The sequence below is a fragment of the Micromonospora sp. WMMA1949 genome (assembly GCF_027460145.1).
GTDB lineage: Bacteria > Actinomycetota > Actinomycetes > Mycobacteriales > Micromonosporaceae > Micromonospora.
Map to the genome: position 1 here is coordinate 5880219 of NZ_JAPZBG010000001.1, position 57314 is coordinate 5937532.

A 57314-nucleotide genomic window follows, 5' to 3' on the forward strand; every position below is an offset into this window, starting at 1 on the left:
GGGTCGTCGGGGTTGGCGTTGGCCAGCTTCCAGTACGACTTGTAGGTCAGGTAGTTCCGCAGCACGTCGAGGATAAACCCCTCGTCGATGGCCTGCCGCATCGAGTACGTGTGAAACGGCTGTGGATTGCCGGTGACCGGGTGCGGCGTGCCGAACAGTTCGAGCGTCTTCGGCTTCGGGGTGGCGGTGAACGCGAAGTACGACAACGTCTCGTGCCGGCCCCGGGCCAGCGCCGACGCCGTGAGCAGGTCACCGGATTCGTCGACGTCGTCGCTGCCGAGTTTGAGCAGCACCTTCTTCAGCGCGGCGGCCGAGTCGCCGGACTGCGACGAATGTGCCTCGTCGACGATAACCGCGAACCGCTTGCCCTTGAGGCCCTGCACCTGGTTGAGCACGTAGGGGAACTTCTGCATCGTGGTGATGACGACCTTGGCCGTCTCACCCTGAAGGGCGGCGGCGAGTTGTGCGGAGTCCTTGTCGATCCGCTGCACCACGCCGGGCACGTGCTCGAACTGGAAGACGGTGTCCTGCAACTGCCGGTCGAGGACGACCCGGTCGGTGATGATGATGACCTTGTCGAAGACCGGCTCGTTGGGACGCAGGCCGTCCCTGGTGATGTCGGGCGCGGTGTGCAGGCTAGAGAGCCGGTGCGCCAGCCAGGCGATGGTGTTCGACTTGCCCGACCCGGCCGAGTGCATGACCAGGTAATTGTGACCCGAACCGTGGCGAGCCGCGTGGTCGGTGAGCTGGGTGACCGCGTGCCACTGGTGGTAACGCGGGAAGATCAGCGCCTTGGATTCCTTGTCGTAGTGCAGGAACCGCCGGACCAGATCCATGAACACGTCGGGGTGCCAGATCTGCTCCCACAGGTAGGAGCTGCGGTAACCCTTGTCCGTGGCCGGCGGGTTACCTGCCCCACCGGACACGCCGGGCCCGTTCGACCCGGTGTTGAACGGCAGGAACCGGGTCTTCTCCCCCGCAAGCTTCGTCGTGACGAAGACCAGGTCGGGGTCGACCGCGAAGTGCACGAGGGTACGCCGGGCGAAGATCAGTTCCTTCGGATCGCGAGTCTTGCGGTACTGCTCCTTGGCGTCCTCGACGGTCTGGCCGGTGAGGGGGTTCTTCAGCTCGGCGGTGGCGAGCGGGATGCCGTTGACGAACAGGACCAGGTCGAGGGTGTTGTTGTTGCTGGTCGAGTACGCGAGCTGGCGGGTGACGGTGAGGCGGTTGGCGCGGTAGAGCTTGAGCGCGTCGTCGGTGATGGCGTGGGCGGGCTTGAAGTAGGCGAGGCGGATCAGGACGCCCTTGTCCTTGACGCCACGGCGGAGGACGTCCAGGGGGCCGCGCTCATCGATCTGCTTGGCGAGGTGTTGGGCGAAGTGCAGCTGCGCCTCATTCGGGTCATTCCCGTGGTACGCGCGCAGCTTCTCCCACTCGTCCGGCTGCGTCCCCCCGATGAACGCGAACAGCTCTCCGGTGTCTAGCCCCACTTGCCGATTGTAATTGCTAGCCGCGCCGCGCCTCCAACACGAACCGGCCAACTGCGCCCCAATGGCCACCTCGAACGACTGCTCCTGATGAGCCGGATTCATGCGTCCGCCCTCTCTGCAGTCGCAACATCGATCTGCCCGGTCACTGCGGCGGTAATTAGGGTCCGACGACGCTCTTCTGCGAGAGCGAAAGAGCGCTCCACGGCGACACGAAGAGGCCGGGCAGAGCTAATCCATTCCCCAACCTCCTCCTGCCACCGAAGGGGAACGTCAGGAATTGGAATTCGACCAAAGAGGTCCCAGTTGCGAAAATCAACCGCACGCTCCCGGGTGCTGGTGGCAAACAATCCGAGATATCCAGATACCGCAAGAACTCGAAGCATCCTTCCCAGAAAAAGAGCGTTTCCTCCTCTGCAAGGTATGCAGACGTGATAGACCAGGCTGCAATTTCCGGCCGATTCGGATGTGCCAATTGCGCCCGCAAATCCATCTAGACCATGGATTACCACGTCACCTAATTCGACATACTGGCCCTGCGCTTCAGCATGAGACGACAGAGTATAACCGTCAGCACGTCGCTTCGATCGGGCCGTCACCTGCCCATCCCGAAAAGCGGTTATTACTTCGCTGGCTGGCAGTGCGGGTCGAGCCAGCTTTGACAACAACCTACGGACAGGCAAAACAGGAATAGCTGAGTCTGAGTTGCCAACAAGCCGACTAGCCCCAATGCACTCAAGGATGCGGCTATTAATCTTTTCCTCAAACAGAGAGAGCAACCTGAGCTTCTTCGATACCAAGGCGCCGATCTTTCGAGTTTCAGCATCAAGGAAGTCGGCGATACGCCGCTGCTCTGCAGGACCCGGGATTGGCCACACCTCCGCCAAGAAGGCCTTGCCGTCTAGGTTCTGAAGGCCGGTGGTTTGCTTGATAGAGCGTTGATTCAGACCCGCAGCGTGGGCCGCCGCAAATACATAGCCAAGGTACCGAGAATCGGTTCCGACGCTCGGCGTGACCCTGGTGCAGAAGTTGGAGCAGACGGCAGGTGCAGCCAAGTCAAACTTGACAGCCAAGCCGACCGGCTGCGTCTCGCCGCCACCCGATTTTTCCCAGACGAGATCACCGGGACTTAGGCGATGCTTCCGGAGCGCCCGGGGATCCACCCGACGCAAAGGCAACTTTTCCGGGCGCACTGTTAGCGATTCTCGATCGAAATCGGCTGCACGCACACAATGCACGTCCCGCCCGTCGCCTAAGGGGTCGTCTCCCCATACGCCATTTGCGGTACCGCCAACAAGGTCCTTAATGCGGCCCATCCGCCAACCGACTGGCATAGCCCCAAATGGGATGGCCGTTGTCACCGAGCCACCTTACCGAGCAGAGTCTGAATCTCAGCCCCCAGCGCCTTTATTTCGGCATCGATCTCAGTCAGCGACCTTGGCGGGGAATATACGTAAAAGTGCCGATTAACAGGAAGTTCGTACCCGATCTTGGTCTTACTTTCGTCGATCCAGACGTCGGGGACATGTGGCAGCACCTCGCGGTTGAAGTAGGCGTGAATGTCCTCGTCGAGCGGCACGTTCTCGGTGTCGCGCAGATCCGGGTCGGGCAGTGGTTTACCCTTGCGGTCGGTCTGCACCTCGCCCTCCGGGTCGCTGACCGAGAACGCCTCCCACACCGCCTTCTCCACCGCCGCCGGCAGCTTCCCCAGCCCATTTAGCTTCATCGCGAACTCCGCCCGTATCGCGGACGACGTACCGATCAGCGACTTCGCCGCCGCCAGCAGCGACTCGCGCTCCGCGTACTTGAGGACCGCCTTCGTCTCCGCGAGCAGCGCAACCGTCTCCTCGGTGACCTCGAAGCGCAGCCGCAGCGGGCGCTCGACGGTGATCCGCTGGTAGCCGAAGTCGGTGGTCTTGAAGACCTTCACCTTGGCGTGCTGCGGGTGCTCCGGGTCGTCCGCGATGGCCAGCGCGTTCACGTACGCCCGGGTCAGGTCGGCGATGTGCTCGTCGGTGAGCATCTTGCGCTTGTCGCCGAGGCTCTTGCGCATCTTCGTCCAGTAGTCGCGGCCGTCGAGCAGCACGACCTTGCGCGCGCGGGCCGGCTCCTTGCGGTTGGTGAGGATCCAGAAGTAGGTGGAGATGCCCGTGTTGTAGAAGAGCTGGTCCGGCAGGGCGACGATACCTTCGAGGAGGTCGTTCTCCAGGATCCAGCGGCGGATCTCCGACTCTCCCGAACCCGCGGCGCCGGTGAACAACGGCGAGCCGTTGAAGACGATCGCCAGGCGGCTGCCGCCGTCCTCGGGGCGCTTCATCTTCGAGATCATATGCTGGAGGAAGAGCAGCGAGCCGTCGTTGATCCGGGGCAGTCCGGCGCCGAATCGGCCGGCGTGGCCGCGGGCCGCCTCGTCCTTGACGAACTTCTCGACCTTCTTCCACTCGACCCCGAACGGCGGGTTGGCGAGCATGTAGTCGAAGCGCTCGCCCTCGTGGCCGTCCTGGTTGAACGAATTCCCGAAGGCGATCTTCGTCGGGTCGCCGCCCTTGAGCATCATGTCGGAGCGGCAGATCGCGTACGTCTCGCCGTTGAGCTCCTGCCCGTACACCTCGACGGTGGCGTGCGGGTTGTGGGCCTGGATGTGCTCCTGAGCCTCGGTGAGCATGCCGCCGGTGCCGCAGGCCGGGTCGTAGATCTTCCGGACGATGCCGGGGGTGACGAGGTCGTCCTCGTCGGGAGCCAGCAGCAGGTTGACCATCAGCCGGATGACCTCGCGCGGGGTGAAGTGCTCACCGGCGGTCTCGTTGCTGATTTCCGAGAAGCGGCGGATCAGCTCCTCGAAGACGTAGCCCATCTGGTGGTTGGACACCACGTCCGGGTGCAGGTCGATGTCGGCGAACTTAGCGACCACCTGGTAGAGCAGGCCGGCCTCGGCGAGGCGGCTGATTTGGGCGTCGAAGCCGTACTTGTCCAGCACATCGACCGCGCCCGGCGAGAACCCGCCGATGTAGGCGCGCAGGTTGAGCGCGACGTGGTCCTGGTCGCCGAGCAGCTTGCGGAAGGACATCTCACTGGTGTTGTAGAACGACAGCCCGGCTGCCCTCCGCAGCACCGGGTCCATGTTCTGCACGCCGGCGTCCTTGAGCTGCTGGTGCCGGGCGAGCACCGCGTCCTTCGTCGGCTCCAGCACGCAGTCCAGCCGTCGCAGCACTGTCAACGGGAGGATCACTCGTCCGTACTCGGACTGCTTGTAGTCGCCGCGGAGCAGGTCGGCCACGGACCAGATGAAGTTGGCCAACTCTTGGTGCTTGGTGCTCACCAGTTTCCTTTCGATTGCCTTAAGACAAGCAGTATCACTGCCGTCCTGCATCGTTGTAGTCGCCCACTCGGCCGAAACGATCAACCGAGCGTCAGCGTGTCGTCTCAGGCGGAGGATGCACGGCGGGCCACCGGCCCGCAGGCTTCCGCATCTGTCACCGAAGCGCCGCCCCCGCGTCGGATATCTGACGGAAGGAATGTCCGCCGGGGAATCACGTTGGCCCGTCCGCAGGGCAAACCGCGCCACGGGCCAGCCCGTCGGCGGTGAGCTGCACCAGCTCCGCCCCGAGCGTCGCCGCCTGCCGCAGTGCCGACTCGAAGGCGTGCAACCGTCGGAACGCCTCCCCGTACCGCTCTTGTTCCTCCCGCGACACCCGCCGCACCTGCGCCCGCCGCACGTCGAACCGCAGCGTTCCCGAGAGACTCGACGCCTGCCGCTCATTCGTCGACGTCCGAAGTTGGCCCGCAAGGAACCACGAATCCAGCGCCGCCGGATTCGGCCGCAGCAGGTACAGGTTGCGCCCCAACAAGGCACCTTCCGCCGTCACCACCCGGGCGGTGAGCTGCCGCGCGATCATCGGCACCACCACGTCCCCGGCGGCCAGCACGATCTCCTGCCCGAGCCGCCCGTCGTCGCGGCCCGAGGGCTCGCCACCGCCGAGCACGTCCGGCACGGTCAGCACTGGCCTCCCGTCACCGGCCGGCCCACCGTCTTCGCCGGAGGCAGCGCCTCGGATCGGCCCGAGGAGCTGCAACGCGCCGGCCCGGACCAGCTCGCCGACCGTGAGGAACTCCCCCTGGCCCTCGTCGGCTACGCGCGTGACCTGCGGCATCAGCGTCGGCAGGTCGGCGACGACGGCGGCGAGGCGCTCGCGTGTGCGTACCAGATGTTCGCCTGTCGCCTCGCCCACGACGGCGGGCTGGCGACGTGCGGGGGTGAGGTCGATCTCCTCGTCGAGCAGTTCGATGACCGGGACGGCGCGGGCGTAGCCGGGCTCGTCGATCTCGCCGTCGTTGGCGAAGAACCGCCAGGTGTCGAGGATGCGGGTGTGGTCGCCCGTGGCGGCGTCGATGAGCAGCGTCCGCGCCGGTGGGGGCGCGTCGGCCGGTGGGCGGCGCAGCACCCACAGGTGCAGGGGTACGCCGTGCGGCGCGGCCGCCCCCGGCGGCAGCGCGATGACGGCGCGCAGCACGCCGCGGCGCAGCAGCTCGGCGCGGATGCGGCGGCCGGGTCGTCGGCCGGCCACGGCGGGCGGCATCAGGAGTACGGCATGGCCGCCCGGCCGCAGGTGGGCGAGCGCGTGCTGGACCCAGGCCAGCTCCGGTTCGGTACGTGGGGTGGTGCCGACGATCCAGCGGGGGTCGTGGCCGAGTTCCTCGTCGCCCCAGTTGCTGGCACCGAAGGGCGGGTGGCAGACGACCGCGTCGAATGTGCGTCCGGAGTAGTCGTCGGCGCGGAGCGAGTCGCCGGTGGTCACCTCGCCCGGTACGTCGCGCAACGCCAGCCACAGCCCGGCCAGCCGGGCGAGGTCACTGTCGATTTCCTGCCCGTACGCGGAGGTGCAGCCGGCGCGGACGGCGGCGCGCAGGGTGGCGCCGGTGCCGGCGGCGGGGTCGAGGACGGAGCCGCCGGCGACGGCGGCGAGCCCGGCCATCAGGTCGGCCACGTCGTCGGGGGTGGCGTGCGGGCGAGCCGGTCCGGGGGCGGAGAAGCGTTGCCAGAGCGCGTCGAAGGCGCCCTGTGGGCCGAGTTCGTCGGCGAGCGCGTCGATGTCCGGTGCCAGCGCCTTGAGCTGCGGGTCCGCGGGACGGGCAGGGCGTTGGCCGCGTTGCCGGGCGAGCAGCCGGGCGCCGACGGCGGCGAGCCCGGCAGCCGGTGACGTGCCGGCCGAGGCGAGGTGCCGCCAGAGCCGGTCGGCGGTGGCGAGTTCCGGAAGCTTGCCCTGGGCGTGCAGCCAGCGCTCGACCTGGGCGAGGTCGAACTCGGGGCTGGTGGCGCTGCCGCCGACGGGTTCGGGGAAGTCGCCGTGCCGTTTGCGCCAGTTGCTGACGGCGGCCCGGCCGACACCGGCTAGCCGGGCGATCTCCGCTGCGGTGATTGTCGGTGTCTCCTGCACGTTCGGAGTGTGTCACACCTGTCAAGCATCATGCTTGTTGACAGCGTTCACAGATGATGCTCTTATTGACGCCGCCACGTTCACAGCAGGAGGAAAACGATGCGCAAGACCACCACGCTCGCCCTGATCGCCGGCGCCCTCGTCGCCCTGGGCTGCGGTGCCGGCACCACCGACGACGCCACCGGCAGCAAGGCCGATTCCGGCACCGAGGCGGCCGCAGGCGACACCGACGGCGGCAAGGCGGACGCCGGTAAGAGCGACGACAAGCCGAAGACCGCGAAGATCGGCCAGCCGGCCCGCGACGGCAAGTTCGAGTTCACCGTCAAGTCGGCCAAGTGCGGCGTCAGCAAGGTCGGCTCGTCGGCGTTCGGCACCAAGGCGCAGGGTCAGTTCTGCCTGGTCACGCTCAACGTGAAGAACATCGGCAAGGAGGCGCAGATGTTCGACGGCAGCAGCCAGAAGGCGTACGCCGCCAACGGCACCGAGTACTCCGCCGACGGCTCGGCCGCCCTCTACGCCAACAAGAACGCCGAGACGTTCCTCAACGACATCAACCCCGGCAACCAGGTCACCGGCGTGGTCGTCTTCGACATCCCGAAGGACGTCAAGCTCGCCAAGCTCGAGCTGCACGACTCGCCGTTCTCCGGCGGCGTGACCGTCTCCCTGAGCTGACCTGACCAGCGCCGGCCGGGGCGGGATCCGCGAACCCCGCCCCCCGGCGCTACTCCGCCGCACGACCGCCAGCACGAGTCTCTACGCGAGGAGATCGACATGCGCAGTGCGAACAACCCGGACGAGTCACCACTGGCCGACCAGCCGCCGCCCGGCACCTACCTGACGACTGTCTACCGGCTCACCGTTCCGGCCACCGACGACGGCATCCATGCCGCGCTCAACCTGGACTACCTGCGGCGGCACGGCTTCGAACCCACCCCGCACCGGGTCCTCGACACACCGGCGCTACTGGTGCACGGCAGCGCGCCACGCGACCGGGCCGAATGGTGCGGTGTCCTGTCCGGCCTGGTCGGCAGTGACGTGACAATCGGCTACAGCAGCGGCGGCGGCGCCCTGCTGCTGGCGGTGGACGATCGGGCGTACGCCCTGACCTTCGGCACCCTGGGCCGGTTCATGATCGAGCCGGAGAAGGTGGACCCGACGTTCGGTGTCTCCTTCGCCGTGCGGACGCTTCAGCCCGACGGCATCCGCCAGGTTCGCCGTCGGGTGGTGGGTGCCAGCGGCCGGGTGGACCGCAGCATGGTTCCGGGTGGCCAGCCCATCTGGAGGTACGGCATCGACAAGTGGGGGGAGATCGTCGGCCAGGTGTGCGGCCGCGTCGACAACCCGAACCTGACGGCGTGCCAGGGTGCGCGCGCTGCGGTGAAGGTCGAAGGCAGCGACGCCCTGCGCATCCCTCTCGGCGTCACCCCCGAGCGGCTGCTCGCCGACCTGCGGGAGATCGACCGGGTCTGCCGGCTGGAGTCGCCGCTCGCCGACCTGGAGTTCATCGAGCAGATCCGGCCTCTGCGCTCCAACGACCCCCGGCAAGCGGCGCTGACCGAGGTTCTCGACCGGCGGCTGGGCCTGCCCGACCCTCCGGATCTCGGCGTGGCGGTGCCGGGCAGCCTGGTGGCCGACGTCGAGCACGTCGGTTCGTACCGGGTTCGCGTGCCCCGCTCCGGGCGACGCCCGATCCTGACCACGGATCTGGACCTGGGGACCATCCTGTCGCACACCACCCGTGCCCTGGACGGTGACCGGTGGACCGGGCTGCGCAACGGCACGCTGACGCTCTACGCCGACGCCGCCGGTGCCGAGGAGATGACATCGACGCCGGTGTCCCGGTGGATCACCGCCGAGGTCGCCGTCGGCGGCAGTCACATGCTGCTGCACGAGGGTCAGTGGTACGAGATCGGCGACCGCCACCGCGAGTTCCTGCGTCAGGAGGTGGCTCGCATCCTGAACCGGCCGCCCACCGTGGTGTTGCCGCCGTGGACGAAGGAGCTGGTGAACGAGGACTGCTACAACCGCGAGGTCGCCGAGAAGCACCCAGGGCTGGTGCTGCTGGACAAGAAGCTCCTCCGCACCGGGCAGCACCCGCGAGGCATCGAGGCGTGCGACCTGCTCGGGCCGAACGGTGAGCTGATCCACGTCAAGCGGGCGTCGGGCAGCTCGCCGCTCAGTCACCTCTTCGCCCAGGGCGTCACGTCGTTCGACGCGCTGCGCTACGACGCCGAGGCGCGGAGCCGCCTGCGCGACCTGGTACGCGCGCAGCCGGGCGGGCGGGACCTGCCCGAGGACTTCCGCCCGCGCACCGTGGTCTACGCCATCGCTCTGAGCGGCGGCCGCGCCGTCACCGTGGACTCGCTGTTCACCTTCGCCCAGGTCGCGCTCTACCAGGCGGTGAAGACGCTGCGCACGGAGGGCGTCGATGTCGAGGTCGTCGCCATCCCGCCCGCCTGACCGGCACCGCTTCCGGACCCGACCGACGCACCGCGCGCCTGCCTGCCGCCGCGCGATCGACAACCCAGGAGGAACGATGCGACCCGACGAGTTCCGCCACGCCCTGAGCCTGCTCCCCGCTCCCCTGCACACTCACGCCCTCCTGCTGGGCCGGTGTGCCTTCCACACCGCGTGCCCGGCGTGCCAGCGCGTCGGCGACGCTGTCACGCTCGCGCTCACCGCGGCCCACTACGGCCGGGTCGCCGCGGCCGGGCACCTCCTCGACAACGCCGTCCGGCTCGCCGAGGAACACGGCACCATCCGTCCACCGCAACCCGATCCGTCACCCGGCCACGGCCTGCCCGTCCCGTGGACGGCGGTGCCCGCGCCGGTCGTCGCCGCAGCCGGCGTCAAGCGGCGGCGCCGCACCGGTGGCATCGGGTACGCGTCCGGACGGTGGACCCGCCGGATCACCAGTCGCGGGCCCAGTCCGGCGGCGGTACGACGGCGAGCTGCGGCTCCCCGCTGATCGGCTCCAGCGCGTGCACGATCCGCAAATCCCCGTCGGCGGCGGCGTCGGGGTCGGTCAGCACCCGGCCGCTGCTGCCGTCGGCGCTGACCAGCACCCACCGGTCGGGGTGGATGCCGCCGTCGTCGACGAGCGCCCGTACGCCGACCGCGCGGGCGAGGGCCACCGCGAGGTCATGTTCGCGCAGGCCCGTGGCGGCGGCCAGTTCAGTGTCGCCGGTGAGGATCCAGCCGAAGCCCTCGTCCCCGTCGGGCGGGGTGAGCATCACCACCGTCCGCCGGCAGGTCGGCGTCGAAGTGGATCCGGTACCGCACCCTCTGCCCCTCTCCCAGCCCACTGCGTAACCCGTCACAGTGCTTGCCCCGGCGGCCCGCCGGGGCGTTGGCTGTCGGGTATGGCCCGCATCGCGTACCACGACGCCGACGCCGAGGCGTTCGCCGCTACCCGGCACCTCACCGACGACGGTCTCACGGCCTGGCGTGCCGCCGTCGCCCGGCACCTCTCCCCGCGTCCGGGCATGCGACTGCTCGACCTGGGCGCCGGGACCGGCACCTGGGCACGGGCGTTCACCACCTGGTTCCCCGCCCTCGACGTCGTGGCCGTCGAGCCGTCGGCGGCGATGCGCGCCCGCTGCGTGTTCGCGCCGCTCGTCGCGGGCGACGCCGGGCACCTCCCGCTGGCCGACGGCAGCGTCGACGGCGCCTGGCTGTCCACAGTCGTCCACCACGTGCCCGACCTGGCCACCGCTGCGCGCGAGCTGCGCCGGGTGCTGCGGCCCGGCGCCCCGGTGCTCATCCGGTCCGCGTTCGCCGGACGGCACGCGGCGATCACGCTGTTCGACTACTTCCCCGAGGCGGTCCGCGTGCTGGACACGTACCCGAGCATCGCCGACGTCGAGGCCGCGTTCGCCGCCGCCGGCTTCGCCACCGCGGCGGTCGAGGCGGTTCCGCAGGTCACCGCGCCGTCGCTGCGGGCGGCGGCGGCCGGCCTGCGCCGGGAGGCGCACACGCCGCTTCAGCTCATCACCGATGCGGAGTACGCCGCCGGCGTCCGGCGGCTGCGCAAGGCGGCACGCGTGGACACCGGACCGGTGGTCGACGCGCTGGACCTGCTGGTGCTGCGCTGATCGACGGTGGCTCATCCGGCCGGGCCGAGCAGGGGGCAGCCCGCACACCCCGGCGCGTTTAGGGTGAGTCGATGGACCTTCGTCGGTGGACGGTCGTAGGTGCGCCGTCGAGCGCCGGTGCGCACACGCCGGGTGTCGAGCGCGCCCCGGCCGCTTTGCGCGCGGCCGGCCTGCTCGACCTGCTGGGCACGGACGTCGAGGACAGCGGTGACGTGCCCGGCGTCCGGTGGCGGCCGGATCCGGCGTACCCCAGGGGTCAGAACGCGGGCGCGGTGGCCGCCGTCGCCTCGGCGGTGGCCGACCGGGTCGCGGCGGCGCTGCGCCGGGGGCGCGCGCCGCTGGTGCTCGGCGGCGACTGCACCGTGACGGTCGGTCTGGTCGCCGGTTGCGCGCGGGCCGGGCTGTCGCCCGCGCTGGTGTACGTGGACGGCGGCCCGGATCTCTACACGCCGGTGACGCGCGCGAACGGCAACCTGGACGCGATGGGGCTGGCGCACATGCTGGGCCTGCCGGGGACGGTGCCCGAGGTGGCGGGTGTCGGGCCGGCGGTGCCGTTGCTGTCGCCGGAGCGGGTGGTGGTGTACGGCGACTCGCTGCCTCCGGGTGACCACGAGCGCGATCTGGTGGCGGAGCTGGGGCTGACGTACGTGCCGGCCGAGGAGGTGCACGCCGACGCGCGGGCGGCGGCGCGCCGGGCCCGGTCGGTGGCCGAGGGTGCGGCCGACGGGTTCGTGGTGCACTTCGACGTGGACGTGCTGCGTTTCGTGGACGCGCCGCTGGCGGACGTGCCGGAGCCGTTCGGGCTCAGCCTCGGCGATGCGGCGGCGACGCTGGCGGAGCTGGTGGCGAGCCCGCGGTTCGCCGGGTTGTCGGTCACCGAGATCAACCCGGACCATCTGCCCGACGACGAGCTGCTCCCCCGGTTCGTCGAGGTGCTCGCCGGGGCGCTGACCGGGCGCTAGACGGCGTCCGCGAGGTGCAGCGGCAGCACCTTCGCGGCGCTCACCGCCAGGTCGCGGTCGAGCACCTGGTCGCGGGGCACGAACACCATCGCCTGTCCCTCGCCGAGCACCACGTCCTCCTGCCGGGCGTCGGTGCTGCCGCGGAATACGTACACGGTGACGGTGTGCGGAAATCCCTCCTCGTGCGGGCGGGGTCCGCTCCACAGCAGGTGCAGCTCCCCGGCGGTCAGGCCGGTCTCCTCGCGTAGCTCGCGCCGGGCGGCCTGCTCCGGTGTCTCGCCGGGTTCGATGCTGCCGCCGGGCAGGCTCCACTGGTACGGCGAGACAGGCGCGTTGCCGTCGCGGTGCTGCATGAGGATCGCGCCGGTCGGGTCGACGAGCAGGACGAGGGCGACGTCGTAGCTGGCCACGATCCGAGCATGCCACGCGCCACTCAACTTTCGTCCGCGCGCGACGAAAGTTCTTCCAGAGTCAATGAAAGCTATAGACATATCGACATGGCTTTTGTAGCGTCGGCCGCAGGCGTTGACGTTTCGCCCCCACTCCTCCCACCTCCCGGCATGGCGTTCCGCCGCGCCCGCACCAGCTTGCGAAGGAGAACCCTGCCCGACCCGTCCCCAGCAAGGAGAGGCAGTTGACCAGACGATTCGCGCTCGCCGTGGCCACTATGACCGCCACGGCCCTCGTCGCCACCCCCACCGTCGCCACCGCCGCGCCGGGCACCGCCGCCCCGCCGCCGGACAGCGACTTCCAGAAGGTCACCCTCAACGACACCCCCGGTGAGCCGATGGACCTGGCGGTGCTGCCCGACCGCCGCGTACTGCACGTGACCCGCGCCGGCCAGGTCTGGCTGCACAACCCCGCGACCGGCCGCAACACGATCGCCGCAACGCTCGACGTCTACCGGCACGACGAGGAGGGCCTGCAGAACGTCGCCGTCGACCCGAACTTCGGCCGGGGCGGCAACAACTGGGTCTACCTCTACTACTCGCCGCCGGGGACCACGCCCGTCGACGACCCGGCCACGCCCGGCGTCAACGAGGGCGACGCGCCCGGTTGGGGCACCGCCGAGGACTTCGCACCGTTCCAGGGCGTCCTGCGGCTGTCCCGGTTCCGGCTGGTCAAGGACACGCTGGACCTGCGCACCGAGCAGAAGATCCTCGACGTGCCGGTGGACCGGGGCATCTGCTGCCACGTGGGTGGCGACATCGTCTTCGACGCCAAGGGCAACCTCTACCTGTCCACAGGCGACGACACCAATCCGTTCGAGTCCGGCGGCTTCACGCCGATCGACGAGCGGCCCGGCCGCAACCCGGCGTACGACGCGCAGCGCACCTCGGCAAACACCAACGACCTGCGCGGCAAGATCCTGCGGATCCGGGTGGGACTGAACGGGTCGTACACGGTCCCGGACGGCAACCTGTTCCGCCGGGGCACGCCGGGCACCCGCCCGGAGATCTACCTGATGGGCCTGCGCAACCCGTTCCGGATCGAGCTGAACCGGGCCACCGGTGAGCTGTACGTGGCGGACTACTCGCCCGACGCGCGCGCGGCCGACCCCAACCGTGGACCGTCCGGGCACGGCAAGTGGCTCGCTACCCGCAAGCCCGGCAACTACGGCTGGCCGTACTGCGCCACCGACGCGCTGCCCTACGTCGACTACGACTTCGCCACCGGGCAGTCCGGTACGCCGTTCGACTGCGCCGCGCCGGTGAACGACTCGCCGCACAACACCGGGCTGCGCAAGCTACCGCCGGTGCAGAAGCCGCAGGTGGCGTACACCTATGGCGTCTCGCCGCAGTTCCCGGAACTCGGCGACGGCGGCATCGGCCCGATGGCCGGCCCGGCGTACGACTTCGACATCCGCACAACCCGGGGCCGTACCGCGGTGGCCTGGCCGTCGTACTACGACGGGCTGCCGCTGTTCCACGAGTGGACCCGCGACTACGTCAAGGCGTTCCGGCAGGACGCGCGGGGCGCGGTGACCGGGATCGAGCCGGTGCTGCCCTCGGTGGTCTTCGACAACCCGATGGACCTGGAGTTCGGCCCGGACGGCGCGCTCTACGTGCTGGAGTACGGTGACGGTTACTTCAGTGAGAACCCGGACGCGCAACTCGCCCGGATCGACCACATCGGATTCACCGGCAACCACACGCCGGTGCCGCAGGCGTCGGCTACGCCCACCGCCGGGGTGACCCCGCTGACCGTCGCGTTCTCCAGTGCCGGCACGACCGACGCCGACGGCGACGCGTTGCGCTACGAGTGGTACCTGGACGACGACGACCGGGTGGACTCCCGCTCCCCGAACCCGACGTTCACCTACCGGGAGAACGGCATCTACCGGGCCACGCTGAAGGTGACCGACCGGGCCGGACGGTCCGCGTCCACCGAGGTACGGGTCGTGGTCGGCAACGCCACCCCGGTGGTGGAGCTGGTGAACCCGGTCGAGGGGCAGCCGTTCTCGTTCGGTGACACGGTGACCTTCGAGGTCCGGGTGACCGACGACCAGCCGGTCGACTGCGCCCGGGTCACAGTCACCTACATCCTCGGCCACGACAGCCACGGCCACCCGCAGACCACCGCGAGCGGCTGCACCGGCTCGATCACCACCACCGTCCCGGAGGGCCACGACCCGGAGACCGACAACCTCACCGGCGTCTTCGTCGCCAGCTACACCGACAGCGGCAGCGACGGCCTGCCCGCGCTGACCGGCACCGACCAGGTCGTCCTGGTCCCGTCCGCCCGACCTTGAGGAAGGAGTACGACCATGTGCTACGGACATGACGGACAGGCCGCGCTGGAGCGGTCGCTTGATCGGCGTGGTCTGCTGCGTGGCTCCCTCGCCGCGCTGGCCGGTGTGGGCCTGGCGACCGGGCTCGGCGCGACGGCGGCGCAGGCCGGCGGCGGGCACCACCACGGCCGGCGTCCGGTGCCGAAGGAGCTGATCAGCCTTCAGCTCTGGACGGTCCGCGACGCGCTCAACGGCTCGCCGGGATACGACGCGACGCTGGCGCACCTGGCCCGCATCGGCTACCCCCGGGTCGAGCTGGCGCTTGGTTACTTCGGGCGTACCGCGCGGGAGCTGCGCCGCTTCCTGGACCGCACCGGCATCAAGGCCAGTTCCAGCCACGACGGGATCGCCGCCGACGCCGCCGCGCTGGAGCAGAAGATCGCGAACGCCCGGACGCTGGGCCAGCGGTTCATGGTGGTGCCGTACCTGAACTCCGACCGCGAGGACGACTGGAAGCGCTGGGCGGAGCAGATGAACGTCGAGGCCGCCGCCGCGCGCAAGGCCGGTCTGCGGTACGGCTACCACAACCACGCGCACGAGTTCACCATCGACTTCGGCAACGGCCGGCGGCCGTGGGACGTGCTGACCGAGGAACTCGACCCGCGCCTGGTGCACCTGGAGATCGACATCTACTGGGCGGTCACCGGCGGCATCAACTCCGGCGACGGCGTCGACGACCCGGAGGGCTTCACGCTCGACGTGATCCGCTCGGCGCCGCAGCGGGTGTTGCAGTACCACGTCAAGGACCGCGACCCGGCCACCGGCGACATGGCCGACCTGGGCACCGGGATGATCGACTTCGCGCGGATCTTCCGGGGGCACCAGGTGATGGAGTACATCGTGGAGAACGACACCCCGGACGTGACGCCGCAGCGGACCGCCGAGGTCGGCTACCGCTACCTGCGCCGCCTGCGGTTCTGACGCCCCATCGCGCCCGCCGGGACCGGCTCACCACCGGCCCCGGCGGGCGCGCGGACCGCCGTCGAACGTGACACGCTCGGCACCTGTCACGCACCGAGAGGGTACGCGATGACCGACGAGCCGGACGACGTCCACTACGACCGCCTCTACCGCGACACCGACCGCCCGCCCTGGGAGATCGGCGGACCGCAGCCGGCGCTCGCCGCCGTCCTCGACACCGGGGTACGCGGCCCGCGCGTGCTCGACGTCGGCTGCGGCACCGGGGAGCTGGCGCTCGCGCTGGCCCGCAGCGGCCACGACGTGACGGGCGTCGACATCTCACCGGTGGCGATCGGTCAGGCCCGGGCCAAGGCGGCCGAGGCGGGACTGCCGGTGCGCTTCGAGGTGTGCGACGCCACGGTGATCCCGGTGCCGCCGGTGCCGTACGACTCGGTGTTCGACTCCGGGCTGCTGCACTCGCTGGACCGGCGGGGCGCTGCCGTACGCGACTACCTGGCGTTGCTGCCGCGCCTGACCGCGCCCGGCGGGGCGGTGTACGTGCTGGCGGTGTCGCCCGAGGCGGGCCAGGGCTGGGGCCTGGACGCCGGCGCCCTGCGCGCGGCGTTCCCGGAGCCGCTGTGGTCACCCGTCACGGTGGAGCGGATCGACGTGCTGGCCCGCGTCGAGGGCGCGGACCTGCGCCTGGCCGGCAACCTGCTGCGCGCCACCCGCTCCCCCGGTGGCCGGTAGCGGGACCGGTCCGGCGGCGGCGTCAGCGGCGCCAGTGCTGGCGCGGGGCGTACCCCTCGCGGCGCAGCCAGTGTTCGGTGTAGACGATCCGGTCGGCCTCGATCACGACGAGCGGGTCCTCGGGTGGCTCGGACAGCGACCGGCCCCGCTCGGCGTGCTCGTTCTCCCAGCGGAACGCGGCCCAGTGGCGGGCCCGGTCGGGGTGCTCCGGGCCGAGCACCCGGGCGGTGCCGAACACCTGCGCGCCCCGGCTGCTGGCCAGCCCGACGAGCGGGGCGAAGACCCCGACCGACACCCGCGGGTCGGCGGCGATGTTGCGCATCTTGGGCGAGCGTGGCGCGGCGGTGAACATCAGCGTGAAGTCGAGCGAGTAGTAGCGCACCGGCGTGGCCAGCGGCCCGTCCGGCCCCGCGGTGGCGAGCACGCACATGTTCTGCGACGACAGCAGGTTGAGGATGCGTTCCTCCAGGCGGCCCCGGTCCAGCTTCCTCGTCGGCGCCGGCCCGGTCAGCCAGGGGTTCGTCAGCGGCACGGGCTGTCCTCGATCATGACGGCACCCTACCGGCCGGGCTCAGGTGACCGGCGCCGTACTGGCCCGCAGCACCACCTCGCCGGGCAGGCGGACGATCCGGCGGCGCCGACCGGCGTTCTCGGTCAGGGCCAGGTTCATCGCCTCCTCGCCGAGCCGGTGCAGCGGCAGCGCCACGGTGGTCAGCGGCGGGGTGAGGTCGCGCACGACCGGGATGTCGTCGAAGCCGGCGACCGAGACGTCGCCGGGCACCGACAGCCCCCGGTCGCGCAACGCCGCGTACGCGCCGACGGCCATCACGTCGGTACACGCGAACACGCAGGTGGCGTCGAGCCCGCGGTCGAGCAGCGCGGTCATCGCCCGGTAGCCGCCGTCGCGGGTGAACGCCGCCTCGGCCACGGCGCCCGGGTCGAGCGCCACACCGGCGGCGGTCAGCTCGTCGCGGAACCCGCCGATCCGGTCGGCGACGGTGGTCAGCTCGGGCGGGCCGGAGAGCACCGCGAATCGGCGGTGCCCGAGGCCCAGCAGCGCGCGGGCCAGCTCGGCGGCGCCGGCCCGGTTCTCCGGCAGGACACTGTCGACCTTCAGGGTGCGGTGCCGGCTGACCACCGCGACCCGGCCGCCGCCGTCGAGGTACGGCGCCAGCTCGGCGGCCATCGCCCGCTCCCAGCGGGGGTCCTCGAAGCCGGAGCCGATGAGCAGGATCGCCGGGGCGCGTTCGGCGCGCAGCATCGACACGTAGGCGATCTCGCGTTCCGGGTCGCGGAACGTGCTGGCGAGCATGACCAGCAGGTCGTTGTCGGCGGCGACCCGCATGACGCCGCCCGCGACGGCGGCGAAGTAGGGGTCGGTGACGTCGTGGCAGACGACGCCGACGCTGCGGCGGGACCCGCCGGCCAGCGCGCGGGCGTGGGCGTTCGGGGTGTACGCGAGCCGCGCGGCGGCGGCCAGGACGCGGTCGTGCAGGTGGGGGGTGACCCGCCGCCCGTTGAGCGCCCGGGAGGCGGTGGCCAGGGAGACGTCGGCCGCCCGGGCCACGTCTTCCAGCGTCACGTGCGACATCGATGCGTCTCCCTGCGGAACGTCTTGACCCGGTGTTCCGGCGTGGCTACGGTAGCACCCTGAAAGCGCTTACTGAAAGCGCATTCACCGCCGGGGAGGCACAGTGGAACGCACGTCCGTCGGCATCATCCTCAACGGCGTCACCGGCCGGATGGGCTACCGGCAGCACCTCGTCCGGTCCCTGCTCGCCATCCGGGAGCAGGGCGGCGTGCCGGCCCGCGACGGCAGCCGCATCTGGCCCGAGCTGACCCTCGTGGGCCGCGACGAGAACCGGCTCGCCGCGATCGCCGCCCGGCACGGGCTGTCGTCGTACACATGCGACCTGGACGCGGCCCTCGCCGACGACGCCCACCAGATCTACTTCGACGCGCAGGTCACCGTCGCGCGGGAGAAGGCGATCCGGGCGGCGATCGAGGCCGGCAAGCACGTCTACACCGAGAAGCCGCTCGCCGAGGGTTTCCTCGCCTCGCTGGAGCTGGCCCGGCTCGCCGCCGCCAAGGGCGTCCGCAACGGCGTCGTACAGGACAAGCTGTTCCTGCCCGGCCTGCGCAAACTCAAGCGGCTCGTGGACGGCGGCTTCTTCGGCCGGATCCTGTCGGTGCGCGGCGAGTTCGGCTACTGGGTGTTCGAGGGCGACTGGCAGGCCGCGCAGCGCCCGAGCTGGAACTACCGCGCCGAGGACGGCGGCGGCATCACGCTGGACATGTTCCCGCACTGGCACTACGTGCTGGAGCAGATCATCGCCCCGGTCACCGCCGTCACCGCTGTCACCGCCACGCACATCCCGGAACGCGTCGACGAGACCGGCGCCCGCTACCGGGCCACCGCCGACGACGCCGCGTACGGCATCTTCGAGCTGGCCGGCGGCGTCGTCGCGCAGGTCAACTCCTCCTGGGCGGTCCGGGTGCACCGCGACGAGCTGGTCGAGTTCCAGGTCGACGGCACGCACGGCAGCGCGGTGGCCGGACTGCGCGACTGCCGCATCCAGCACCGGGGCGCCACCCCGATGCCGGTGTGGAACCCCGACCTGCCGGTCACCGAGCCGTTCCGCGCGCAGTGGCAGACGGTGCCGGACAACGGCGAGCACGACAACGCGTTCAAGGTGCAGTGGGAGGCGTTCCTGCGGCACGTCGTCGACGACGAGCCGTTCCCGTGGGACTTCCTCGCCGGCGCGCGCGGCGTGCAACTGGCCGAGGCCGGGCTGCGCTCGGCTCGCGAGGGGCGGCGGGTGACGATCGAGGAGATCCCCCGGTGAGCACGCGGATCACGCTGCCGGCGCCGGACGGCGGCACCGAGCGGCTGACGCTGCGGGAACCCCCATCGTGGCGCCGGCCAGCCGCGCCACCGGCCAGCCGGATCGCGTACGCGGCGGCGCACGTCGTCGCCGACCCGTACGCCGACAACTCCCCCGGCCGCCCGGCGCGGCTGGACTGGGACGCGACGCTCACGGTGCGGCGCGACCTGTGGTCGTGGGGCCTCGGCGTGGCCGAGGCGATGGACACCGCGCAGCGCGGGATGGGGCTGGACTGGGCGGCCACCCGCGAGCTGATCCGGCGTAGCGCCGCCGAGGCCGCCGCCTGCGGCGGGCGGATCGTCGCCGGGGCCGGCACCGACCAGCTCACCGGCGCGCCCGGCACGCTGGACGAGGTGGTCGCCGCGTACGCCGAGCAGGTCACAGTGGTCCAGGAGTGCGGCGCCACGCCGGTGCTGATGGCCAGCCGGCACCTCGCGGCGCTCGCCAGCGGCCCGGAGGACTACCTGCGCGTCTACGAGCTGGTGCTGCGGGAGGTGGGCGGGCCGGTGGTGCTGCACTGGCTCGGCGACATGTTCGACCCGGCGCTGTCCGGCTACTGGGGCTCGACCGACCTGGACGAGGCGACGGCGACGTTCGCCGCCCTGGTGCACGCGCACGCCGGTCTGGTCGACGGGGTGAAGGTGTCGCTGCTGGACGCCGGGCGGGAGGTGCGGCTGCGGGAGCTGCTGCCACCAGAGGTGAAGGTCTACACCGGCGACGACTACCACTACCCGGAGCTGATCGAGGGCGACGGGAAGCGGTTCAGCCACGCGCTGCTCGGCGCGTTCGCGGCGATCGCCCCGGCCGCGTCGGCGGCGCTGGGCCGGCTCGACGCGGACGACCCGGCCGGGTTCCGGGCCGTCCTCGACCCGACGGTGCCGCTGTCCCGGCACCTGTTCGCCCCGCCCACGCCGTACTACAAGACCGGCATCGCGTTCCTGTCCTGGCTCAACGGGCGGCAACCCGGCTTCACCATGGTCGGCGGCCTGCACGCCGGGCGCAGCGTCCCGCACCTGGTGGAGGCGTTCCGGCTGGCCGACGCCGCCGGGCTGCTGCGCGACCCGGAGCTGGCGGCACGGCGGATGCGCGCGTACCTGGACGTCGCGGGCGTGACCGGATGACCGCCGACGCGCGGCTGGCGCGCCTGTCGCTCAACCAGCGCACCACGCGGCGCTGGTCCGTGGCCGAGGCGGTCGGCGGCTGTGTGCGCGCCGGCATCCCGGCGATCGGGCTGTGGCGCGAGCCGGTGGCCGAGATCGGCGTACCGGCCGCCGCGCGGCTCGTCGCCGACGCCGGGTTGCGGGTGTCGTCGCTGTGCCGGGGCGGGTTCCTCACCGCCGCCGACGAGGCCGGACGGGCCGAGGCCCTCGCGGACAACCGGCGCGCCGTCGACGAGGCCGCCGCGCTGCGCGCCGCCTGCCTGGTGCTCGTCGTCGGCGGCCTGCCGCCCGGCTCCCGCGACCTGGTGGGCGCCCGGCAGCGGGTGGCCGACGCGCTGGCCGAGCTGGTGCCGTACGCCGCCGAGCGCGGGGTACGCCTCGCACTGGAGCCGCTGCACCCGATGTACTGCGCCGACCGGGCGGTGCTGTCCACGCTCGGGCAGGCGCTCGACCTGGCCGAGGCGTTCCCGGCCGAGCAGGTCGGCGTGGTGGTGGACACGTTCCACGTCTGGTGGGATCCGGACGTGTGGCGGCAGATCGTCCGCGCCGGGACGCGGATCGCCAGCTTCCAGATCTGCGACTTCCTCACCCCGCTGCCGGCCGACGTGCTGCTCGGGCGCGGCATGATGGGCGACGGGCACATCGACTTCCCGCCGCTGCGCCGCGCGGTCGAGGCCGCCGGATACGCCGGCGACGTCGAGGTGGAGATCTTCAACGCCGAGGTGTGGGCCACCGACCCGGACCGGGTCCTCGCCACCATGATCGACCGGTACGTGGATCGGGTGCTGACCGACTGACCCGGCGTCACGAGTCCGGCCTGTCGGATAAATCAGGTGGCCGCCCTCCGGATCCGGGGGCAGGATCGGGATCATGGCATCCCCGCACCTCACCACTCCGATCACCTCCGACCTGCTGCGTGGCGCGCTCGACCTGGAACAGACCGCCGACGGGGTGCTGCCGCACCGGCTGCCCGCGTGGGCCCGGGCGCAGAACATCGACCCGCAGCTGATGACGGCGGAGGCGATGCCCTCGGGCGTACGGCTGGTGTTCCGCACCCGCGCCACCACAGTCGAACTGGACGTCCTGCCGATGAAGATGGTCTACCGGGGCACCGGGCCGCGTCCCGACGGCCGCTACGACCTGGTCGTCGACGGCCGCCTCGCCGGTCAGGCCACCGCCGGTGGCGGCAAGGTGCTCACCATCGACCTGGCCACCGGCACGTCCGGCATCGAGCCGGGGCCGGTCGGCACGGTGCGCTTCACCGACCTGCCCGCCACCGACAAGGAGGTGGTGATCTGGCTGCCGCAGCGGGAGATCACCGAGCTGGTGGCGCTGCGCACGGACGCGCCGGTCGAGCCGGCCGGCACGGGTGACCGCCGGGTGTGGCTGCACCACGGCAGCTCGATCAGCCACGGCTCGGACGCGGAGAGCCCCACCGGCACCTGGCCGGCGATCGCCGCGACGCTGGCCGGCGTGGAGCTGGTCAACCTCGGGTTCAGCGGCAGCGCGCTGCTCGACCCGTTCACCGCGCGGGCGATGCGCGACACCCCGGCCGACCTGATCAGCGTCAAGATCGGCATCAACGTGGTGAACGCCGACCTGATGCGGCTGCGCGCGTTCGGCCCGGCCGTGCACGGCTTCCTGGACACCATCCGCGAGGGACATCCGGAAACCCCGCTGCTGGTCGTGTCGTCGATCCTGTGCCCGATCCAGGAGGACACACCCGGACCGGGCGCTGTCGAGTTCGTCGACGGACGGGTGCGGTTCCGGGCCACCGGCGACCCGGCCGACGTGGCATCCGGCCGGCTCACGCTGCGCGTCATCCGCGCCGAGCTGGCCCGGATCGTGGCGTCCCGGGCCGGCGCCGACCCGAACCTGCACTACCTCGACGGGCTGGAGCTGTACGGCGAGGCCGACTACGCCGAACTGCCGCTGCCCGACGAGCTGCACCCCGACCCGGCCGCCGACCGCCGCATCGGCGAGCGGTTCGCCGCGCTGGCGTTCGGACCGAAGGGACCGTTCGCCGCGGCGGAGTGACGGACTGCCTCCCACGGCGCGGTGTGACCCAGGTCACGCCGCGCCGTGATCCGTCGGAGGTGCCGTGAACGACCATCTAGGCGTGGGAGGAAGCAAACAGGACGAGGAGCGGCTGCTGCGGCGGGTCGCACGCGCCGATCTGGACGCGTTCGACGAGCTGTACCGGCGGACGTCGCCGTGGCTCGCGATCCGGCTGCGGCGGCGGTGCGCCGACGACGGCATCGTCGCCGAGGTCCTCCAGGACACGTACCTGACCGTGTGGCGGGCCGCCGGTTCGTTCAGCGGGCTCCGCCCCTCCGGCGGCGCGGACGCGCCCGGTGGCTCGGCCGCCGGCTGGATCTGGACCATCGCGGCCCGGCGCCTGGTCGACGCGTTGCGCCGCCGCGCCCGGGTGCAGGAGGTGCCGACCGACGTGCTGCCGGTGCGCAGCGCGCCGGCCGCCGAGGACGAGGCGCTCGCCGGGTCGTTCGGCTCGGAGGTGGGCGCCGCGCTGGACGCGCTGGCGCCGGAGCTGCGGGCGGTGCTCGCCGCCATGGTCCTGGACGGGCTGACCGTCCGGGAAACCTCCGTCCTGCTGGGGGTGCCCGAGGGCACCGTGAAGAGCCGGGCGCGGCGTGCCCGCAACGCGCTCCGGGAGGCACTGGCATGACCGTTCACGTTCCCCCGCCCGCACTGGCCGCGTACGCCGCGGGAACCCCCGACGACGCCGCTGCCTGGACGATCGAGGTGCACCTGGAGGGCTGCGCCGAGTGCCGCGACCGGCTCGGCGACCTGGCCTCCCCGCCGCTGCGCGCGCTGCTCGGCGACGCCCGGGAGACGATCCTGGAACAGGCCCGCACCGGGCCGCGACCGGCACGGCGGCGCCCGCTGCGCCGGTGGTGGCTGCGCTGGACCGACTGGTCACTGCTGGCCTGGGCCGCCATGACCTGCACGGCGATCCTGGCCGCGGTGCTGCTGGACCGCAACTACCCGGATCAGCCGTCGGCGGTGCTGCTGCTCGCGCCGGTGGCGCCGCTCGCCGGGCTCGCGGTGGCCTGGTCCCGCCGCGCCAACCCGAACTGGGAGGTGGTCGCCGGCACCGCCCGCGCCGGGCTGGAACTGCTGCTGCGCCGTACCCTCGCGGTTCTGCTCCTGGTCGCGCCCGTGCTCGCGGTGGCCGGGCTGGCAGTCGGCCGCAACCCCGCGCTGTGGCTGCTGCCCTGCCTGGCGTTCACCGCGGCGACGCTGCTGCTCGGCAGCCGTGTCGGCGTGCCGCTCGCCGCCGCCGTCCTCGGCGGCGGCTGGCTCACCGCGGTCGCGGCCGTGTCGGTCACCGGCGACGCGGACGCGGCCCGCGCCGCCGCCGCGACCGAGACCCTGCTCCGGCCCGCCACCATGCCCGCCTGGGCGGCGGCCGCCCTCGTGCTCACAGTGCTGACCGCGCTGCGCGCCGAGCATCTGCGGCGGCCCGCCGGCTGACGCCGGCCCTCGGAACCACGCCACGGCGCCCCGACGGCGCCGCGGACCACCCTGCCCCGAGAAGGAGACGACATTGGTACGCGCAGTGAGCGCCGACGAGGTGGCGCCGACCCGGCACGCCTGGCGGATCGAGGCGGTGGGACTGTCGGTGAAGGCCGGGCGGCACCTGGCCGTCGACAACCTCGGCCTGACGCTCGGCACCGGTGTGCACGGGCTGCTCGGCCCGAACGGCGCCGGCAAGAGCACCCTGATGCGCGCGCTCGCCACAGTGGTCAAACCGCACGGCGGCACGCTGCGGCTGCTCGGCGCGGACGCCGCCACGACCCGTGAGCTGCGGCCGATGCGCCGCCGGCTCGGCTACCTGCCGCAGCAGTTCGGCTACTACCCCCGGTTCACCGTGCGGGAGTACGTCGAGTACGTGGCCTGGCTGCGGGAGATGCCCGCCGCCGCGGTGCCGGGCGCGGCGCAGCGGGCCATCGACCGGGTACGCCTCACCGACCGGGCCGACGCCAAGCTCAAGTCGCTGTCCGGCGGCATGCTGCGCCGGGCCGGCATCGCCCAGGCGATCGTGAACGAACCGGACCTGCTGCTGCTCGACGAACCGACAGTCGGCCTGGACCCGGAGCAGCGGGTCGAGTTCCGCGAGCTGATCCGCGAACTCGGCGCGGACGCCTGCGTGCTGGTCTCCACCCACCTCGTGGAGGACGTGGTGGCGGCCTGCTCGGACGTCATCCTGATGGACCATGGCACCCGCGTGTTCCAGGGCCTGCCCGCCGACCTGGTCCGCCACGGCGAGACCGGAGGCGTCGGCGACAGCGCCGCCGAACGCGGCTACTCGTACCTCCTCCAGCAGCACCGGAGCGCCTGATGATCCGACAGGTACGCGTCGAACTGCGCCGCTCCAACGCGCCCGCCGTGGCGGTGCTGCTGCTCGCCATCGGGATCCTCGGCGCCGCCAGCATGTACAGCTTCTGGCAGGGACAGTGGCTGCGGCTGGGCTACGTGCACGCCTCCGGCATGTTCCTCCTGATGCCGCTCGCGCTGGCCGGTGGCGCGGTACTGGGCCGCCGGGACCGGCGTACCCGCGCCGACGAGCTGATGAACAGCACCGGCCGGCCCCGCTGGCAACGCGCGCTGCCCGCTATGACCGCGCTCGGCGTCGCCGTCGCGGCCGCGCACCTGCTCGTCCTCGCCGGCGGTGCGGCGGTGATCGCCACCGGCGGCACCTACCTCGGCGTACGCGGGCTCGCCGGGCCGCTTGTCGACGTGCTGGTGCTCGCCGGCGCGGCCTGGGTCGGTGTGGCAGCGGGCCGGCTGTGGTCCTCACCGCTGCTGCCGCCGCTGCTGGCCGCCGCCGGCCTGGTGGCGCAGGAGGGCACCGCCATGCTCGGCGGTCCGGCCGGTAGCCGGCTGACGAACGCGTCCCTCATGATCTCCTGGCCGCCGGACACGCCGTGGGAGACGCTGTCCGACCGGCTGCTGCTCAGCCGCCTGGCGCTGGGTGTCGGGCTGGTCCTCGCCGGACTGCTGCTGACGGCGGGCCGGTCGTGGCCGCTCCGGGCCGGCGCGGCGGCGAGCCTCGCCGCCGGTGTCGCGGGACTCCTGCTGATCAGCGCACCGGGTCCGGCCGGCATCTGGCAGCTCGACCAGTCTGCGCGCCGCTACGTCTGCGCCGACGGCACGCCGCAGGTCTGCGTCACCGCCGTCAACGCGCACCTGCTGCCCGACGTCACCACCGAGGCCCGCCGAGGGCTCAAGGCGCTGGCGAAGCTGCCGGGCGCGCCGACCCGTGCCGTGGAGGTGCGGCTGGACACCATCGGCAGCAACGACAGCGAGCAGTGGCACCGGCCCAAGCCCGCACCCGGCACCGTGCAGTTCCTCCTCGAGGTCGACCCGGACACCGGGCGGGCTGCCGACGTGGCCGAGCGCATCGCCCTGGGTGGTGGCACCATGTGGTCCGGCTGCGGGCGCAGCGGCGACGACATCGCTCCGGCGATCGTCGCGGCCTGGCTGCTCGACGCCGAGACGGTGCGGCTGTGGGACTCCTGGACCGGATACCGGTACGCCGACGAGCAGCAGGAGGAGATCCGGGCCGGGGTGCGGCAACTGCGTACGCTGCCCGAACCGGAGCAGCTGCGGCGGGTCACCGCGCTGCGGGACGCGGCCGCGCGCTGCGAGCCGGACCTGATGCCGGCGCTCACCGGACGGGCCGCGCCGTGACCCGCTGGCTGCCGCTGTACGTGCGGTCCCGCCGGATACCCGCCGCCCTGGCCGGATCGGCTGTCGCCGTCGCCGTGATGGCCGTCGCCTGGTCCGCCTTCACCGACCGCCCCGAGGTGCCCGCCGGCCTCGCCGTGCTCGCCACCGCGCTGGCGGTGGCGCCGCTCGGGCCGACGCTCGCCGGCACCGACCCGGCGCTGGAGCGGACCGCCGCGTGGCAGTGGGCGCCGCGCCGGGCCGGGCACCTGCTCGGGTACGGCGCACTGGTGGTCGGCCTGCTGGCCGCCGCCCGCGTCCTCGGCGCCGACTTCGGGCCGCTGTCCGTGCTGGCCCGCAACACCGGCGGCCTGATCGGGCTGGTCGGACTCGGTGCCGCGCTCGCCGGCGCACGGGCCGCCTGGCAGGTGCCGACCGCCTGGGCCGCGCTGGGTGCGTTCCTGACCGCGCCGGGTGGGCCGCAATGGCGGCAGGTCGCGCTGTGGATGGTGCAGGAACCGGGCAACCGGATCGCCGCCGTCACCGCCACGACGTTCCTGCTCGGCGGCGTGGTCGCGTACGCGATGCGGGTGGGGCCGCAGCTCGCGGCGGCCGAGGCGGCGCTGGAACAGTGACCTTGCCGGGCCTCGCCGTGGTCGCGGCGAGGCCCGGTCGTCGGCGTCAGGTCAGCGGCACCCAGGCCAGGGTGGTCATGCCGGACAGGGCGGTCGCCTTGAGGCCGACATCGGAGACCGTCCAGAGCACGCCGTCGACCATCAGCGAGCGGCGGATCGGCGCCCACTCCCTGCCGTCGCCGGCCAGGACGCCCGGGTGGTCGACCGCACCGGCCACGGTGAAGCCCTTGTCGCCGACGCGCAACGCCAGCACGCCGCCGGACGGGGTGCCCTTGACGCCGTCGGCGCGGTCGGTGACCACGCCCGGCCGGGTCACCGGGATCACCACCAGGCGCTCCGGCGGCCAGTACAGGAACGCGTGCGGGTCGTTCTCCGCCTCGGACCAGCCGCCCGGGACATGGTGCTGAGCGATCCGCGCCGGTCGGGCCGGGTCGGCCACGTCGAACAGCGACACCTGGGTGCCCGTCACCCGTCCCTGGTTCGTCGCGTCCTGTCCGACCCCGATCAGGCGGCCGTCGCCGGCCGGGTACAGGTACGACGAATACCCGTTGATCTTCAGCTCGCCGGTGACCCGGGGTGCGGCCGGGTCGCGCAGGTCCACACCGTACAGCGGGTCGGTCTGCCGGAACGTGACCACGTAGCCGGTGCCGCCGACGAACCGCACCGAGTAGATCCGTTCGCCCTTGCCCAGGCCGGTCACCGCGCCGACCCGCTTCAGCGTGGCACCGTCGGCGCGCAGCACGTAGACGGCGGACTGCGACGACGTTCTCCGGCCCCAGGTGTCACCCGTCGTGGTCGCCACTCGCAGGTGACCGTCCCACTCGGACAGCGCGTACTGGTTGATCAACCAGCCGGGCACGGACCCGGCGGCGACGAAGCGTGGCGTGCCCGCCGCGGTGTCGAACTGGTAGATCTCGGTGCCGGCATCACCTGCCCCGGACCCCCCGCCACGCCACATCCGCAGGCGTTTGTCGTTCGTGACATAGAGGCGCTGGCCGTTGCCGTAGACGGTGTCACCGTCGGCGAACACGGTGACCGGGTCACCGGCGCCGAGTGCCGACGCGCCCAGGTCGAAGCTGAGCACCGTCACCATCGACGCGCCGGAGAATCCGGCCGGACGGCTCACCCGGTCGCAGCCCACCCGTCCGGTGCCGACGGTCCGCACGCCGTCGCGGATCTCGTAGCGGGGCAGCCAGTCGTCGAGCGTGGCCTTGTCGATGACCGCCCGGTTGGCCGCGATCCGCTGGGCGTCGGTCCGGCGGCCGGGCAGGTGGGGAAAATTCAGCCGGTCCGAGGACCGGACCACGACCCGGGCGGTCGCGCCGACCTGCCGGGCGTCGACCAGGAGGCCGTCGATCCGGTAATCCCCCACCACACGGGGCGACCCGACGAGGTCCAGCAGGACCAGCCGGGCCTGCGAGGTCCTGACGGGGCGGTTGTGCCCGTCCGGGACCGGGCCCTTGACGATCCGACCCGCGTGCAGCAGCACGAGCGCCCGGTCGCCGTGCAGCAGCAGGCTCCCCTCGCCGCCGGAGAACTGCCAGGCGTCGGTGTCGAGCGCCAGCCGGCCGGTCACGCGGCGGCTCGCCGGATCGACCACCGACAGCACGCCCCGGTTGACCGTGACGATCCGCCGGCCGTCGGTCTTGACCAGGTCCGGTTCGTCCACGCCTGCCTCGTGCACGTTGGTGCCGGAGAAGTCGGGCGTGGACGCCGACGTCGCGCCTTCGGCGGCGCCGCCGACCGCCCCCGCCCGTTTCGCGTCCAACTGCATGAAGCCGTCCGGGCCGAGGCCCCACGGCCCGACCGCCGCCTTCGCGGCCGTACGGAGCTGCCGCAGCGCCTCGTCGCAGCCGTCGAAGGCCACCAGCCGCAGCCCGCCGGCCGGTACGACCCGTCCGGTGGGCGGGTCGGCGGCCGGCGGTGACGCGGTGCAGCCGGCGAGGGCCAGCGCGGCGGCCATCGTCCATCCAAGCGTCCGGGTTCCGGTTCCGTGACGGGTCATGCCGGTCAGACGTGGCGGTGACGAGCGCGGTTCCCTGCCGTGCCGCTCAACCGCCGGCCGTGCCGCTCAACCGCCCGCCATCGCGCCGAGCACGATGAACGGCTCCTTCCCCGCGACCACCTCCTCCGGCAACGGGTCGTCCGGGGAGTCGTTGGAGAGGTCCAGCTCGCAGGCGTAGAAGCGGACGAATGGCCGGCGCTGCCCGCTGTGCCGGTCGCGGATCGTGCCGAGCAGCATCGGGTACGCGGCCTCCAGCGCGTCGAGCACCTCCCGCTGGGTGGGCGGCCCGGCCACCTCGACGCGGACCTCACCGGTGACGTGCGCCAGGTTCTTCAGGTGCGCCGGCAGCACCACCCGGATCACGGCAGCACCTGGACCTCGACCGAGAGCACCCCCGGCAGGTCCCGCACGATCGGCGCCCAGGTGTCGCCGCCGTCGGCCGAGTGGTAGACCTGACCGCCGGTGGTGCCGAAGTAGATGCCGCACGGGTCGAGCGTGTCGACGGCCATCGCGTCGCGCAGCACGTTGACGTAGCAGTGCGACTGCGGCAGCCCTTCGGTGAGCGGCTCCCAGTGCTCGCCGCCGGTACGGCTGCGGTAGACGCGCAGCTTGCCCTCCGGCGGGTAGTGCAGCGAGTCGCTGGTGATCGGCACCACGTAGATCGTCTCCGGCTCGTGCGCGTGCACCGCGATCGGGAAGCCGAAGTCCGTCGGCAGGTCTCCGCTGACCTCCCGCCAGTTCGCGCCGGCGTCGTCGGTGCGCATGACGTCCCAGTGCTTCTGCATGAACAGCGTGTCCGGCCGGGACGGGTGCTGCGCGAGACGGTGCACGCAGTGCCCGACCTCGGAGTCGGTGTCCGGGATCTCCCCCGAACGCAGACCCTTGTTGATCGGCAGCCAGCTCGCGCCGCCGTCGTCGCTGCGGAACGCGCCGGCCGCCGAGATCGCCACGTAGATGCGGTCCCGGTCGGCCGGGTCGAGCAGGATCGTGTGCAGGCACATCCCGCCCGCGCCGGGCTGCCAGGACGGGCCGGTCGGGTGCTGCCGCAGGGCGGTCAGCTCGGACCACTTCTGACCGCCGTCGGTGGACAGGTAGAGGGCGGCGTCCTCGCCGCCCGCGTACACCGTGTCGGGGTCGTGCCGGGACGGCTCCAGGTGCCAGATCCGCTTGAACTCCCACGGGCGTGGGGTGCCGTCGTACCAGAGGTGCTCCCCCACCTCGCCGCTGTAGGCGAAGTCGTTGCCGACCGTCGTCCAGTTCCGCCCGCCGTCGTCCGAGCGCTGGATCAGCTGCCCGAACCAGCCACCGGACTGGGACGCGTACAGCCGGTCCGGTTCGACAGGGGACCCGGTCAGGTGGTAGATCTCCCAGCCGCCGAAGTGCGGCCCGTCGACGGTCCAGTCGTCACGCTTGCCGTCCGAGGTCAGGATGAACGCGCCCTTGCGCGTGCCGACAAGTACTCGTACGCCGCTCATGTCTCGTCCTCTCGTCCGAGGGTTCTCCCCGCATTGACCGTGCGGCTCACCGAAACTCATCGCTGTCGTACTCCCCGGCTACGACATTTCCCCGCCGCAGGCACGGCGGCGAGGCGGCACGCCGGTGCGGCCGGAATGTCGGAGGCCGCGGCTAACCTGCGCGCATGACCGGCCCCGGAGACGTCCCACCCGAGCACCTCGACCGCCTGCGGCCGATCTGCCTCGGCCTGCCGGAGACCTACGAGGAAGCGGCCTGGGTGGGCGTCCGCTGGCGCGTGCGCGGCCGCACCTTCGCCCACGTGCTCACCGTCGGCCCGGGCCACCAGGCGGCGTACGCGCGGGCCGCCGCGACCGACGAGCCGGTCTGCGTGATGACGTTCCGCTCCCCCGGCGACGAGATCGCCGGGCTGCTCGCGGCCGGTCCGCACTTCTTCAAGCCGGACTGGGCCGCCGACGTGGTCGGCCTGCGGTTGGACGCCGAGACCGACTGGACCGAGGTCGCCGAGCTGCTCACCGAGAGCTTCTGCGTGCTGGCCCCGAAGAAGCTGGTGGCACTGGTCGACCGGCCGGGCTGAGTCAGCCGAGCTTCTTGCGCAGCGTCTCGAACGCCAGGTCCGGCCGCAGCGGCACGCCGAAGCGCTCGTCGCCGTACGGGAACGGGCTCAGCTCGCCGGTACGGACGTAGCCGCGCCGCTCGTACCAGGCGATCAGGTCGTCGCGCTGGACGATCACGGTCATCCGCATCTCACCGGCGTGCCACTGCTCGGCCGCGTAGCGCTCGGCCTCGGCCAGCAGGTCCCGGCCCAGGCCGCCGCCCTGCCGGCCGGGGGCGACAGCGAACATCCCGAAGTACACGTGGTCGTCGCGGCGTTCCAGCTGGCAGCAGGCCACCAGGTCGCCGTCCTGCTCGGCGACCAGCACCACGCCGTCCGGGCCGGTGACCGCCGCGGTCACCATCTCCGGGTCGGTGCGCTGCCCGGCCAGCAGGTCCGCCTCGTGGGTCCAGCCCTGGCGGCTGCGCTCGCCCCGGTACGCCGACTCGATCAGGTCGACGAGGGCGGCGACGTCCTCGGGGCGGGCGACCCGGACGGTACGGGATGCGGGGCTGGTCATGGCGGTTCTCCACGGTCGGCGACGTACCTGGTCAGCGTACGCACGCGGGTGTCCCGGACGGCGGCCGGGACCACCGGGGGCGGGCGCTTCGTGGTTCACTGCCCGGCATGGAGACGACTGTCGGCGCGGCGGGCCTGCCGGCGGTGCTGGACCTGCCGTCCGGGCCGGTGCGCGGCGGCCTGGTGGTGCTGCACGGCTCGCAGGCCGGGCAGCGGTCCCACTTCCTCTACGAGCATCTGGCCCGGCTGCTGCCACCGGCCGGGGTCGCGGTGCTGCGCTACGACCGCCGCCCCCGTGCCGACGGGCACGACGTGCCGCTGACCGACCAGGCGGAGGACGCGGCGGCGGCCGTGACCGAGTTGCGCCGGCACGTCGGGGCGGCGCCGGTCGGGCTCTGGGGTTTCAGCCAGGGCGCGTGGGCGGCGGCGCTCACCGCGACCCGGCACCCGGTCGGCTTCCTGGTCCTGGTCGGGTGCAGCGGCGTGAGCCCGGCGGTCCAGATGCGCTACGGCACCGCCGAGCAGCTGCGCCGCAACGGCTACGGCGCGGCCGACCTGGCCGAGCTGGCCGAGCTGCGGCGCGTCGCCGAGGGGTTCCAGCGTGGCGAGGTGCCGCGCCCGGTGGCGCAGGCGGCGATCGACGCGGCGGCGCGGCGGCGGTGGTTCCCGCTGGCGTTCCTGCCCGACGAGCTGCCCGCCACGCCCGGCACCTGGACCGACATGGACTACGACCCGGCACCGGTGCTGGCGCGGCTGACCGGCCCGGTGCTGCTCTGCTACGGCGAGACGGACGCGTGGATCCCGATCGAGGACAGCCTCGCGGTGTGGCGGCGGACGGCCCGCGACGCCGAGCTGACGGTGGCCCGGCTGGCCGGCTGCGACCACTCCCCCACGCTCGGCGAGGCCGAGGACCTGGACGGCATCTCCCCGCAGTACGAGCGGGTGCTGCTGGACTGGCTCGACCGCACGCTGCCGCCGCCGGGCTGAAGGGGCCGGGCGCCACGAAAGGTGGTCGCCCGCCCCGCGTGACCCGGCTACGCTGCCGCGCATGGACGCCGAGCTGCCCACGTTCGAGTTCGCCTTTCCCGGTCCGCTGCGCGACCAGCTCGTCGCCGCGGTGCTCGACGGGAGCAAGACCACCACCACCGGCCTGCTGCAGGACTACGAGATCGACGGCGAGCCGCTGCCCGAGGTCGGCACCCGCTCGGCGGTGATCGACTCCGCCGGCCGGCCGGTCGCGGTGATCGAACTCGTCGAGGTCCGCGTCGCCCCGCTCGGCGAGGTGGACCTCGACCACGCCCGCGACGAGGGCGAGGGGTTCGAGACGGTCGCCGCGTGGCGGGAGGGCCACGAGAGGTTCTGGCACGGCGACGACTACCGCGGCTGGCTCGGCGACCCCGGGTTCACAGTGGACGACGACACCCCGGCCGTGCTGGAACGCTTCCGCCTGGTCGAGACGCTCTGACGTACCGGCCGGGCGGCTCACTCCGTGGCGAGCCAGGCCCGCAGCGCCGCGCCGTGCTCATCGAGGTCGGGTGGCGGCAGGTCGTATCGGGGCGGGGTGTCGGACAGGCCGATCGGGTTCCGGATCCCCGGCACGCCGCCGGTCGTCACCACCGGCTCCAGGCCCAGCCCTTCCGCCAGCGCCACGCCCTCGGCCACCGAGTTGATCGGGCTGCACGGCACGCCGGCGGCACGCAGCTCGGCGAACCAGTGCGCGCTGCCGCGCCGGGACAGCGCCGCCACCAGCAGCGGCCGCAGCTCGTCGCGGTGCGCGACCCGGTCGGCGTTGCAGCGGAACCGCGCGTCGTCGGCCAGCTCCGGCACGCCGAGCACCCGGCAGAGGGTACGGAACTGACCGTCGTTGCCGGCGATCACCACCAGGTCGCCGTCGGCGGTGGGCAGCGGCTCGTACGGGACGATGCTCGGGTGCGCGTTGCCCATCCGGTGCGGCGCCGCTGCCCCGGCGACGTACGCGCTGGTGTGGTTGACCAGCCCGGACAACGCCGAGGAGAGCAGGTCCACGCGGACGTGCTGCCCGCGCCCGGTGGAGTCCCGGTGCCGCAGCGCGGCCAGGATCCCGACCGCCGCGTGCAGCCCGGCGATCACGTCGAACACCGCCACCCCGGCCTTGTAGGGCGGGCCGTCCGCGTCCCCGGTGAGGCTCATCAGGCCGGCTGCTGCCTGCACCATGAGGTCGTACCCGGGCAGGTCGGCGCCACCGGCGTCGCCGAAGCCGCTGATCGAGGCGTACACCAGGCGGGCGTTGCGGGCGGTGACCGTGTCGTGGTCGAGGCCGAAGCGGCGCAGCGCGCCCGGCCGGAAGTTCTGGATCAGCACGTCGGCCCGGTCGGCGAGCCGGTGCGCCAGCGTCAGGTCACCCGGGTCGGTCAGGTCGAGGACCAGCGAGCGCTTGTTGCGGTTGACCGCCAGGTAATAGGTCGAGACGTCGTCGCGGACCGGCGGGCGCCAGCCGCGGGTGTCGTCGCCGCCCGGCGCCTCCACCTTCACGACGTCCGCGCCGAGGTCGGCCAGGAGCATCGTCGCGTACGGCCCGGCGAGGATCCGGGAGAAGTCGGCGACCAGCACCCCGCGCAACGGACCCGACATGCCACCCCTCCCTCGCCGCCGACCACGATGACACATACCCGACGGCCCACCCGGCCGGGGTTGCCCGTCCGGCTACGGTCACCTCGGGGACGTACCGGGAAAGGGGTGTGCCCGTGTCGCTGCTGAGCCGGCTCGCCGAGACCACCGACGACCGTCCGGGCGCGGTCCGGGTGGGCGACCGGTCGCTGTCCTGGGTGGAGCTGCGCCGCGCGGCCACCGCGGTCGCCGACGACCTGCGCGGCGCGGCCCGGGTGGCGGTGCCCGCCACCGCGACCCTGGAGACGGTGGTCGGCGTGGTCGGCGGGCTGCTCGCCGGCGCGGCCGTGGTGCCCGTGCCACCGGACGCCGGCCCGATGGAACGCGACCACATCCTGCGCGACTCCGGCGCGGAACTGCTGCTGGCCACGCCGGGCACGCCGGACGCCGGCGCGCCGCCGGTCGTGCCGCTGGACCTGGCCCGGCGCTCGGACACCACGCATCCCGAGCCCGACCCGGCGGCCACCGCGCTGATCCTCTACACCTCCGGCACCACCGGCGCGCCGAAGGGCGCGGTGCTGTCCCGCCGAGCGATCGCCGCCTGCCTGGACGGGCTCGCCGACGCCTGGGCCTGGACCCCCGACGACGTGCTGGCACACGGCCTGCCGCTGTTCCACGTGCACGGGCTGGTGCTCGGCGTGCTCGGCCCGCTGCGCGTCGGCAGCCCGCTGCGCCACGTCGGCCGGCCGCACCCCGAGCGGTACGCGGCCGCCGGCGCCTCGATGTACTTCGGCGTACCCACGATCTGGTCGCGGATCGCGGCGCAACCGGCGGCGGCGCGGGCGCTGCGCGGCGCCCGGCTGCTCGTGTCCGGCAGCGCGGCACTCCCCGAGCCGGTCTTCGCGGCGCTGGCCGGGCTGACCGGCAACCGGCCGGTCGAGCGGTACGGGATGACCGAGACCCTCGTGACGCTGAGCGCCCGCGCGGACGGTCCCCGGCGGCCCGGCACGGTGGGCGTGCCGCTGCCCGGCGTGCACACGCGCGTGGTGGACGACCACGGCGGCGCGCTGCCCGCCGACGGCACGGCCATGGGCGAACTCCAGGTACGCGGCGGCACGCTGTTCGACGGCTACCTGAACCGGCCGGACGCCGACGCGGCCACCCGCACGGCGGACGGCTGGTTCCGCACCGGCGACGTCGCGACCGTCGACCCGGACGGCGCCCACCGGATCGTCGGCCGGGCCGCCACCGACCTGATCAAGAGCGGCGGATACCGGATCGGGGCCGGCGAGGTGGAGGACGCGCTGCTGGCCCACCCGGGTGTCCGGGAGGCGGCGGTGGTCGGCACGCCCCACCCCGACCTGGGGCAGCAGGTGACCGCGTACGTGGTCGGCGACGGCGTGGCCGAGACCGAGCTGATCGACTTCGTGGCACGGCAGCTGTCCGCGCACAAGCGGCCACGGCAGGTACGGCTGGTCGGCGCGCTGCCCCGCAACGCGATGGGCAAGGTGCAGAAGTCCCGGCTGGGCGAGACGTGACCCGCACCCCGCCGGGAACCAGGCGGACCGTCCGGACGACTATCCCTACATGGTGTGTGAGCAGTGGCGGGAGATCCTGTCGGCACAGCTGGACGGTGAGGCGTCCGGGTCGGAGATCGAGGCGGCCGAGGCGCACCTGACCGGCTGCGCCGGCTGCCGCGCCTGGTTCGACACCGCCGCGTCGGTGACCCGGCGTGCCCGTACGCAGCTCGCCCCACGGGTACCCGACCTGGTCGACGCGGTCCTGGCCGCCGCCCCGCCGCCCCGGCCCAGCCGCCGCCACCGGATCACGCTCGGCCTGCGCGGGGCGCTCGGCCTGCTCGGCGCGGTGCAGCTCGTGCTCGGCCTGGCCCAGATCGGACGGGAGGCGGTCGTCGCGCACGCACACGTCTCCGGCCAGCACCTGTGGCACGAGTCGGCGGCCTGGAACGTCGCCGTCGGCGCCGGGTTCCTCTACGTGGCCGCGCGCCGGTCCGCCCCGTCCGGCCTGCTGCCGATGCTCAGCGCGTTCGTCGCCACGCTCGTGCTGCTGTCGGTGAACGACCTGATCACCGGGCAGGTGGCGATGACCCGTCTGGTCAGCCACGGCTTCCTGCTGGTCGGCTGGGCCGTGATGCTGGTGCTGTCCCGGCTCGGCCGGCGCCCCGGCGACACGCCACCCGGGCAGCGCCGGTCGGACGGATCGCGGTGGGCGCTGCCGGCCGAGGAACCGGCCGCGCCGGCGCTGCGGCTGGTGCCGCCCGGCCCGTACCCGGCACAGGCCCGCGACCGGCGCGCCGCCTGACGGTCCGCGCGGAGCCGGTGCGTCCCCGCGCGGGCCTTCTGCCTCTCCGCGCGGGCCCGTGTTCCCGCGGGCCTTTGCGTTCCCGCGATCCCGCAGTGCCGTCCCGGCGAGTCCCGGCGGTCGCGGCCTCAGCGGGCCCGGCGGTCGCGGGCGTCGCCGGACCAGGCGGCGACCAGGTCCTCACGGGCACGGGCCACGCGGGAGCGGATGGTGCCCACCGGGCAGCCGCACACCTCGGCCGCCTCGGCGTAGGACAGGCCGAGCACCTGGGTGGCCACGAACGCCTCCCGCCGGTCCGGCGGCAGCGTGGCGATGAGGCCGCGCAGCACCACGCCGTCGTCCCCGCCGCCGGTCACCGCGCCGGCCGCCTCGGCGGCGGCCTGCCAGTCCGGCAGCGCCGCCACGCGGGGCCGGGCGGTCGCCGCCCGCACGTGGTCCACCGCGACCCGGCGGGCGATGGTGAAGATCCAGGTACGCGCCGACGACCGGCCCGCGAAGCCGGGCAGGCTGCGCAACGCGCGCAGGAACGTCTCCTGGGCGAGGTCGTCGGCCTCGGCGGGCCCGGCCAGGTGGGCGAGGAACCGCCACACCGGCGCCTGGAGGGCCCGGACGAACGCGGCCGCGGCCAGCTGGTCTCCCCGGGCGGCACGACGGGCCCACCCGGTCACCTGCTCGTCGTCGGCGTCCGGGCTCATCCGCGGCCGGCCCGCCGGTCCGGCATGCTCATGCCGGACGGTACGGAAACGGGCCCCGCTCGGTTCATTCCTGGCGTCCCTCCTGCCGGCGCCGGGTTCCGGCCGCCCTCGATTGGTCGGCCGGCGGGTGGGAAAAGTTCCACCGCTGTCAGTCGTCGACGGACACGGTGACCGGCCCGACCCGCAGGACGCCGTCGGTGAGCGGGGCGCACCGGACGCCACCACGGCGGCGCATCGCCTTCCACGTACCGGGGGCGACCACCACGTCGAGCCACGCGCAGGGCGGGGCGGCCCGGTGCACCCGCAGCCGGACCGGGCCGGCACCGGAGTCGAGCGTGAGGACGCGCCCGACCAGCTCGTCCACCGGGATGCCGTCGGTCAGCACGTTGCGCCGCAACTGGGTGAGATCCGCGCCCGGCGGCAGCGACTCCCGCGCGATCAGCGTGACGCTCGCCTGCCGGTGCGCGGGACGGCCGAAGTAGCGGTCACCGACGATGCCGAGCCCGGCGCGCACCTGCACCTCGTCGACCAGTTCACCCGGTGGTGCCGGGGCGGGCCCGTCCGCCGGGCGGCCCACGTACCGGTGTACGGGCGAGGCCGACAACTGGACGATCCGCGGCATGCCCCGAAGTCTAATCACGGGCATACCATCGCCAAACCGGACGATAGCCGCGCTCACGTATCCGCGTCCCGAGCAGGGCCGTTGTACCAGGTGTGACGGCGAGGCGACACGACGCGATCGGGGCTCATCCGCGGCGGCGGCTGGCCTGGGCCCGGCGCGAGAACGAGCGCCGGCGCCGGGCGTACGAGGCGGCGGCCCGGATCTGGCGCCGGCACGCCGAACACCTCGACCGGCTGGCGATGGAGGCGGCAGGCTTCCACGGCTGCGCGCTGCCGGGCACCCCGCTGCCGGTGCCGCTGGACGACGGCGAGATCGTCTACCGCATCCTGCCCACCGTCGACCTGGTCGAGGCCACCGCCCGGCACCTGCCCGGGCTGCCGGTGCCGGGCCGCACACTCGCGGGCTGCCTCGACCCGGCCGACGGTCCGCTACCGGCGGGACTGCGCGTGGTCGACAGCGGCGCCGCCGTGGTGACCGACCGGCGGGTGGCCTTCGCCGGGCACGACGTCCGGCGGGACTGGCCCCTGCGGGAGCTGCACGGCCTCGGGCACCACCCGGGCCGCCCGGTCACCCTGCTGCACGGCGCCGACGGTGGCACCCCGGCGGGTCTCCGCGTACCGGCACCTGGTGCGGCGAACGCCCGGTTCTACCTCACCCTGGCCCACGCCGGCGCCACCGGCACGCGACAGGCGGTCGTCGAGGACGTCGAGGCGCTGCGATCCGCGCACCGGGCTGCCCGGCCCCGGCCACCCCGGCCGCTCGGCCCGTGGGACGCCCCGGCCGAACGGGCGCTTCCCCAGCGGCTGGCGGCAGCGGGCGTCGCGGCGGTGGCGGTGCTGCTGGGCGTCACCTCCGCCGGCACCTGGACGGCCACCGCCGGGCAGACCGATCCGGCGCACCGATCGGCGACCCACCCGGCAACCGCTCCCGCCACGGCTCCCTCACCTCCGGCCCCGTACACGGCGACTCCGGCCGGCCCGTCGTCGCCGCCGATTCCCCGGCCGACCCGGTCCGCGCCGCGACCGGAGCGTCACCCGGTCACCCTGCCGGGCGGGCGGGTCCTCACCACCGCACCACCTGTCGCCGGGGCGCCGCCGACGCGCCCCGGCGACCGCCCGCCGGCACCCGTCGAACCGACCGCGCCACCCGCCGACCCGGTGACCCCGGCGCCGACCGTGAGCCCGACGGGCGATCCGGACCCGACCGGAGGGCCCGGCCCGACGGACGAGCCGAGCCCGACCGCGTCGTCCGAGCCGCAGACCCTCCTGGACCTGGTGGGCCTGCGGCTCGGCCCGGCCGTACGACGCGGCGCGGCCGCCAAGGCAGACACCGACCCGCACACCCACCGTTGATCTTGCACTTCTGGCCCGGGGGGTGAGGGATTCGTCCCGCTTTCGGAGGGCCGAAAGTGCAAGATCGCGGGGGCGAGGGCCGGGGGCGAGAGGGCGAGGCGTGTCAGGGGGTGTGGGGAGTCAGGAGGTAGTCGCCGTCGTCGGGGCTCCAGCGCAGCTCCACCGCTCCGCCCGTCGCGGCCGCCTTGCAGAACTGGAGGAAGCTGCGGTAGCCGAGCTTCTTCTCGCTGAAGTCGGGCCGCGCGCGCCGGAGCTGGTCCTTCAGGCCGGACAGCGCCACCGCGCCACCGTCCGCGGCGAGGTCCACCACCACGGAGCGCAGCAGCCCGAACGCGACCTCCCGGTCGCCCTGCTCGGGGAGCGAAACCTCCGGGTCGCCCTTGGCCGGCCCGGCGGCCAGCTCCACCACGTTGTGCGCGGCGAGGTGGCGCAGCAGTTCCCCGAAGGTCCGGAAGCCATAGTCGGACTCGCTGAACGTGGGGTCCTTGCGCAGCAGAGCGCGCTTGAGCGCGGAGGCGGTCACGTCGCCGCTGGAGCTGCCCTGCATGCCGGCGACTGTCTGCACGAGCTGCACGGCGAGCGTGTCGACATCCCGCGCCGAATCGTCCTCGGCCGGGGTCTCCGCCACCGGCTCGGGCGCCGGCTCCGCGGGCGAGGGCCGGGCCGGGCGCGACCGGCGGGCGGCGGGCGGCGGTACGTCCACGCCTTCGAGGCGGTCGTAGTAGAGGAACTCGTCGCAGGCCGGCGGCAGCAGCGCGGAGGTCGACTTCTCGACTCCGACGCCGATCACCCGCTTGTTGAGTTCGCGCAGCTTGTGCACGAGCGGGGTGAAGTCGCTGTCGCCGGTGCAGATCACGAACGTGGAGATGTAGCCGCGCTCGAACGCCAGCTCGACCGCGTCCACCGCCATCTTGATGTCGGCGGCGTTCTTGCGGGAGGCGCCCATCCGCTGCGGTATCTCGATCAGCTCGACGTGTGAGCGGGTGAGCATCCGCCGGTCCTCGTCGAAGTACGACCAGTCCGCGTACGCCCGGCGCACCACCACGCGTCCCCGCTCGGCGAGCGCGTCAGCGATCGGCCGGAAGTCGAACGGCCGGCCGCCGTGATGGTCGCGGACGCCCAGGGCCAGGTTCTCGTAGTCGAGGAACAGCGCGATGCGGTCTTCGTGATCCACGGAGGCAGCCTAGCCCGGCCGGACCGCCGCGCCGGTCAGCGCCGCTCGTCGCGGTAGACGGTCTCGCGGCGGGCCACCCGCTGGATGGCGTAGCTGGTCACCAGCAGCAACAGCGCGAGCACCACCTCGACGCCGGCGACGGTGCCGGTGGCGACGGTGAGCCCGAGCAGCAGCAGGATCAGCCCGACGACGGCGAGCAGGCCCGCGAGCAGCAGCCGGTTGCGCCGTCGCGCCGACCGCTGCGCGTCGTCGTCTGCGCTCACGCTGGCCCGCCTTCCTCCGGTTCCGGTTCCGATCCTAGGCGTCGGCCCTGGCCGGGGTGGCGGATCGCGACGCCGGAACGGCCCGGGGCCGGACGCGAACGCGTCCGGCCCCGGGTCACGGCGGCGGTCAGTGGATCGGGACCGGCATCGGACGCTTGTCCTCGCCCGGGTCCCCGTCGAGCAGGTGGGAGGGCTCGCGGCGGCGGGGCAGGAACGCGGCCGGGACGAAGGTCAGCAGTACCAGACCGAAGGCCACCCAGAACGTGGTGGAGAAGGAGTTCGCCGCGAAGTCGAGCCCGCGCTCGATCAGCGACGGCGGCACCGGGAACTGCTGGAGCAGCTCGGGCTGCTGCTGCGCGGCGATGGCGAGCTGGGCCTCGGTCAGCGGGGCGCCGGTGGCCGGGTCGGTGACGCCGGGGATCGGCTGCGAGCCGTTCAGCTCACTGGTGAGGATGACCGACATGACCGCGGCGCCTACGGAACCGCCGATCTGCTGGAGGATGTTGACGAGCGTGGAGCCGCGCGCCACCTCGGCCGCGCTGAGCGTCTTCAGCGCCGAGGTCATGATCGGCATCATCGTGCCGCCCATGCCGAGGCCCATCACGAACAGCGAGCCGCAGAGCAGCCAGTACGACGTGTCGGTGCCGAGCTGGGTGAAGGTGAAGAACCCGGCCGCGATGAGCACCAGCGCGAACGGCACCGTACGGCCGACCGGCACCTTGTCGGCGAGCATGCCGGCGATCGGCATGGTCAGCATCGCGCCGATGCCCTGCGGCGCGATCAGCAGGCCCGCGGTCAGCGTCGTCTCGCCGCGCACCTGGAGGAAGTAGCTGGGGAACAGCAGGCCGGCGCCCATGAACGCGATGATGAACACGAACATGGTGACGGCGGCGATGGTCAGGTTGCGGTTGCGGAACAGCCGCAGGTCGAGCAGCGGGTGCCGGGGCCGGAACGAGTAGAGCACGAAGGCGACCACGAGCGCGCCGCCGACGAGCATCGGCAGCCAGACCTTGGTGTCGGCGACCGTGCCGGTCTCGGGCAGCGTGGAGATGCCGTAGAGGAACAGCGCGAGACCCGGCGAGAGCATGAGCATGCCGAGGAAGTCGAACGACTCGGACGGCTCGGCGTTGTCCTTGGGGAGCGCCAGCTGGGCGTAGACGAGCGCGACCAGGCCGATCGGCAGGTTGATCAGGAAGATCCAGTGCCAGCTCGCCACGTCGATCAGCCAGCCGCCGAGGATCGGGCCGGTGATCGGGCCGAGCAGCATCGGGATGCCGAGCACCGCCATCAGGCGGCCGATGCGGTGCGGGCCGGCGGCCCGGGTCATGATCGTCATGCCGAGCGGCATGAGCATGCCGCCGCCGAGGCCCTGGACGACCCGCCAGGCGATCAGTTCGCCGATCGAGTCGGCGGTGGCGCAGAGCCCGGAGCCGATGGTGAACAGCGCCAGCGCCACCATGTAGAGGCGCTTCGTGCCGAACCGGTCGGCGGCCCAGCCGCTGAGCGGAATGACAGTGGCCAGCGCGAGTGTGTAGCCGGTCATGGTCCATGCGACGCGGGCGTACGTGGCGTCGAACTCGCTCTGGAACGTCGGCAGCGCCACGCTGACGACTGTCACGTCGAGGATCGACATGATCGCACCGAGCACGACGACGCCGGCCACCTTGAGTACGGCGGCGTCGAGCTTCGTCGACGTCGCGACGGGTTGCTGGGTCACTGACGGTCTCCTGGAATCCGGTCCGGCACGAAGGTGGCGGTGGCGGCACCGCGCGCCGTCGGTGGAGCGCGGGCGGAACGCGCGGCGGGCGGCGTCCGGGCGACAGCGTAGCCATGACCTGCGACGAGACGCGGCCGGTTTTGCCGAGGGGCGAACCAGCCCGGTGCCCGGAGCCGCCGCGTCACCGGCGCCGAACTGCTCCGTCGGCTCGCGGAAAGGGCAGGTGCACGCCGATTCGCCAGTCTTGTCGGGGCGCGGCCGGCGGGCGCGACCGTGACGAAGGTCATGCCCGTCCGAACGACTCCAGGAAGTACACGAGCCTGCCGCTCAACCCAGGCCGGCCATCAGCTCGACCTCAGCCGTACGGGAGCGGTCGATGCGGCGGGCGAGGTCGCGTACCCGCTCGCTGGTCCCGGCGGCGACCTGGGCGCGGGCCAGGTCGGCCGCGGTGCGCTGGTGCCGGCCGAGCACGTCGAGCAGCACCCGGTCGGCGTCGGCGGGCGCGGCGGCGCGTAGCCGGGCCAGTCCGGCGGCGGCGTCGCTGTGCCCGGAGTGGTCGTGCCGGGCGGCCGCGGCGGCGGCTGACGGGCCCGCTTCGCGCAGCCAGCCGCGCATGGTCGCGAGTTCGTCGGTCTCGGTGGCCCGGACGGCGGCGATCAGGGTGCGGATCCGCGGGTCGGTGGCGCGGTCGAGGCCGACGCCGACGATCTCCAGGGTCTGCTCGGTGTGCGCCACCATCATGGCCAGGAACAACGCGTCGATCCCGCTGGTGGTGGCGTCCGCGCCGGCCGGGACCGACGCCGTGGCGGACGGGACCGGCGGGGACGGATCAGCGGCGGGCGGCCCGCCGCACCCGGGCAGGGCCAGCACCACGCCGAGCAGGGTGGCGGCGGACGCGCGGCGGAGCCGGGGACCGGCCGGCTCCGCCGCGCGGGTACGCGGGCTCAGATCTGCTGCCACAGCGCCGGTACGTTCGGCGGCTCCCAGCCGGCGATGGCGGTGTGCGCCTGGCGGCAGCGGTAGGTGCGGCCGTCGTAGGTCACCGTGTCACCGACCTGGTACGCCCGCCCGGCGGTCCACGTACCGCCCGGTGCCGGGGTGCTGGTCCGGGTGGGCGTGGGCGAGGGCGCGGGGGTGGTGGGCGCCGCCGTCGGGGTGGGTGACGGGGTCGGGTTGCCGCCTCCGCCGCCGATCTGGAGGTCGACGCAGGAGTAGAACGCGTTGGCGGTGTCGGAGATGTTCCAGATGGCGAGCAGCTTCTGCCGGCCGGAGAAGCCGCCGAGGTTGACCGTGTGCGAGACGGTCGCGCCGGGCTGGCGTCCCCCGCCGTCGACCACGGCGACCCGGGTGCCGCCGATCCAGTACTCCCAGTTGGCGGTGGCGTGCCGGGCGGTGTTGACCCAGGTGAACGTGACGCTGCTGCCGACCGAGGTGGCCGGCCAGTTGCGGCTGTCGTCGTTGAGGACCGCGAACTGGGCGATGCCGGCGTGGCAGCTGCGCAGGCCCTTGGGGCCCTCGACGCTCTGCGGCTCGTACTTGATCTGGCCGCAGTCGGGGACCCGGTTCTGCGCGCAGAGCGCCTGGCGGCTGGGCGGCGAGGAGACGTAGCCGTGGGCCTGCGCGGGCGCGGCGAGCGCCAGCGTCCCGGTGACGGCACCGGCGGTGAGCAGCGGGAGGGTGATTCTTCGGCGCATGGTGGCAACTCCTTCGGGGGGAACGGAAGGTGCCCCGAACATAAATTAAACATTGTTAACAGTAAAGACTCCTGTCTATAAATTAAGCCCTGCACTCCCCGGCGCCGGGCGTATGATCCTGATCGATGGCTCGCCGCGCGGAGCCGATCGTCGTTCGTGGGCATCCCGCCGCCGTCGCGCTCCGGGAGGACGACGCAGAACCGGGCATCTCCCCGTCGTTCCACTCCCCCGAAGGACATCCCCGGATGAGAAGACCCACCGCGTTCGCGGCCGGCCTGCTGCTGCTCGCCACCGCGCTCGGCACCGCCGGCGGACCGGCCGCCGCCGAACCCACCGACCCGGTCACCGTCACCGTGAACACCCGCGCCGGGCTGGCCACCGTCCCGGCCACCGCGCTCGGCGTCAACCACGCCATCTGGGACGCGCAGCTCGGCAGCGCCGAGACGTCCGACCTGCTCAAGGCCGCGGGCGTGAAGATGCTGCGCTACCCCGGCGGCTCGTACGCCGACATCTACCACTGGGAGACGCACACCGCGCCCGGCGGCTACGTCGCGCCGAACACCGACTTCGACACGTTCATGGCCGGCGCCCGCCGAGTCGGCGCCGAGCCGATGATCATCGCGAACTACGGCACCGGCACGCCCGCCGAGGCGGCCGCCTGGGTCCGCTACGCCAACGTCACCAAGGGCTACGGCGCCAAGTGGTGGACGGTCGGCAACGAGAACTACGGCAACGGCCACTACGGCTCCGCCTGGGAGGCCGACGACCACCCGGACAAGAGCGCCTCCCAGTACGCCCGGCTGGTGGTCGAGTACGCCGACGCGATGAAGGCGGTGGACCCGAGCATCAAGGTCGGCGCGGTGCTCACCATGCCCGGCAACTGGCCGGACGGCATCACCGCCGGCTCCGACCCGGGCCCGTGGAACCAGACGGTCCTCTCCATCGCCGGTCCGAAGATCGACTTCGTGGACGTGCACTGGTACCCGGGCGGCAACGCCGCCGACTCGCTGGCCCGGACCAACCACCTGCCCGACGCGGCCTGGCTGCTGCGCCAGCAGATCGCCCGGTACGCCGGTGCCGGCGCGGACCGGATCGGCATCAGCTTCACCGAGCTGAACGTGGACGTCGGCCGTACCACCGCGCCGGGCGCGCTGTTCCTCGCCGACGCCTACAGCGGGCTGCTGGAGCAGGGTGTGTTCACCGTGCAGTGGTGGAACGTGCACAACGGCATCGGCACCGTCTCCGAGGTGGCCGGGCAGACCGACTACGGCGACTTCGGGCTGCTGTCCAGCGGCAACTGCACCAGCGACGGCGAGGTGTGCCAGCCGGCGTTCAACACCCCGTTCGCGCCGTACCACGCGCTGTCGATGATGAACCTGTTCGTCCGGCCCGGGGACCAACTGGTCCGGGCCGGGACGGACGAGCCGCTGGTCGCCGCGCACGCGGTACGCCGGCCGGACGGCAGCGTCGCGGTCCTGCTGCTCAACAAGGACCCGGACAACGCCCACCCGGTGGCGCTCGACTACGCCGGGTTCACTCCGGCCGACGAGGCGCCGACCGTGCACACGCTCACCAACGGCGCGACCGGGATCAGCACCGGCCGTTCGGGCGACGCGAGCACCCGCACGCTGCCGCCGTACTCGCTGACCACGCTCGTGCTGCGACCGGCCGGCAGCTCGGCCGGGAGGCCCGGCGCCCCGGGCCGGCCGACGGCGGGCGCGGTGACCGACCGCGCGGCGACCATCTCCTGGCCGGCGGCCACGCCGGGCGCGTCCCCGATCGCGAAGTACGAGGTGCACCGGCAGTACGGCGCGGTGAGCGAGCAGCTCGGTGAGACCGCCGGCACGTCGCTGACGGTGGGCAACCTCGAACCGGGCGCCCGCTACACGGTCAACGTGCTCGCCCGGGACACCGCCGGACGGGTCTCCTGGTCGTCGCCGCCGCTGACCTTCGCCACCGGCAGCCCCGCCGAGAGCTCCTGCGCGGTGCGGTTCAACGACGACAACGACTGGGGCAACGGGTACGTGGCGAACGTCGAGGTGATCAACACGGGCACGAAGGCCGTCGACGGCTGGACGCTCACCTGGACCTGGCCGACCGCCTGGCAGCAGGTGAGCAGCGGGTGGAGCGCCACCTGGGACCAGCAGGGCCGCACCGTCCGGGTGACGCCCACCGCCGACAACCGGCGGCTCGCCGCCGACGGCGGCAGCACGACCGTCGGCTTCGTCGGCGCGTACAGCGGGCCGAACGTGCCGCCGGGGGCGTTCCGCCTCAACGGCACGGTCTGCACGGTGCGCTGAGGAGCCCTCAGCCGCGGCCGGGTGGCCGCAGCCGCACGTCGGCCGTCGCCGGGACCTTCGGGTTCCGGCGGCGGCCTGACCGCCGGGGCGCCGGCACCACGTGCGGGCGCACCGGTCCGGACGGGAGCGTGGGCGGTTCCGGCGCGGGCGGCGGCAGGACGGCCAGGATCGCCACGAGCAGCGCCACCGCGACGGCGCCGTCGAGCCAGTAGTGGTTGCCGGTGACCACCACCACGAGCGCGGTCGCCAGGGGGTGGAGCAGCCAGAGCCAGCGGAGGCGTCCGGTGGTGACCGCCATCAGCGCCAGCGCGATCGCCAGCGCCCAGCCCACGTGCAGCGACGGCATGGCCGCGTACTGGTTGCTGAGCTGGTCGGTGTCGGGGGGACCGTAGACGCTCGGGCCGTAGCGGGTGCCGGTGTCGACCAGTCCGGTGAGCGGGGTCAGCCGCGGCGGCGCGAGCGGAACGCAGACGTGCAGCACCAGCGCCACCGCCGTGAGCGACGCCAGGGCGCGCCGCAGGCGCAGGTAGTGGGCCGGGCGGCGCAGCCAGAGCCAGACCAGGCAGAGCACGGTGGCCGGGAAGTGCATGTAGGCGTAGTAGGAGTTGGCGACGCGCACCAGCAGCTCGTGCGACAGCAGCGGCCCCTGCACGAGCATCTCGTCGGGCAGGCGCAGCAACCGCTCCAGCCGCCAGACCCACTCACCGTTGGCCAGGGCCACGCCGGCGTGGTCGGCCACCACCTGACGGCCCGCCTTGTAGGCCAGGAAGAGCACGGCGACCAGCGCCAGCTCCCGCGCGGCCCGCTGCCATGCGGCGAGGCGGGCGGGCGCGGTCCGCGTGACGTCCACGGCTCCTCCTTCGGTTCGTCCCCGCATGGGCCAGGGCCGCCGCCGGGGTCGGCGACGGCCCTGGGGGTACGGGCTCAGCGGCGGGCGTGTTCCTCCCGGCCGGCCGAGTCCACGCTCACCTCGTCGAAGGCGGGCGCGCCGTCGACGGCGTCCGCTCCCACCGCCACCGATCGGCCGGTGTCCGGCAGATCGAGGCTGGAACGCAGGGTGACCGGGCGCAGCAGCAGCGCCGCCACGATACCCACCACCGCGATGGCGGCCGAGATCAGGAAGATGTGCCCCGTTGCGTCCCCGTACGCGGCCCGCACGATCTGCCGGACCGGCTCGGGCAGCGCGTCGAGGTTCAGCGTGCTGCCGCCGCCCCCGCCGGAGGCGGGGATGCCGGCCGCGGCGAGGTCGTGTGTGATCCGGTCGCTGACCCGGCGGGCGAGCACCGCGCCGAGCACGGAGACACCGATGGTGCCGCCGAGCGACCGGAAGAACGCGACGCTGGCGCTGGCCGCGCCGATGTCCTTGAGCGCGACCGTGTTCTGCACGGCGAGCACCAGGTTCTGCATGGTCATGCCGACGCCGACGCCGACGATGAACATCGCGAGGCCGACGAAGACCAGCGAGGTCTCGTGGTCGATGGTGCCGAGCATGGCGAACCCGACGACCAGCACGACCGCCCCGAACACGATGTACGGCTTGACCTTCCCGGTGGCGGTGATCATCCGGCCGGCCACGATCGAGGAGATCAGCACGCCGGCCATCATCGGGATGGTGAGCAGGCCGGCCTCGGTCGGGCTGTAGCCGCGGCCGATCTGGAAGTACTGGCCGAGGAAGACCGCGCCGCCGAACATCGCCATGCCGACCGCGAGGCTGCCCAGGATCGCCAGGGCGGTGGTGCGCTCGCGGACGATGTGCAGCGGCACCACCGGCTCGGCGGCCCGTGCCTCCACCCAGACGGCGAGTGCGAGCAGCAGCACCGAGCCGCCGACCATGGCGCCGGTCTGCCAGGAGGCCCAGGCGAACGAGTCGTCGACGAACGAGATCCAGATCAGCAGCACGCTGACGCCGGCGGCGATGAGCGCGGCGCCCAGGTAGTCGATCTTGACGTTGGCCCGGCGCACGGTGGGCAGGTTCAGGGTGATCTGGAGCAGGAACAGCGCGGCGGCCGCGACCGGTACGCCGACGAAGAAGCACCAGCGCCAGCCGAGCCAGGAGGTGTCCACGATCAGGCCGCCCAGCAGCGGGCCGCCGACGGTGGCCAGCGCCATGACGCCGCCCAGGTAGCCGTTGTAGCGGCCCCGCTCACGCGGCGGGATCATGGCCGCGATGGCGACCTGCACGAGCGCCTGGAGACCGCCGACGCCGATGCCCTGGAAGGCGCGGGCGGCGATGAGCTGCCCGGCGCTCTGCGCGAAGCCGGCCGCGACCGAGCCGACCAGGAACACCACGATGGCGACCTGGATCAGCAGCTTCTTGTTGAACAGGTCGGCGAGCTTACCCCAGATCGGGGTGGTCGCCGTGGCGGTGAGCAGGGTGGCGGTGACCACCCAGGTGTACTGCGTCTGCGAGCCGTTGAGCGCTCCGATGATCTTCGGCAGGGCGGTCGAGACCACGGTGCTGCTCAGCATGGCCACGAAGAGCACCAGCAGCAGACCGCTGAGCGCCTCCAGCGTCTTCCGCTTGCTCATGGGGGCGGCCTCAGCCGTCGCGGTGGGTGCGCTCATGCGCGCGTCCTCCAGGTGTGTCGATACGGGGTGGCCGCTTCGTTGCCTCAAGCAATCAACACTAAACCTTGCCCGGTAGGCAAGTTTGCCCATTGAGAAATGGGTCACCTACGCTGGACGCATGGAGGAGTGCACCGGGCTGCGCGAGCGGAAGAAGGCGGCCACCCGCCTGGCGCTGCACGAGGCGGCGCTGTCCCTCGCCGTCGCGCACGGCCCCGACCGGATCACCGTCGAGGCGATCGCCGACGCCGCGAACGTCTCCCGGCGGACGTTCTCCAACTACTTCGGCGGCAAGGAGGAGGCCCTCTTCCACGGCGACACGCTGCGGCTGCGCCGGCTCCTCACGCTGGTCGCGGACCAGCCGGCCGAACTGTCGCCGTGGGCGGCGCTGACCCGGGCCGCCCTGGCCCAGGCCGAGGACGGCTTCGACGACCCGGCCGAGCCCTGGCTCAACCGGCGCCGCGAGCTGCACGGCCACCCCAGCCTGGCCGCCCACCAGGTCGCCGCGTACGCGGCCCTCGAGCGGGAGATGGCCGCCGAACTGGCCCGCCGGCTGACCGGATCCGACGCGCCGCTGCGGGCCCGGATCGTCGCCGCGACGTTCCTCGCCTCGCTGCGGATCGCCGCGCACGAGTGGCTGGAACACCCGGGGCGGCCGTTGCGCGACGTGCTGCGCGACGTGCTCGCCCTGGCCGCCCCGACCGCGGGCTGAGCGCTCCCCGGCCGCCCGCTCCCGGTCGGGGCGGTGGAATGGCCGGCGAAAGCGGCACCCCGCCTGACCTGGGCTGACACACTCGCCCGGTGGGTGGCGACCGGTGGCGCAAGGGGCTCGGGCCGGCGACCGGCGTCGCCCCCGCCACCCGGGTCGACCGGTTCGAGATCTTCTTCGACCTCGTCTTCGTGGTGTCCTTCTTCATCATCACGCGCGCCACCGCCGCGAACGTGACCCCGAGGGAGCTGCTGCACGCGCTGCTGGTGCTCGCCGTGCTGTGGTGGTGCTGGGTGGTTCACAGCGCCGTCGCCGCCCGGCTGCGCCTCGGCGAGGGCTTCGTGCCGATCCTCATGGTGGTCGGCATGATCGCGCTGTTCACCTTCGCGCTCGCGCTGCCGCAGACGTTCGGCGACCTGGACAAGGGCAGCGCCGGACCGATCCTGGTCACGATCAGCTACGTGGTGATCCGGTTCGTGCACACCGCCCTGTACTGGTACGCCACGCGTGACGACCCGCCGGCCCGGCGCAAGCTGCGGCTGTTCCTGCCCGAGGCGCTGGTCACCGCCACCCTGCTGCTGGTGGCGGCGCTGCTACCCCCGCGCGTACCCCCGGAGGTCGGTCCGTGGCTGCGCGACGGGCTGTGGATCGCCGTGGTGGCCATCCAGTACAGCAGCGGTCTGCTGGCCGGCACCGACGGCTGGAAGATCACCTCGGCCGAGCACTGGACCGAACGGTACGACCTGATCCTGATCATCGCGCTCGGCGAGTCGGTCATCTCCGTCGGCGTCGGCGGCAACCTGCTCGGCCAGCCCGTGACCTGGCCGGCGATCCCGGCGGCGATCTTCGGCATCCTGTTCACCGCGGCGCTCTGGTGGGCGCACTTCGACATGATCGGCCCGGCCGCCCGGATCGCGCTGCACGCCGCGCAGGGGCACGCCCGGGTGACCCTGGCCCGCGACGCGTACGCCTACCTCTACCTGCCCATGATCGCCGGGGTGATCCTGTTCGCGATCGGCGCCGAGGAGCTGGTCCGGATCGTCACCGACCCGGCGGGCGGCGCGATGGAGCGCGGCCACGGTCCGGCCGTGCCGCTGCTCTTCGGTGGCGTGCTCCTCTACCTCGCCGCCAACATGGCGTTCCAGTGGCGCGCGCTGCGGACACTGTCCTGGACCCGCCTCGGCACCCTCGTCCTGCTCGCCGCGGCACTGCCGGTCGGCCGGCACCTGCCGGCGCTCGGCGCGCTGGGCCTGCTCACCGCGATCTGCGTGGCCCTCGTCGCGGCCGAGCTGGTGATCTTCGCCGACGGCCGGGCCTCGCTGCGCCGGCTGATGCACGAGGAGAAGGCCAGCGCCGAGGAGAGCGAGGCCGCCTGGCGCGCCCGCTGGCGCGACGACGGCGACAGCGCCCCACACCGGCCTTGACACAGGCCCTAGAGTCTCCGCGTGATCGAGATCGTCACCGAGGTCGACCTGTTCCACCCGCCCGCCCGGGTCTGGCGGGCGCTCACGGAACGCGCGCTGCTGGCCAAGTGGTTCGCCGACAGCGCGCCCGGGTCCGACCGGTGGATCCTGGCCACCGCCGCGCTGCCCGGCTACGACGGCGACACCGAGGTGGAGACCGTCGAGCTGCGCGCACCGGACCGGCTGGTGGTCCGCTGCCGGGAGGCCGGCCGGGCCACCCGGCTCGCCTGCGACCTCACCCCCACCGCGCACGGCACCCGGCTGTCCGTCCGCGAGGTCCTCGAGGAGGGCGACTGGGACGCCGACGCCCGCGCCGAGCAGCACGAGCAGGCGGTGACCGGACGGCTGCCGGCCATTCTCGACTGGCTGGCGTTCCAGAACGTCGACCTGCGCCGCGCCGAGGGCGGGCTGACCGCCGAACTACCTGTGGTCCGGCTGCTCGGCGACGAGCCCCGCCGGCCCGGGCGGCGCCGGGCGCTGCTGGCGGCGGGCGCGGTCACGCTGGTCGCCGCGGCGGCCGGGGCGACGGTGTGGGCCACCGGCGACGACCCGCCCGCGCCGGCCGCGCCGGCGCCCACGACATCGCTGGTCATGCCGTCCAGCGCCACGCCCTCCGCGCGCCCCACGACCGCGCGGCCCACCCCCAGCGCCAGCCGCCGCAGCGCGTCGCCCTCGCCGACACCGTCGCCCACCCCCAGCCGTACGCCGAGCGCGACGCCCTCGACGGTGGTCGCGGCACCGCTGACCGCGACGTACGAGACGGTGAACGACCGGGTCTTCGGCTACCGGGGTGAGGTGGTGCTGCGCAATCCCGGCCCGGCGCTGCGTCCGGGCTGGACGGTCACCGTGACGCTGCACGACGGCGCCACTGTGGGCAGTGTGAGTGGCGCCGAGGCCACCCAGAACGGCACCGTGGTCACGTTCACCGGTGGGGCGTTGCCGGGCGGCCAGTCCGCCACCATCCGGTTCGACGTCCGCGACCCGGACCCCCAGCACGACGCCCCCGCCGCCTGCGCCGCCGAGAACACCCCCTGCACCCCCGCCTGACCCACCTTCCCCTCCCCCCGCCCTGCCCGGCCCGGCCGACTCGGCCCGCGCGGCCCGGCCCGGTCGATCATGAAGTTGGGCCGCGGATTTGTCCGCATTGACTGCGGCCAACTTCATGATCGGCGCGCACGGGCGCGCGGCGGGGGGGGTGCGGGCGGAGGGCGGGTGCGGGGTGGGTGCGGGCTGGGCGCCGGGGTGGGCGCTGATTCGGTGGGTGCGGAAATGGGTTGTTGAGTGCGTGGGAGCGCTCCCGTAACATCCCTGACGCGGCTGTTAACGCTCACAACACAATCGCCACCGCCAATGCCAGAGCCGCCGCCCCCGCAGGAGGTCAGTTCATGCCCAGATCCAGATCAGTCAGTGCCATATTGGCGTCGGCAGGTGCCGCGCTGCTCGCGTCGGCGACCGTCGCCGTGGCGCTGCCCGCCGGCGCGGCCGCCGCCGGCTGCTCGGTGAACTACGCGATCCCGTCGCAGTGGCAGGGCGGATTCGGCGCCAACGTCACCATCACGAACCTCGGCGACCCGGTGTCGAGCTGGACGCTGACGTGGTCCTTCGGCGCCGGGCAGACGGTGACCCAGTCGTGGAACACGAGCCTGACCCAGAGCGGGTCCGCGGTGACCGCGCGCAACGTCGACTACAACGGGTCGATCCCGACGAACGGCAGCACGTCGTTCGGATTCAACGGCTCCTGGACCGGCAGCAACCCGGTGCCGACCAGCTTCGCGCTCAACGGGGTGACCTGCACCGGCGGCACCACCACGCCGACCGGCGGCCCGACCGGCTCACCCACCACCGCGCCGCCGACCTCGACGCCGCCCACCACGACGCCGCCCACGACACCGCCGCCGGGCAACACGTGCAACCTGCCGTCGTCGTACCGGTGGTCCTCCACCGGCGCGCTGGCGCAGCCGCGCTCGGGCTGGGTGTCGCTGAAGGACTTCACCGTCGTGCCCTACAACGGGCAGCACCTGGTCTACGCCACCACGCACGACACCGGCACGAGGTGGGGGTCGATGAACTTCGGGCTGTTCTCCAACTGGTCGCAGATGGCCTCGGCGTCGCAGAACGCGATGTCGTCGGGGACCGTGGCGCCGACGTTGTTCTACTTCGCGCCGCGCAACATCTGGGTTCTGGCCTACCAGTGGGGGCCGACCGCGTTCTCGTACCGGACGTCGACGAATCCGACGAACCCGAACGGATGGTCGTCGGCGCAGCCGCTGTTCACCGGCAGCATCTCCGGTTCCGGCACCGGCCCGATCGACCAGACGCTGATCGCCGACGACCAGAACATGTACCTGTTCTTCGCCGGTGACAACGGCAAGATCTACCGCTCCAGCATGCCGCTCGGGAACTTCCCCGGCAGCTTCGGCTCCAACTACACCACCATCATGTCCGACAGCACGAACAACCTGTTCGAAGCCGTGCAGGTCTACAAGCTGCAGGGCCAGACCCGCTACCTGATGATCGTCGAGGCCATCGGCTCGCAGGGCCGCTACTTCCGGTCCTTTACCGCCACCAGCCTCAACGGATCGTGGACCCCCCAGGCCGCCACCGAGTCCAACCCGTTCGCCGGCAAGGCCAACAGCGGCGCCACCTGGACCAACGACATCAGCCACGGCGAACTGATCCGCACCACCGCCGACCAGACCTTCACCGTCGACCCCTGCAACCTCCAACTGCTCTACCAGGGCCGCTCCCCCAACTCCGGCGGCGACTACGGCCTCCTGCCCTACCGACCCGGACTGCTCACCCTCCAGCGCTGAGCCGACCGATCGAGGAGAGAGAGGCCCGATGAGAAGGCACAGAACGACCCGTACCGCGGTGTTGTCGGTCGGGGCCGTCCTGCTGGCGTCGACCGCGATGGCCGCGGCGCTGCCGGCCGGGGCGGCGGCCGCCGGCTGCGCGGTCACCTACGCCGTGTCGTCGCAGTGGCAGGGCGGCTTCGGCGCGAACGTCACAGTCACCAACCTCGGTGACCCGGTCAACGGCTGGACGCTCACCTGGTCCTACGCCGCCGGCCAGACTGTCACCCAGGCGTGGAACGCCACGGTGACCCAGAGCGGAGCGGCTGTCACCGCCCGCAACGTCGACTACAACGGGTCCATCCCCACCAACGGCACCACGTCGTTCGGCTTCAACGGGGCCTGGACCAGCAGCAACCCCGCACCGACGAGCTTCGCGCTCAACGGGGTGACCTGCACCGGCGGAACGACGCCGACGTCGCCGTCCACCTCGCCGTCAACGTCGCCGACGATTTCGCCGACCACCTCACCGAGCACCCCGCCGCCCACCGGGGCGGCGGACATCACCGTCAACACCGCCAGCCGCTACCAGACCATCGACGGGTTCGGCACCGCGGTGTCGATCTGGGGCGGCGCCTGGTCGACGGCCGAGACGCAGACGCTCGTCGGGCTCGGCCCCAACCAGCTCGGCCTGTCCATCGTGCGTACCGGCATCTCGCCGGTGTCCGGCGAGTGGGACACCCAGGTCAGCGCGCTGCGCACGGCGAAGTCGTACGGGTCGAACGTGAAGATCATGGCGTCGCCGTGGACCGCCCCGGCGGCCTGGAAGACGAACAACAGCCGGATCAACGGTGGCAAGCTGCGCACCGACTACTACGACGACTACGCCAACCACCTCAACAGCTACGTCCAGTACATGCGCAACCAGGGCGTGACGATCGACGTCACGTCCGTGCAGAACGAGCCGGACTGGCACCCGGACTACGACTCGATGGACTGGAGCGGCACCGAGCTGCAGACCTTCGTCCGGGAACAGGGCGCCAAGGTGCAGAACACCAAGCTGATGGTCGCCGAGGCGGTGAACCTGAACTACGGCTACACCGACCCGACGCTCAACGACGCGGCCGCCCGCAACAACATCGGCTACATCGGCGGGCACCTCTACGGCACCGAGGCGTCCGGCCGGCTGAAGCCGTACACGCTGGCGCAGCAGTACAACAAGCCGGTGTGGATGACCGAGTGGAACCTGCACGAGGCCGACGGCGGCGGCTCCAACATCTGGGGCAACCCGGCCAACGCCGCGGCCTGGAACGAGACGCTCGACGACATCATGCGCACCGTGCACAAGTCGATGGAGTCGAACTGGAGCGCGTACGTCTGGTGGTACGGCAAGCGCTACTACTCGTTCATCGGTGACGGCGAGTCCGCGTACGGCACGGTGGCGGGCGCGCCGCTCAAGCGCGGGTACGCGTTCTCGCAGTACGCGAAGTACGTGCGGCCCGGCTACCAGCGGGTCGCCCTCACCAAGAGCTCGAAGGCGTCGCCGCTGGAGGTGACGGCCTATTCCGGCGACGGGAAGGTCACGCTGGTGATCCTCAACCGGTCGACCAGCGCGGTGAACAACGCGATCATCCAGGCGCCGCAGAACGTCAGCCGGGCGGAGTACGTGGCCACGTCGCAGAACGCCAGCGCGGCGAGCCAGCCGGTGGGCGTGAACGGCAACCAGGTGACGGTGAGCGTCGGCGCACGGAGCATCTCCACCGTCGTGCTCACCCTCTGACCGGGGACACGAACAAGGGCGGGGGCGGCCGGATCGGCCGCCCCCGCTCGTGTGTGACTTGCTAGCCGGCGTACGTCTCGAACTCGCCGACCCTCGGCGTACCGCTGGAGCTGTTGATCTTGAAGTTGATCTTCTTCAGTGAGGTCGCGCCGAAGGTGATCTGGCCGGCCCCGCTGCCGGAGGCCAGCACCGCGCCGGTGTCGTTGTTGACGAGCTGCCACGACCCGATCGAACCCGAGGTGCCGGACGGCTCGCGGATGACCACGCGGGACACGGTGGTGGCCGAGCCCCACTTGATCGAGACGGTGCCGGTCGACCCGGACGGCGACCAGTACGTGCTCAGGTTGCCGTCGCGCACGTTGCCGTAGCTGGTGCCGTCGGCCTTGCTGGACCCGTCGGCCCCGGCGCCGGAGAGCAGGCTCAGGTTGGTCCCGCCGGACGGCGGCGGGGTGGTCGTCCCGGGCGGTGGCGTGGTGGGAGCGGGCGTGGTCGGCCCCGGCGTGGTCGGGGCCGGGGACTGCGGCGAGCAGTTCCCGTCGGACACGCGCAGGCCGGTGTTGGGCCCCGCCGTCTGCCGCACGATGTCCGGCACGCAGCTCGCCGCGTCGAGCCGGTACGAGTACGGGACGCTGACCGTGGTCGTCGACGTCACGTTCGGGCCCGCCGGGTAGTTGTCCGTCCCGGGCGAGGACCAGGTCACGTTGTCGAAGATGTTGCCGCTGACCTGCCAGGTGCCGCGCTCGCTGGTGTAGAACGTGCCGAGCACGTCCTTGGAGTTGCGGAAGTAGTTGTTGTCCACCTTGGCCCGCGCGCCGGCGCGGGAGTTGATGCCCGACTCGTGCAGCCCGGTGTAGTGGTTGTTGAACATGTGGGCGATGCCGCCGCGCAGCAGCGGCGTACGGGAGTCGATGTTCTCGTACAGGTTGTGCTCGAACGTGATGTAGCCGTTGCCGCGGTCGCTCTCACTGGACCCGATCAGGCCGCCGCGACCGGAGTTGCGCAGGATGCTGTACGACAGCGTCACGTACTGGGTGTCGTCCTTCATGTCGAACAGGCCGTCGTAGCCCTCCGACTCCCCGCCGGACGCCTCCAGCGTCACGTGGTCGACCCACACGTTGCGGACGCTGCTCTCCATGCCGATCGCGTCACCGCCGTTGGAGGTGGGCGAGCCGGACTTCTTGACGTTCCGCACCGTGACGTTCCGGATGATGATGTTGCGGGAGTCGCGGATGTGGATGCCGAGCTGGTCGAAGACCGCGCCGCTGCCCACCCCGATGATGGTGACGTTGCTGATCTGCTTCAGCTCGATCACGCCGTCCGCGGTGTTGCAGCTCGATCCGGAGACCTTGCTGGTGTTGCCGTGGTTGATGGTCCCGGTCACCTCGATGATGATCGGGGTGCTGCTGCTGGCCCGGCCGCACAGCGCGGCGTGGATGGCGGTGCCGGTGGTGGCGCGTACGGTCTGCCCGCCCGCACCGCCGGTGGTGCCGCCGTTCTGGGTGGCGTAGCCGGTGGCGCTGCCGGCCGCCGCCGACGCCTGCGGGGACGGCATCACCACGGCGACGGCGATTCCCACGACCGCCGTGGCCAGTGCCGCGTGGAGTCGCAGCGCGACTGGTCTTCTCATGTCGCCTCATTCCTTTTTCGAGCATGCGGGAATTGCCGCCGAGCAGCGGCATTCACCGAATGGGAATAATGAGGAGCCGCGACGCGATCAGGCGCGCCGCCGGCGAATGTCGTTCATCTGCGAGGCCCGGCCCGCACATGAAACATCGATGTAACGCAATCGTATGAAAGCGCTTTCCAGGAAGGCAAGGGCTGGCGTTTGCAGGTTTTTTGCACTGCTCCGGCCACCGGGACCGGGAGGGCGCCGCCTTGACGGGACGCGAGATCGATGA

Annotated in this window: 52 protein-coding genes (1 of these 52 only partly in view); 29 read left to right on the forward strand and 23 right to left on the reverse strand. The window is 72.6% G+C overall.

The annotated features are described in order from the left end of the window. The 4 genes from O7607_RS27500 to O7607_RS27515 form a co-directional block, all read right to left on the reverse strand. On the reverse strand, positions 1 to 1490 hold the 5' portion of the coding sequence (locus O7607_RS27500) for a type I restriction endonuclease subunit R (RefSeq protein WP_269706345.1). The gene continues 1456 nt to the left of window position 1, outside the view; the window shows 1490 of its 2946 coding nt (coding positions 1-1490); it begins with the start codon at positions 1488 to 1490; the stop codon falls past the left edge of the window. A gap of 98 nt (positions 1491 to 1588) precedes the next feature. Next, entirely contained in the window at positions 1589 to 2848 is a 1260-nt protein-coding gene (locus tag O7607_RS27505) for a restriction endonuclease subunit S (RefSeq protein WP_269706346.1), read from the reverse strand. Further along, on the reverse strand, positions 2845 to 4806 hold the full coding sequence (locus O7607_RS27510) for a type I restriction-modification system subunit M (RefSeq protein WP_269706347.1): 1962 nt from the start codon (positions 4804 to 4806) through the stop codon (positions 2845 to 2847). The genes O7607_RS27505 and O7607_RS27510 overlap by 4 nt, the downstream gene beginning before the upstream one ends. A 211-nt stretch (positions 4807 to 5017) precedes the next feature. Next, positions 5018 to 6922 (reverse strand): N-6 DNA methylase, encoded by a 1905-nt coding sequence (locus O7607_RS27515; protein WP_269706348.1) that lies wholly within the window; start codon positions 6920 to 6922, stop codon positions 5018 to 5020. Between the two features lie 99 nt (positions 6923 to 7021). On the opposite strand from O7607_RS27515, the gene O7607_RS27520 reads away from it, so the two are divergent. From O7607_RS27520 to O7607_RS27530, 3 genes are all read left to right on the forward strand, one after another. Next, entirely contained in the window at positions 7022 to 7594 is a 573-nt protein-coding gene (locus tag O7607_RS27520; RefSeq protein WP_269706349.1) for a DUF4352 domain-containing protein, read from the forward strand. 99 nt (positions 7595 to 7693) lie between these two features. Further along, positions 7694 to 9382, forward strand: coding sequence for a DUF6119 family protein (locus tag O7607_RS27525; protein ID WP_269706350.1), 1689 nt, complete (start codon positions 7694 to 7696; stop codon positions 9380 to 9382). 76 nt (positions 9383 to 9458) lie between these two features. Continuing rightward, positions 9459 to 9890 carry a hypothetical protein gene (locus O7607_RS27530; RefSeq protein WP_269706351.1) on the forward strand — a complete coding sequence of 144 codons (432 nt, stop codon included), beginning with the start codon at positions 9459 to 9461 and terminating at the stop codon, positions 9888 to 9890. Here O7607_RS27530 and O7607_RS27535 read toward each other — a convergent pair. Next, positions 9832 to 10155: a hypothetical protein gene (locus O7607_RS27535; RefSeq protein WP_269706352.1), complete on the reverse strand. Its 324-nt coding sequence runs from the start codon at positions 10153 to 10155 to the stop codon at positions 9832 to 9834. The genes O7607_RS27530 and O7607_RS27535 overlap by 59 nt on opposite strands. A gap of 129 nt (positions 10156 to 10284) precedes the next feature. On the opposite strand from O7607_RS27535, the gene O7607_RS27540 reads away from it, so the two are divergent. Continuing rightward, positions 10285 to 11016 (forward strand): class I SAM-dependent methyltransferase, encoded by a 732-nt coding sequence (locus O7607_RS27540; protein ID WP_269706353.1) that lies wholly within the window; start codon positions 10285 to 10287, stop codon positions 11014 to 11016. Between the two features lie 71 nt (positions 11017 to 11087). Continuing rightward, positions 11088 to 11978 carry an arginase family protein gene (locus O7607_RS27545; RefSeq protein WP_269706355.1) on the forward strand — a complete coding sequence of 297 codons (891 nt, stop codon included), beginning with the start codon at positions 11088 to 11090 and terminating at the stop codon, positions 11976 to 11978. Here the strand turns inward: O7607_RS27545 and O7607_RS27550 are convergent. Continuing rightward, positions 11975 to 12388, reverse strand: a complete 414-nt coding sequence (locus O7607_RS27550; protein WP_269706356.1) for an NUDIX hydrolase — start codon at positions 12386 to 12388, stop codon at positions 11975 to 11977. The two genes, O7607_RS27545 and O7607_RS27550, sit on opposite strands and share 4 nt — an antisense overlap. Before the next feature lie 224 nt (positions 12389 to 12612). Here O7607_RS27550 and O7607_RS27555 point away from each other — a divergent pair, with 224 nt between their 5' ends. The 3 genes from O7607_RS27555 (at position 12613) to O7607_RS27565 (ending at position 16419) form a co-directional block, all read left to right on the forward strand. Next, positions 12613 to 14730 (forward strand): PQQ-dependent sugar dehydrogenase, encoded by a 2118-nt coding sequence (locus O7607_RS27555; protein WP_269706357.1) that lies wholly within the window; start codon positions 12613 to 12615, stop codon positions 14728 to 14730. 15 nt (positions 14731 to 14745) lie between these two features. Next, entirely contained in the window at positions 14746 to 15690 is a 945-nt protein-coding gene (locus O7607_RS27560) for a sugar phosphate isomerase/epimerase family protein (RefSeq protein ID WP_269706358.1), read from the forward strand. A 108-nt stretch (positions 15691 to 15798) separates the two neighbouring features. Then, entirely contained in the window at positions 15799 to 16419 is a 621-nt protein-coding gene (locus O7607_RS27565) for a class I SAM-dependent methyltransferase (protein WP_269706359.1), read from the forward strand. Between the two features lie 22 nt (positions 16420 to 16441). Here O7607_RS27565 and O7607_RS27570 read toward each other — a convergent pair whose 3' ends face one another. Both O7607_RS27570 and O7607_RS27575 read right to left on the reverse strand, forming a co-directional pair. After that, a complete protein-coding gene (locus tag O7607_RS27570; RefSeq protein WP_269706360.1) occupies positions 16442 to 16951 on the reverse strand; it encodes a pyridoxamine 5'-phosphate oxidase family protein in 510 nt (169 codons plus the stop codon). 39 nt (positions 16952 to 16990) lie between these two features. After that, positions 16991 to 18010: a LacI family DNA-binding transcriptional regulator gene (locus O7607_RS27575; protein WP_269706361.1), complete on the reverse strand. Its 1020-nt coding sequence runs from the start codon at positions 18008 to 18010 to the stop codon at positions 16991 to 16993. A gap of 103 nt (positions 18011 to 18113) precedes the next feature. Between O7607_RS27575 and O7607_RS27580 the strand changes: the two genes are divergently transcribed. The 9 genes from O7607_RS27580 (at position 18114) to O7607_RS27620 (ending at position 26790) form a co-directional block, all read left to right on the forward strand. Further along, positions 18114 to 19265 (forward strand): Gfo/Idh/MocA family protein, encoded by a 1152-nt coding sequence (locus O7607_RS27580; protein ID WP_269706362.1) that lies wholly within the window; start codon positions 18114 to 18116, stop codon positions 19263 to 19265. Continuing rightward, positions 19262 to 20425 carry a dihydrodipicolinate synthase family protein gene (locus O7607_RS27585; protein WP_269706363.1) on the forward strand — a complete coding sequence of 388 codons (1164 nt, stop codon included), beginning with the start codon at positions 19262 to 19264 and terminating at the stop codon, positions 20423 to 20425. Before O7607_RS27580 ends, O7607_RS27585 begins: the two co-directional genes overlap by 4 nt. After that, entirely contained in the window at positions 20422 to 21261 is an 840-nt protein-coding gene (locus tag O7607_RS27590; RefSeq protein ID WP_269706364.1) for a sugar phosphate isomerase/epimerase family protein, read from the forward strand. The genes O7607_RS27585 and O7607_RS27590 overlap by 4 nt, the downstream gene beginning before the upstream one ends. Before the next feature lie 73 nt (positions 21262 to 21334). Next, positions 21335 to 22501 (forward strand): SGNH/GDSL hydrolase family protein, encoded by a 1167-nt coding sequence (locus O7607_RS27595; protein WP_269706365.1) that lies wholly within the window; start codon positions 21335 to 21337, stop codon positions 22499 to 22501. A gap of 64 nt (positions 22502 to 22565) precedes the next feature. After that, positions 22566 to 23150: an RNA polymerase sigma factor gene (locus O7607_RS27600; protein WP_269706366.1), complete on the forward strand. Its 585-nt coding sequence runs from the start codon at positions 22566 to 22568 to the stop codon at positions 23148 to 23150. Next, entirely contained in the window at positions 23147 to 23959 is an 813-nt protein-coding gene (locus O7607_RS27605; RefSeq protein ID WP_269706367.1) for a zf-HC2 domain-containing protein, read from the forward strand. Before O7607_RS27600 ends, O7607_RS27605 begins: the two co-directional genes overlap by 4 nt. A gap of 73 nt (positions 23960 to 24032) precedes the next feature. Beyond that, entirely contained in the window at positions 24033 to 24827 is a 795-nt protein-coding gene (locus O7607_RS27610; protein ID WP_269706368.1) for an ATP-binding cassette domain-containing protein, read from the forward strand. Continuing rightward, positions 24827 to 26179, forward strand: coding sequence for a hypothetical protein (locus tag O7607_RS27615; RefSeq protein ID WP_269706369.1), 1353 nt, complete (start codon positions 24827 to 24829; stop codon positions 26177 to 26179). Before O7607_RS27610 ends, O7607_RS27615 begins: the two co-directional genes overlap by 1 nt. Beyond that, positions 26176 to 26790 (forward strand): hypothetical protein, encoded by a 615-nt coding sequence (locus O7607_RS27620; RefSeq protein WP_269706370.1) that lies wholly within the window; start codon positions 26176 to 26178, stop codon positions 26788 to 26790. Before O7607_RS27615 ends, O7607_RS27620 begins: the two co-directional genes overlap by 4 nt. Before the next feature lie 46 nt (positions 26791 to 26836). Here the strand turns inward: O7607_RS27620 and O7607_RS27625 are convergent, their stop codons facing one another. The 3 genes from O7607_RS27625 to O7607_RS27635 form a co-directional block, all read right to left on the reverse strand. Further along, a complete protein-coding gene (locus O7607_RS27625; protein ID WP_269706371.1) occupies positions 26837 to 28753 on the reverse strand; it encodes a beta-propeller domain-containing protein in 1917 nt (638 codons plus the stop codon). Positions 28754 to 28861: 108 nt separating this feature from the next. Beyond that, positions 28862 to 29158 carry a MoaD/ThiS family protein gene (locus O7607_RS27630; RefSeq protein WP_269706372.1) on the reverse strand — a complete coding sequence of 99 codons (297 nt, stop codon included), beginning with the start codon at positions 29156 to 29158 and terminating at the stop codon, positions 28862 to 28864. Further along, positions 29155 to 30270, reverse strand: coding sequence for a WD40/YVTN/BNR-like repeat-containing protein (locus O7607_RS27635; protein WP_269706373.1), 1116 nt, complete (start codon positions 30268 to 30270; stop codon positions 29155 to 29157). Before O7607_RS27635 ends, O7607_RS27630 begins: the two co-directional genes overlap by 4 nt. Positions 30271 to 30434: 164 nt before the next feature. On the opposite strand from O7607_RS27635, the gene O7607_RS27640 reads away from it, so the two are divergent. Further along, complete coding sequence (locus O7607_RS27640) at positions 30435 to 30845, forward strand: MmcQ/YjbR family DNA-binding protein (protein WP_269706374.1); 411 nt, start codon at positions 30435 to 30437, stop codon at positions 30843 to 30845. A 1-nt stretch (position 30846) separates the two neighbouring features. Here the strand turns inward: O7607_RS27640 and O7607_RS27645 are convergent, their stop codons facing one another. After that, the gene (locus tag O7607_RS27645) at positions 30847 to 31383 is read right to left on the reverse strand and encodes a GNAT family N-acetyltransferase (protein WP_269706375.1); all 537 of its coding nucleotides are present in this window, start codon (positions 31381 to 31383) and stop codon (positions 30847 to 30849) included. A 107-nt stretch (positions 31384 to 31490) separates the two neighbouring features. Between O7607_RS27645 and O7607_RS27650 the strand changes: the two genes are divergently transcribed. Together O7607_RS27650 and O7607_RS27655 are read left to right on the forward strand one after the other, a co-directional pair. Beyond that, positions 31491 to 32369, forward strand: a complete 879-nt coding sequence (locus O7607_RS27650; protein ID WP_269706376.1) for an alpha/beta hydrolase family protein — start codon at positions 31491 to 31493, stop codon at positions 32367 to 32369. Between the two features lie 61 nt (positions 32370 to 32430). Further along, positions 32431 to 32847, forward strand: coding sequence for an ASCH domain-containing protein (locus tag O7607_RS27655; RefSeq protein ID WP_269706377.1), 417 nt, complete (start codon positions 32431 to 32433; stop codon positions 32845 to 32847). A gap of 17 nt (positions 32848 to 32864) precedes the next feature. Here the strand turns inward: O7607_RS27655 and O7607_RS27660 are convergent, their stop codons facing one another. Beyond that, positions 32865 to 33992, reverse strand: coding sequence for a CaiB/BaiF CoA transferase family protein (locus tag O7607_RS27660; protein WP_269706378.1), 1128 nt, complete (start codon positions 33990 to 33992; stop codon positions 32865 to 32867). 113 nt (positions 33993 to 34105) lie between these two features. Here O7607_RS27660 and O7607_RS27665 point away from each other — a divergent pair, with 113 nt between their 5' ends. Together O7607_RS27665 and O7607_RS27670 are read left to right on the forward strand one after the other, a co-directional pair. Further along, entirely contained in the window at positions 34106 to 35506 is a 1401-nt protein-coding gene (locus tag O7607_RS27665) for an acyl-CoA synthetase (RefSeq protein ID WP_269706379.1), read from the forward strand. A 49-nt stretch (positions 35507 to 35555) separates the two neighbouring features. Further along, positions 35556 to 36290 carry a zf-HC2 domain-containing protein gene (locus O7607_RS27670; protein ID WP_269706380.1) on the forward strand — a complete coding sequence of 245 codons (735 nt, stop codon included), beginning with the start codon at positions 35556 to 35558 and terminating at the stop codon, positions 36288 to 36290. 128 nt (positions 36291 to 36418) lie between these two features. Here O7607_RS27670 and O7607_RS27675 read toward each other — a convergent pair whose 3' ends face one another. Continuing rightward, positions 36419 to 36985 (reverse strand): sigma-70 family RNA polymerase sigma factor, encoded by a 567-nt coding sequence (locus O7607_RS27675; RefSeq protein ID WP_269706381.1) that lies wholly within the window; start codon positions 36983 to 36985, stop codon positions 36419 to 36421. Between the two features lie 148 nt (positions 36986 to 37133). After that, positions 37134 to 37607, reverse strand: a complete 474-nt coding sequence (locus tag O7607_RS27680) for a molybdenum cofactor biosysynthesis protein (RefSeq protein WP_269706382.1) — start codon at positions 37605 to 37607, stop codon at positions 37134 to 37136. A 92-nt stretch (positions 37608 to 37699) separates the two neighbouring features. On the opposite strand from O7607_RS27680, the gene O7607_RS27685 reads away from it, so the two are divergent. After that, positions 37700 to 38959: a hypothetical protein gene (locus tag O7607_RS27685; protein WP_269706383.1), complete on the forward strand. Its 1260-nt coding sequence runs from the start codon at positions 37700 to 37702 to the stop codon at positions 38957 to 38959. A 103-nt stretch (positions 38960 to 39062) separates the two neighbouring features. On the opposite strand, the gene O7607_RS27690 is transcribed toward O7607_RS27685, so the two are convergent. The 5 genes from O7607_RS27690 to O7607_RS27710 all read right to left on the reverse strand — a co-directional run bounded on the left by O7607_RS27690 (position 39063) and on the right by O7607_RS27710 (position 43807). Continuing rightward, positions 39063 to 40133 carry a PIN domain-containing protein gene (locus O7607_RS27690; RefSeq protein WP_269706384.1) on the reverse strand — a complete coding sequence of 357 codons (1071 nt, stop codon included), beginning with the start codon at positions 40131 to 40133 and terminating at the stop codon, positions 39063 to 39065. Between the two features lie 35 nt (positions 40134 to 40168). Continuing rightward, on the reverse strand, positions 40169 to 40396 hold the full coding sequence (locus O7607_RS27695) for a hypothetical protein (RefSeq protein ID WP_269706385.1): 228 nt from the start codon (positions 40394 to 40396) through the stop codon (positions 40169 to 40171). Positions 40397 to 40523: 127 nt separating this feature from the next. Beyond that, positions 40524 to 42113: a DHA2 family efflux MFS transporter permease subunit gene (locus O7607_RS27700; protein WP_269706386.1), complete on the reverse strand. Its 1590-nt coding sequence runs from the start codon at positions 42111 to 42113 to the stop codon at positions 40524 to 40526. Positions 42114 to 42440: 327 nt separating this feature from the next. Continuing rightward, on the reverse strand, positions 42441 to 43073 hold the full coding sequence (locus O7607_RS27705) for a DUF305 domain-containing protein (RefSeq protein WP_269706387.1): 633 nt from the start codon (positions 43071 to 43073) through the stop codon (positions 42441 to 42443). Continuing rightward, positions 43058 to 43807, reverse strand: coding sequence for a lytic polysaccharide monooxygenase (locus tag O7607_RS27710; RefSeq protein WP_269706388.1), 750 nt, complete (start codon positions 43805 to 43807; stop codon positions 43058 to 43060). Before O7607_RS27710 ends, O7607_RS27705 begins: the two co-directional genes overlap by 16 nt. A 245-nt stretch (positions 43808 to 44052) precedes the next feature. Here O7607_RS27710 and O7607_RS27715 point away from each other — a divergent pair, with 245 nt between their 5' ends. Next, complete coding sequence (locus tag O7607_RS27715) at positions 44053 to 46107, forward strand: cellulose binding domain-containing protein (protein ID WP_269706389.1); 2055 nt, start codon at positions 44053 to 44055, stop codon at positions 46105 to 46107. 7 nt (positions 46108 to 46114) lie between these two features. Here O7607_RS27715 and O7607_RS27720 read toward each other — a convergent pair whose 3' ends face one another. Both O7607_RS27720 and O7607_RS27725 read right to left on the reverse strand, forming a co-directional pair. Further along, positions 46115 to 46957 (reverse strand): phosphatase PAP2 family protein, encoded by an 843-nt coding sequence (locus O7607_RS27720; protein WP_269706390.1) that lies wholly within the window; start codon positions 46955 to 46957, stop codon positions 46115 to 46117. Positions 46958 to 47031: 74 nt separating this feature from the next. Further along, the gene (locus O7607_RS27725; protein ID WP_269706391.1) at positions 47032 to 48672 is read right to left on the reverse strand and encodes an MDR family MFS transporter; all 1641 of its coding nucleotides are present in this window, start codon (positions 48670 to 48672) and stop codon (positions 47032 to 47034) included. Positions 48673 to 48793: 121 nt separating this feature from the next. Here O7607_RS27725 and O7607_RS27730 point away from each other — a divergent pair, with 121 nt between their 5' ends. From O7607_RS27730 to O7607_RS27750, 5 genes are all read left to right on the forward strand, one after another. After that, positions 48794 to 49384, forward strand: coding sequence for a TetR/AcrR family transcriptional regulator (locus tag O7607_RS27730; protein ID WP_269706392.1), 591 nt, complete (start codon positions 48794 to 48796; stop codon positions 49382 to 49384). Between the two features lie 89 nt (positions 49385 to 49473). Further along, the gene (locus O7607_RS27735) at positions 49474 to 50805 is read left to right on the forward strand and encodes a low temperature requirement protein A (RefSeq protein WP_269706393.1); all 1332 of its coding nucleotides are present in this window, start codon (positions 49474 to 49476) and stop codon (positions 50803 to 50805) included. A 21-nt stretch (positions 50806 to 50826) separates the two neighbouring features. Then, positions 50827 to 51891 carry an SRPBCC domain-containing protein gene (locus O7607_RS27740; protein ID WP_269706394.1) on the forward strand — a complete coding sequence of 355 codons (1065 nt, stop codon included), beginning with the start codon at positions 50827 to 50829 and terminating at the stop codon, positions 51889 to 51891. Between the two features lie 338 nt (positions 51892 to 52229). Continuing rightward, positions 52230 to 53657, forward strand: a complete 1428-nt coding sequence (locus tag O7607_RS27745; protein ID WP_269706395.1) for a non-reducing end alpha-L-arabinofuranosidase family hydrolase — start codon at positions 52230 to 52232, stop codon at positions 53655 to 53657. A 28-nt stretch (positions 53658 to 53685) separates the two neighbouring features. Next, a complete protein-coding gene (locus O7607_RS27750) occupies positions 53686 to 55416 on the forward strand; it encodes a cellulose binding domain-containing protein (RefSeq protein WP_269706396.1) in 1731 nt (576 codons plus the stop codon). A gap of 61 nt (positions 55417 to 55477) precedes the next feature. On the opposite strand, the gene O7607_RS27755 is transcribed toward O7607_RS27750, so the two are convergent. After that, positions 55478 to 57043: a pectate lyase family protein gene (locus tag O7607_RS27755; protein WP_269706397.1), complete on the reverse strand. Its 1566-nt coding sequence runs from the start codon at positions 57041 to 57043 to the stop codon at positions 55478 to 55480. Between the last annotated feature and the right edge of the window lie 271 nt (positions 57044 to 57314).

Coding starts and splice junctions, on each gene's coding strand:
- O7607_RS27520 (WP_269706349.1), top strand. CDS start 7,022: ATGCGCAAGACCACCACGCTCGCCCTGATCGCCGGCGCCCTCGTCGCC.
- O7607_RS27525 (WP_269706350.1), top strand. CDS start 7,694: ATGCGCAGTGCGAACAACCCGGACGAGTCACCACTGGCCGACCAGCCG.
- O7607_RS27530 (WP_269706351.1), top strand. CDS start 9,459: ATGCGACCCGACGAGTTCCGCCACGCCCTGAGCCTGCTCCCCGCTCCC.
- O7607_RS27535 (WP_269706352.1), bottom strand. CDS start 10,155: ATGCTCACCCCGCCCGACGGGGACGAGGGCTTCGGCTGGATCCTCACC.
- O7607_RS27540 (WP_269706353.1), top strand. CDS start 10,285: ATGGCCCGCATCGCGTACCACGACGCCGACGCCGAGGCGTTCGCCGCT.
- O7607_RS27545 (WP_269706355.1), top strand. CDS start 11,088: ATGGACCTTCGTCGGTGGACGGTCGTAGGTGCGCCGTCGAGCGCCGGT.
- O7607_RS27560 (WP_269706358.1), top strand. CDS start 14,746: ATGTGCTACGGACATGACGGACAGGCCGCGCTGGAGCGGTCGCTTGAT.
- O7607_RS27565 (WP_269706359.1), top strand. CDS start 15,799: ATGACCGACGAGCCGGACGACGTCCACTACGACCGCCTCTACCGCGAC.
- O7607_RS27575 (WP_269706361.1), bottom strand. CDS start 18,010: ATGTCGCACGTGACGCTGGAAGACGTGGCCCGGGCGGCCGACGTCTCC.
- O7607_RS27590 (WP_269706364.1), top strand. CDS start 20,422: ATGACCGCCGACGCGCGGCTGGCGCGCCTGTCGCTCAACCAGCGCACC.
- O7607_RS27595 (WP_269706365.1), top strand. CDS start 21,335: ATGGCATCCCCGCACCTCACCACTCCGATCACCTCCGACCTGCTGCGT.
- O7607_RS27605 (WP_269706367.1), top strand. CDS start 23,147: ATGACCGTTCACGTTCCCCCGCCCGCACTGGCCGCGTACGCCGCGGGA.
- O7607_RS27615 (WP_269706369.1), top strand. CDS start 24,827: ATGATCCGACAGGTACGCGTCGAACTGCGCCGCTCCAACGCGCCCGCC.
- O7607_RS27625 (WP_269706371.1), bottom strand. CDS start 28,753: ATGGCCGCCGCGCTGGCCCTCGCCGGCTGCACCGCGTCACCGCCGGCC.
- O7607_RS27635 (WP_269706373.1), bottom strand. CDS start 30,270: ATGAGCGGCGTACGAGTACTTGTCGGCACGCGCAAGGGCGCGTTCATC.
- O7607_RS27640 (WP_269706374.1), top strand. CDS start 30,435: ATGACCGGCCCCGGAGACGTCCCACCCGAGCACCTCGACCGCCTGCGG.
- O7607_RS27645 (WP_269706375.1), bottom strand. CDS start 31,383: ATGACCAGCCCCGCATCCCGTACCGTCCGGGTCGCCCGCCCCGAGGAC.
- O7607_RS27650 (WP_269706376.1), top strand. CDS start 31,491: ATGGAGACGACTGTCGGCGCGGCGGGCCTGCCGGCGGTGCTGGACCTG.
- O7607_RS27655 (WP_269706377.1), top strand. CDS start 32,431: ATGGACGCCGAGCTGCCCACGTTCGAGTTCGCCTTTCCCGGTCCGCTG.
- O7607_RS27660 (WP_269706378.1), bottom strand. CDS start 33,992: ATGTCGGGTCCGTTGCGCGGGGTGCTGGTCGCCGACTTCTCCCGGATC.
- O7607_RS27670 (WP_269706380.1), top strand. CDS start 35,556: ATGGTGTGTGAGCAGTGGCGGGAGATCCTGTCGGCACAGCTGGACGGT.
- O7607_RS27675 (WP_269706381.1), bottom strand. CDS start 36,985: ATGAGCCCGGACGCCGACGACGAGCAGGTGACCGGGTGGGCCCGTCGT.
- O7607_RS27680 (WP_269706382.1), bottom strand. CDS start 37,607: ATGCCGCGGATCGTCCAGTTGTCGGCCTCGCCCGTACACCGGTACGTG.
- O7607_RS27710 (WP_269706388.1), bottom strand. CDS start 43,807: ATGCGCCGAAGAATCACCCTCCCGCTGCTCACCGCCGGTGCCGTCACC.
- O7607_RS27715 (WP_269706389.1), top strand. CDS start 44,053: ATGAGAAGACCCACCGCGTTCGCGGCCGGCCTGCTGCTGCTCGCCACC.
- O7607_RS27725 (WP_269706391.1), bottom strand. CDS start 48,672: ATGAGCGCACCCACCGCGACGGCTGAGGCCGCCCCCATGAGCAAGCGG.
- O7607_RS27730 (WP_269706392.1), top strand. CDS start 48,794: ATGGAGGAGTGCACCGGGCTGCGCGAGCGGAAGAAGGCGGCCACCCGC.
- O7607_RS27745 (WP_269706395.1), top strand. CDS start 52,230: ATGCCCAGATCCAGATCAGTCAGTGCCATATTGGCGTCGGCAGGTGCC.
- O7607_RS27750 (WP_269706396.1), top strand. CDS start 53,686: ATGAGAAGGCACAGAACGACCCGTACCGCGGTGTTGTCGGTCGGGGCC.
- O7607_RS27755 (WP_269706397.1), bottom strand. CDS start 57,043: ATGAGAAGACCAGTCGCGCTGCGACTCCACGCGGCACTGGCCACGGCG.